Origin of the sequence: Marinicellulosiphila megalodicopiae (assembly GCF_045862395.1) — a bacterium.
Classification (GTDB): domain Bacteria; phylum Pseudomonadota; class Gammaproteobacteria; order Pseudomonadales; family Natronospirillaceae; genus Marinicellulosiphila; species Marinicellulosiphila megalodicopiae.
Map to the genome: position 1 here is coordinate 1095758 of NZ_AP023087.1, position 57671 is coordinate 1153428.

51 protein-coding genes (2 of these 51 running past the window's edge) are annotated in these 57671 nt (G+C 36.3%); 39 read left to right on the plus strand and 12 right to left on the minus strand.

Going from position 1 to position 57671, the window contains the following annotated elements; genetic code table 11:
- The 9 genes from TYM08_RS04670 to TYM08_RS04710 form a co-directional block, all read left to right on the plus strand.
- Positions 1-1336: the end of a methyl-accepting chemotaxis protein gene (locus TYM08_RS04670; RefSeq protein WP_422381807.1), read on the plus strand. The gene continues 2204 nt to the left of window position 1, outside the view; 1336 of the gene's 3540 nt are visible here — the last part of the coding sequence; its start codon lies off the left edge, out of view; its stop codon occupies positions 1334-1336.
- A gap of 29 nt (positions 1337-1365) precedes the next feature.
- Positions 1366-4524, plus strand: coding sequence for a methyl-accepting chemotaxis protein (locus TYM08_RS04675; RefSeq protein WP_422381808.1), 3159 nt, complete (start codon positions 1366-1368; stop codon positions 4522-4524).
- A gap of 33 nt (positions 4525-4557) precedes the next feature.
- Positions 4558-5376 (plus strand): CheR family methyltransferase, encoded by an 819-nt coding sequence (locus TYM08_RS04680; RefSeq protein ID WP_422381809.1) that lies wholly within the window; start codon positions 4558-4560, stop codon positions 5374-5376.
- Between the two features lie 12 nt (positions 5377-5388).
- Entirely contained in the window at positions 5389-6039 is a 651-nt protein-coding gene (cheD, locus tag TYM08_RS04685) for a chemoreceptor glutamine deamidase CheD (protein ID WP_422381810.1), read from the plus strand.
- Positions 6040-6048: 9 nt separating this feature from the next.
- Positions 6049-7098 carry a protein-glutamate methylesterase/protein-glutamine glutaminase gene (locus tag TYM08_RS04690; protein WP_422381811.1) on the plus strand — a complete coding sequence of 350 codons (1050 nt, stop codon included), beginning with the start codon at positions 6049-6051 and terminating at the stop codon, positions 7096-7098.
- 84 nt (positions 7099-7182) lie between these two features.
- Positions 7183-7488 carry an STAS domain-containing protein gene (locus tag TYM08_RS04695; protein WP_422381812.1) on the plus strand — a complete coding sequence of 102 codons (306 nt, stop codon included), beginning with the start codon at positions 7183-7185 and terminating at the stop codon, positions 7486-7488.
- A gap of 19 nt (positions 7489-7507) precedes the next feature.
- Positions 7508-9226 carry an ATP-binding SpoIIE family protein phosphatase gene (locus tag TYM08_RS04700; RefSeq protein WP_422381813.1) on the plus strand — a complete coding sequence of 573 codons (1719 nt, stop codon included), beginning with the start codon at positions 7508-7510 and terminating at the stop codon, positions 9224-9226.
- A 2-nt stretch (positions 9227-9228) separates the two neighbouring features.
- On the plus strand, positions 9229-9579 hold the full coding sequence (locus TYM08_RS04705) for an Hpt domain-containing protein (RefSeq protein WP_422381814.1): 351 nt from the start codon (positions 9229-9231) through the stop codon (positions 9577-9579).
- A gap of 65 nt (positions 9580-9644) precedes the next feature.
- Positions 9645-11315, plus strand: a complete 1671-nt coding sequence (locus tag TYM08_RS04710; protein WP_422381815.1) for a flagellar hook-length control protein FliK — start codon at positions 9645-9647, stop codon at positions 11313-11315.
- A 271-nt stretch (positions 11316-11586) separates the two neighbouring features.
- Here TYM08_RS04710 and TYM08_RS04715 read toward each other — a convergent pair whose 3' ends face one another.
- Entirely contained in the window at positions 11587-12981 is a 1395-nt protein-coding gene (locus TYM08_RS04715) for a hypothetical protein (protein ID WP_422381816.1), read from the minus strand.
- A gap of 75 nt (positions 12982-13056) precedes the next feature.
- Positions 13057-14028, minus strand: a complete 972-nt coding sequence (locus TYM08_RS04720) for an IS1595 family transposase (protein ID WP_422381817.1) — start codon at positions 14026-14028, stop codon at positions 13057-13059.
- A gap of 211 nt (positions 14029-14239) precedes the next feature.
- On the opposite strand from TYM08_RS04720, the gene TYM08_RS04725 reads away from it, so the two are divergent.
- Positions 14240-15076: an HDOD domain-containing protein gene (locus TYM08_RS04725; RefSeq protein ID WP_422381818.1), complete on the plus strand. Its 837-nt coding sequence runs from the start codon at positions 14240-14242 to the stop codon at positions 15074-15076.
- A 66-nt stretch (positions 15077-15142) separates the two neighbouring features.
- Here the strand turns inward: TYM08_RS04725 and TYM08_RS04730 are convergent, their stop codons facing one another.
- Positions 15143-16258, minus strand: coding sequence for a hypothetical protein (locus TYM08_RS04730; protein ID WP_422381819.1), 1116 nt, complete (start codon positions 16256-16258; stop codon positions 15143-15145).
- Between the two features lie 37 nt (positions 16259-16295).
- Here TYM08_RS04730 and murI point away from each other — a divergent pair, with 37 nt between their 5' ends.
- From murI to ccmI, 19 genes are all read left to right on the plus strand, one after another.
- Complete coding sequence (gene murI, locus TYM08_RS04735) at positions 16296-17117, plus strand: glutamate racemase (RefSeq protein WP_422381820.1); 822 nt, start codon at positions 16296-16298, stop codon at positions 17115-17117.
- 8 nt (positions 17118-17125) lie between these two features.
- Complete coding sequence (locus tag TYM08_RS04740) at positions 17126-17650, plus strand: elongation factor P hydroxylase (protein WP_422381821.1); 525 nt, start codon at positions 17126-17128, stop codon at positions 17648-17650.
- Between the two features lie 1106 nt (positions 17651-18756).
- Positions 18757-22284: a glycoside hydrolase family 6 protein gene (locus TYM08_RS04745; RefSeq protein ID WP_422381822.1), complete on the plus strand. Its 3528-nt coding sequence runs from the start codon at positions 18757-18759 to the stop codon at positions 22282-22284.
- 521 nt (positions 22285-22805) lie between these two features.
- Positions 22806-24341 (plus strand): ATP-dependent RNA helicase RhlB, encoded by a 1536-nt coding sequence (gene rhlB / locus TYM08_RS04750; protein ID WP_422381823.1) that lies wholly within the window; start codon positions 22806-22808, stop codon positions 24339-24341.
- Positions 24342-24448: 107 nt separating this feature from the next.
- Positions 24449-25531 carry a 4-phosphoerythronate dehydrogenase gene (locus TYM08_RS04755; protein WP_422381824.1) on the plus strand — a complete coding sequence of 361 codons (1083 nt, stop codon included), beginning with the start codon at positions 24449-24451 and terminating at the stop codon, positions 25529-25531.
- On the plus strand, positions 25524-26423 hold the full coding sequence (locus TYM08_RS04760) for a class I SAM-dependent methyltransferase (protein ID WP_422381825.1): 900 nt from the start codon (positions 25524-25526) through the stop codon (positions 26421-26423). The genes TYM08_RS04755 and TYM08_RS04760 overlap by 8 nt, the downstream gene beginning before the upstream one ends.
- The gene (locus tag TYM08_RS04765; protein WP_422381826.1) at positions 26410-26874 is read left to right on the plus strand and encodes a GFA family protein; all 465 of its coding nucleotides are present in this window, start codon (positions 26410-26412) and stop codon (positions 26872-26874) included. The genes TYM08_RS04760 and TYM08_RS04765 overlap by 14 nt, the downstream gene beginning before the upstream one ends.
- Positions 26871-27380, plus strand: a complete 510-nt coding sequence (locus tag TYM08_RS04770) for a paraquat-inducible protein A (protein WP_422381827.1) — start codon at positions 26871-26873, stop codon at positions 27378-27380. Before TYM08_RS04765 ends, TYM08_RS04770 begins: the two co-directional genes overlap by 4 nt.
- Positions 27377-28459, plus strand: a complete 1083-nt coding sequence (locus TYM08_RS04775) for a DUF2333 family protein (RefSeq protein WP_422381828.1) — start codon at positions 27377-27379, stop codon at positions 28457-28459. Before TYM08_RS04770 ends, TYM08_RS04775 begins: the two co-directional genes overlap by 4 nt.
- 22 nt (positions 28460-28481) lie before the next feature.
- On the plus strand, positions 28482-29147 hold the full coding sequence (locus tag TYM08_RS04780) for a nitroreductase (protein WP_422381829.1): 666 nt from the start codon (positions 28482-28484) through the stop codon (positions 29145-29147).
- A gap of 174 nt (positions 29148-29321) precedes the next feature.
- Positions 29322-29981, plus strand: coding sequence for a cytochrome c biogenesis heme-transporting ATPase CcmA (gene ccmA, locus TYM08_RS04785; protein WP_422381830.1), 660 nt, complete (start codon positions 29322-29324; stop codon positions 29979-29981).
- A complete protein-coding gene (ccmB, locus tag TYM08_RS04790; RefSeq protein WP_422381831.1) occupies positions 29971-30636 on the plus strand; it encodes a heme exporter protein CcmB in 666 nt (221 codons plus the stop codon). The genes ccmA and ccmB overlap by 11 nt, the downstream gene beginning before the upstream one ends.
- A 9-nt stretch (positions 30637-30645) precedes the next feature.
- Positions 30646-31434, plus strand: a complete 789-nt coding sequence (gene ccsA, locus TYM08_RS04795) for a cytochrome c biogenesis protein CcsA (protein ID WP_422381832.1) — start codon at positions 30646-30648, stop codon at positions 31432-31434.
- A gap of 1 nt (position 31435) precedes the next feature.
- Entirely contained in the window at positions 31436-31657 is a 222-nt protein-coding gene (locus TYM08_RS04800) for a heme exporter protein CcmD (RefSeq protein ID WP_422381833.1), read from the plus strand.
- The gene (locus TYM08_RS04805) at positions 31654-32097 is read left to right on the plus strand and encodes a cytochrome c maturation protein CcmE (protein ID WP_422381834.1); all 444 of its coding nucleotides are present in this window, start codon (positions 31654-31656) and stop codon (positions 32095-32097) included. Before TYM08_RS04800 ends, TYM08_RS04805 begins: the two co-directional genes overlap by 4 nt.
- 45 nt (positions 32098-32142) lie before the next feature.
- Complete coding sequence (locus TYM08_RS04810) at positions 32143-34206, plus strand: heme lyase CcmF/NrfE family subunit (protein WP_422381835.1); 2064 nt, start codon at positions 32143-32145, stop codon at positions 34204-34206.
- A 2-nt stretch (positions 34207-34208) separates the two neighbouring features.
- Positions 34209-34745 carry a DsbE family thiol:disulfide interchange protein gene (locus TYM08_RS04815; protein WP_422381836.1) on the plus strand — a complete coding sequence of 179 codons (537 nt, stop codon included), beginning with the start codon at positions 34209-34211 and terminating at the stop codon, positions 34743-34745.
- A complete protein-coding gene (locus TYM08_RS04820) occupies positions 34745-35218 on the plus strand; it encodes a cytochrome c-type biogenesis protein (RefSeq protein ID WP_422381837.1) in 474 nt (157 codons plus the stop codon). Before TYM08_RS04815 ends, TYM08_RS04820 begins: the two co-directional genes overlap by 1 nt.
- Before the next feature lie 2 nt (positions 35219-35220).
- A complete protein-coding gene (gene ccmI / locus TYM08_RS04825) occupies positions 35221-36747 on the plus strand; it encodes a c-type cytochrome biogenesis protein CcmI (RefSeq protein WP_422381838.1) in 1527 nt (508 codons plus the stop codon).
- A gap of 76 nt (positions 36748-36823) precedes the next feature.
- On the opposite strand, the gene TYM08_RS04830 is transcribed toward ccmI, so the two are convergent.
- Entirely contained in the window at positions 36824-38443 is a 1620-nt protein-coding gene (locus TYM08_RS04830) for a methyl-accepting chemotaxis protein (protein ID WP_422381839.1), read from the minus strand.
- Positions 38444-38596: 153 nt separating this feature from the next.
- Between TYM08_RS04830 and TYM08_RS04835 the strand changes: the two genes are divergently transcribed.
- The 7 genes from TYM08_RS04835 to TYM08_RS04865 are packed head-to-tail and all read left to right on the plus strand — an operon-like array spanning position 38597 to position 44797.
- Positions 38597-39931 (plus strand): DEAD/DEAH box helicase, encoded by a 1335-nt coding sequence (locus TYM08_RS04835; RefSeq protein ID WP_422381840.1) that lies wholly within the window; start codon positions 38597-38599, stop codon positions 39929-39931.
- A 10-nt stretch (positions 39932-39941) separates the two neighbouring features.
- A complete protein-coding gene (gene lspA / locus TYM08_RS04840) occupies positions 39942-40469 on the plus strand; it encodes a signal peptidase II (RefSeq protein ID WP_422381841.1) in 528 nt (175 codons plus the stop codon).
- Complete coding sequence (locus TYM08_RS04845; protein WP_422381842.1) at positions 40470-40775, plus strand: 2Fe-2S iron-sulfur cluster-binding protein; 306 nt, start codon at positions 40470-40472, stop codon at positions 40773-40775.
- Positions 40776-40783: 8 nt separating this feature from the next.
- Positions 40784-41602 carry a phosphotransferase gene (locus tag TYM08_RS04850; RefSeq protein ID WP_422381843.1) on the plus strand — a complete coding sequence of 273 codons (819 nt, stop codon included), beginning with the start codon at positions 40784-40786 and terminating at the stop codon, positions 41600-41602.
- Positions 41603-41650: 48 nt separating this feature from the next.
- Positions 41651-42640: a thiamine ABC transporter substrate binding subunit gene (gene thiB, locus TYM08_RS04855; protein WP_422381844.1), complete on the plus strand. Its 990-nt coding sequence runs from the start codon at positions 41651-41653 to the stop codon at positions 42638-42640.
- Between the two features lie 2 nt (positions 42641-42642).
- Positions 42643-44181 carry an ABC transporter permease subunit gene (locus tag TYM08_RS04860; RefSeq protein WP_422381845.1) on the plus strand — a complete coding sequence of 513 codons (1539 nt, stop codon included), beginning with the start codon at positions 42643-42645 and terminating at the stop codon, positions 44179-44181.
- Complete coding sequence (locus TYM08_RS04865; RefSeq protein WP_422381846.1) at positions 44168-44797, plus strand: ATP-binding cassette domain-containing protein; 630 nt, start codon at positions 44168-44170, stop codon at positions 44795-44797. The genes TYM08_RS04860 and TYM08_RS04865 overlap by 14 nt, the downstream gene beginning before the upstream one ends.
- Before the next feature lies 1 nt (position 44798).
- On the opposite strand, the gene TYM08_RS04870 is transcribed toward TYM08_RS04865, so the two are convergent.
- From TYM08_RS04870 to TYM08_RS04880, 3 genes are all read right to left on the minus strand, one after another.
- Positions 44799-46298, minus strand: a complete 1500-nt coding sequence (locus TYM08_RS04870) for a hypothetical protein (protein WP_422381847.1) — start codon at positions 46296-46298, stop codon at positions 44799-44801.
- Between the two features lie 167 nt (positions 46299-46465).
- The gene (gene nhaD, locus TYM08_RS04875; protein ID WP_422381848.1) at positions 46466-47863 is read right to left on the minus strand and encodes a sodium:proton antiporter NhaD; all 1398 of its coding nucleotides are present in this window, start codon (positions 47861-47863) and stop codon (positions 46466-46468) included.
- A 23-nt stretch (positions 47864-47886) separates the two neighbouring features.
- On the minus strand, positions 47887-48462 hold the full coding sequence (locus TYM08_RS04880) for a hypothetical protein (RefSeq protein WP_422381849.1): 576 nt from the start codon (positions 48460-48462) through the stop codon (positions 47887-47889).
- 533 nt (positions 48463-48995) lie between these two features.
- On the opposite strand from TYM08_RS04880, the gene polA reads away from it, so the two are divergent.
- Positions 48996-51848, plus strand: a complete 2853-nt coding sequence (gene polA / locus TYM08_RS04885; protein ID WP_422381850.1) for a DNA polymerase I — start codon at positions 48996-48998, stop codon at positions 51846-51848.
- Positions 51849-52164: 316 nt separating this feature from the next.
- Here polA and TYM08_RS04890 read toward each other — a convergent pair whose 3' ends face one another.
- The 4 genes from TYM08_RS04890 to rsgA all read right to left on the minus strand — a co-directional run bounded on the left by TYM08_RS04890 (position 52165) and on the right by rsgA (position 55900).
- On the minus strand, positions 52165-53223 hold the full coding sequence (locus TYM08_RS04890; protein WP_422381851.1) for an IS91 family transposase: 1059 nt from the start codon (positions 53221-53223) through the stop codon (positions 52165-52167).
- Positions 53220-54173, minus strand: coding sequence for a tyrosine-type recombinase/integrase (locus TYM08_RS04895; protein WP_422381852.1), 954 nt, complete (start codon positions 54171-54173; stop codon positions 53220-53222). Before TYM08_RS04895 ends, TYM08_RS04890 begins: the two co-directional genes overlap by 4 nt.
- Before the next feature lie 225 nt (positions 54174-54398).
- Positions 54399-54866 carry a hypothetical protein gene (locus TYM08_RS04900; RefSeq protein ID WP_422381853.1) on the minus strand — a complete coding sequence of 156 codons (468 nt, stop codon included), beginning with the start codon at positions 54864-54866 and terminating at the stop codon, positions 54399-54401.
- A complete protein-coding gene (gene rsgA, locus TYM08_RS04905; protein WP_422381854.1) occupies positions 54863-55900 on the minus strand; it encodes a small ribosomal subunit biogenesis GTPase RsgA in 1038 nt (345 codons plus the stop codon). Before rsgA ends, TYM08_RS04900 begins: the two co-directional genes overlap by 4 nt.
- 50 nt (positions 55901-55950) lie before the next feature.
- On the opposite strand from rsgA, the gene orn reads away from it, so the two are divergent.
- Together orn and TYM08_RS04915 are read left to right on the plus strand one after the other, a co-directional pair.
- On the plus strand, positions 55951-56493 hold the full coding sequence (gene orn, locus TYM08_RS04910; protein WP_422381855.1) for an oligoribonuclease: 543 nt from the start codon (positions 55951-55953) through the stop codon (positions 56491-56493).
- Between the two features lie 216 nt (positions 56494-56709).
- On the plus strand, positions 56710-57453 hold the full coding sequence (locus TYM08_RS04915; protein WP_422381856.1) for a substrate-binding periplasmic protein: 744 nt from the start codon (positions 56710-56712) through the stop codon (positions 57451-57453).
- 3 nt (positions 57454-57456) lie between these two features.
- Here the strand turns inward: TYM08_RS04915 and TYM08_RS04920 are convergent, their stop codons facing one another.
- Positions 57457-57671, minus strand: the 3' portion of a protein-coding gene (locus tag TYM08_RS04920) for a divergent PAP2 family protein (RefSeq protein WP_422381857.1). 211 nt of this gene lie beyond the right edge of the window; 215 of the gene's 426 nt are visible here — the last part of the coding sequence; its start codon lies beyond the right edge, outside the window; the stop codon is at positions 57457-57459.

Consider the following 57671-nt stretch of genomic DNA (forward strand, 5'->3'; position numbering starts at 1 on the left):
TCAATCCGCTTTATTAGAAAAACTTAGCAGCACGTATAGTACTGAAATTAATGTAAATGGCTTAACGTTTGGTTTGACGGCTAATCCAGTGTTTGATGAAAATAACAATCGAATTGGTTCAGTAGTGGAATGGAAAGATCGCACAGAAGAAGTTGCAGTTGAGCAAGAAATCGATCAATTGGTAGAAAGCGCCTCAAATGGTGATTTAACTGCTCGAATTGACTTAAAAGGTAAAGATGGATTCTTTGAAAAATTAGGCGTGGGGTTAAATCGTTTATTAGGTATTTCTGAAGGAGTGATAAACGATACAGCAAGAGTATTAGATGCTTTGGCTCATGGTGATTTATCACAAACCATCGAACAAGATTATCAAGGCAGTTTTGGTAAATTAAAACGCGATGCGAATGCAACAGTTGATAAGTTAACTGAAATCATAACAGCTATTCGAGATGCGGCCAGCTCTGTCAGTACTGGGGCGGATGAAATTGCTCAAGGCAATACAGATTTATCTCAGCGTACAGAAGAGCAGGCTTCATCATTAGAGCAAACCGCATCCAGTATGGAGGAAATGACAAGTACAGTAAGGCAGTCTGCGGATAATGCAGGTAAAGCGAATACACTTTCGCGTGATGCCGAAGCTAAAGCCGTTGAAGGTGGAAATGTTGTAAAAGATGCAGTGTCGGCTATGTCTGAAATAAATGCTTCTAGCAAGAAAATATCCGACATTATTGGTGTGATTGATGAAATTGCCTTCCAAACTAATTTACTTGCATTAAATGCAGCAGTTGAAGCAGCAAGAGCAGGTGAACAAGGTCGTGGGTTTGCGGTAGTGGCAGGTGAGGTGCGTTCATTAGCTCAACGCTCAGCAGGGGCTGCAAAAGAAATCAAAGATCTGATCCGTGATTCCGGTGAAAAAGTAGATGCAGGAACTGACTTAGTGAATAAATCTGGTGAAACATTAAAAGAGATTGTGGAATCTGTACAAAAAGTATCCACCATGATTGCAGATATTACTGCAGCTTCTGAAGAGCAGGCAAGTGGTATTGACCAGGTTAATAAAGCAGTCTCGCAAATGGATGAAATGACTCAGCAAAATGCAGCGTTAGTTGAAGAGGCTACGTCAGCAGGTGAGGCAATGAGTGAGCAAGCTCGCAGCATGATGCAGATGATGAAATTTTTTAACACTCAATCAGATGGGCACGCTCATGCGGTAGGGCAAAGTCATCAGATAGTAGCGCCTAGCGTCGTTCACGTTAAATCTGAAAAAACACATCAGCCATCATCCAATTTAAGAAAGCCGATGGAAGACCCAAATGATCAATGGCAAGAATTTTAAACAATACATTATTTATCAGGGAACAAAATATGAAATTTTCATTAAAATCGATCAAATCAAAATTGATTATAATTATTGTTTTGATTAGCTCAACTTTATTAATTCAATCTATTTTTCAATTGAGTGCAAGTAAAGCGCAAGTGAAAAATATGCATGAATTAAAAGACACACAAATCAAAATTTTGATGCTTTCTTTTGACTTAAAATACTCAACTACGCAAGTACAGCAATGGTTGACCGATATTAGTGCCACAAGAGCATTGGATGGGTTAAATGATGGATTTATTTTGGCTGAAGAGTTTAAAGGGAAATTTATAAATGCAACGAATCAATTAAAAAGTATTGATCCAAATAACGCAGGGCTTTTTAATAGACTGAATAATAGTTTTGACGAGTATTATAATCGTGGCGTCACTATGGCTAAGCAATATGTTGAATTTGGTCCAATATCGGGAAATCAATATATGCAAAGCTTTGATGAGTCTGCCGCAAATATAAATGAACAAGTCGATGCATATTTAGAAACAAGTAAATCATTAGTGGAATCAACTATTTCTAATGAAGTTCAAATGGTGACGGCTAATCAAATGCAGTCGGTTATGTTTGCAGTTTGGTTTTTTGTTTTAACATTGATGATGATTTTAGTTTCTACAATTTGGATTCAAAAACCACTGCGTATATTACATGATCAATTTAAAAAATTAGTAGATTCTCAAGAGACTGCAAATAGCATTGATTTAAGTGGAATGGATAAAAATACAAAAACAGAAATTGGTAAAATAGGAGCGCTTTTTTCTCAATTTGTTAACAGCTTACAAAAATCACGTGCAGCTTTGCTTGAAGAATCCAGGGATCGTTTACGCGTTAAGCAAGCCTTAGATGTGTGTACAACGAATATAATGATTGCAGACCCTGATCTTAATATTATTTATATTAATGATTCTGCACAAAAAATGATGCGTGATGCTCAGCCAGATATTCAAGGTGCATTGCCAAAATTTAATGCGGATAAATTACTTGGTGAAAATATTGATGTTTTCCATCAAAACCCATCGCATCAAAGAGCTCTATTGAAGAATCTAAACTCGACCTATACAGCGTTAATTAAAGTAGGGCCATTGGATATGCAAGTCATTGCTACGCCTGTGTTTGATGAAAATGGTATTAAATTAGGGTTTGCCGTTGAATGGGAAAATCAAACCCAAATGCTAGAGAAACAAAGAAAAGATAAGAAAGTTGCAAATGAAAATGTCCGTATTAAGCAAGCATTAGATGTATGTACCACTAATGTAATGATTGCTGATCCAGATTTGAACATTATTTATATTAATGATTCAGCGCAATCTATGATGAGTGACGCTGAAAAAGAAATACAACAAGCGTTACCAAAATTTAAAGCAAGTGCATTACTTGGTGAAAATATCGATGTGTTCCATAAAAGTCCTGCTCATCAACGAGATTTATTAGGTTCATTAAATTCAACTTATACAGCATTAATTAAAGTTGGACATCTAGATATGCAAGTGATTGCGACCCCTATTTTTGATGATACAAATGATAAATTAGGCTTTGCAGTTGAGTGGCAAAACCAAACAGAAATGTTAGCCAAACAAAAAGAAGAGCAACGCATTGCAGATGAAAATGCTCGTATAAAACAAGCATTAGATAATGTATCTACCAATGCGATGATTGCAGATAATGACCGAAATATTGTGTACATGAATAAATCTGTCACAAAAATGATGAAAGAGCGTGAAAGTACTTTAAAAGAAGTGTTGCCAAATTTTGATGCAGATAATCTATTAAGTGTAAAAATCGATACGTTCCATAAAAATCCAGCGCACCAATCGGGTTTGTTAGAGAAATTAAGCAGCACGTATACATCAGAAATTGAAGTGAATGGATTATCATTTAAGTTAACCGCTAATCCTGTTTTTGATGAAAACAATAAGCGTATTGGATCAGTCGTAGAATGGTTAGATCGAACAGAAGAAGTGGCGGTAGAGCGCGAAATTGATCAACTGGTGGACAGTGCAGCAAATGGTGATTTAACCGCTCGTATAAACTTAAATGGTAAATCGGGATTCTTTGAAAACTTAGGGGTTGGGCTAAATCGTTTATTAGGTATTTCTGAAGGTGTCGTTAATGATACCGCTCGAGTGTTGGATGCATTAGCACACGGCGATCTATCACAAAAAATTGATCAAGATTATCAAGGCAGCTTTGGTAAATTAAAACGCGATGCCAATGCAACGGTTGATAAATTAACTGAAATTATTACTTCCATTCGTGATGCAGCAAGTTCAGTCAGTACCGGTGCAGATGAAATTGCACAGGGCAATACGGACTTATCTCAACGAACAGAAGAACAGGCATCTTCTTTAGAAGAAACCGCATCCAGTATGGAGGAAATGACAAGTACAGTTAGACAGTCAGCAGATAATGCAGGCAAAGCGAATACATTGTCACGTGATGCTGCAGCTAAAGCCGTTGAAGGTGGAAATGTAGTAAAAGAAGCAGTGACCGCTATGTCTGAAATTAATGCTTCCAGTAAGAAAATATCTGACATTATTGGTGTAATTGATGAAATTGCCTTCCAAACTAATTTACTTGCATTAAATGCAGCAGTTGAAGCGGCGCGAGCGGGTGAGCAAGGTCGTGGATTTGCGGTAGTGGCGGGTGAAGTTCGATCATTAGCACAGCGCTCGGCAGGCGCTGCTAAAGAAATTAAAGATCTAATTCGTGACTCGGGTGAAAAAGTAGATGCAGGCACTGACTTAGTGAATAAGTCTGGTGAAACATTAAAAGAGATCGTGGAGTCAGTACAAAAAGTATCTACCATGATTGCAGATATTACTGCAGCCTCAGAAGAACAAGCCAGTGGTATTGATCAAGTCAATAAAGCCGTCTCGCAAATGGATGAAATGACGCAACAAAATGCAGCCTTAGTAGAAGAGGCGACATCAGCAGGCGAGGCCATGAGTGAACAAGCACGCAGCATGATGCAGTTGATGAAGTTTTTTAACACTCAATCAGATGGGCACACCCATTCTCGTGCAGTTGGTCAATCTCACTTTGAAACTGAATCCTTCCCTGTTCACAATAGAACACAGCAATTACATCAACCATCAGCCTCAAATTTAAGAAAACCGATGGAAGATCCAAATGATCAATGGCAAGAATTTTAATGATTAAATTGCAATAATAAAGAAGGTTTTTACATGGCAGATTTTTTATCTAGAGAGTTTCCAATGACGGAAACTAACTTTCAAAGTATAGCTAAGATCGCTTATGAAGTGACGGGTATTGTACTGGGAGAACATAAAAAAGACCTAGTATACAGTCGTATATCAAGAAGAATTCGTTCTTTGAAATTACATAATTTTGATGAATATATCAATGTGATTGAAGATAATAACAGCAGTGAATTTACTTCTTTTGTTAATTCAATTACAACAAACCTGACTTCTTTTTTTAGAGAACCGCATCATTTTGACTTTTTAAAAGAAACCGCATTACCGGCATTAAAGAAAAAAGGTAAAACGCCTTTAATTTGGTCAGCAGGTTGCTCTACCGGGGAAGAGCCGTATTCCATTGCTATGACCTTAGATAATTTTTATGGGGGAAATACTTTTGGGGGCGCAAAAATTCTTGCAACCGATTTAGATAGCAATGTTATAGATACTGGCCGTTGTGGAATTTACGATGCAAGTAGAATTGAAGCTTTGGATACTAAAATAAAGCAAAAATATTTTAAACACCTCAATGATGAAGTCGCAGTAAGTGATAAATTAAAACCAGTCATTCAGTTTAATCGTTTGAATTTATTAGGCCCATGGCCAATGAAAAAGAAATTCGATATTATTTTTTGTCGTAACGTTATTATTTATTTTAATAAAGAAACGCAGCTTGAATTATTTAAACGTTATCAAGATGCCTTAAATCCCAATGGGTATTTAATTATTGGTCATTCCGAAAATCTCCATGGAGTGACGGATAACTTTATTTCCTTAGGTAAAACTATTTATCAAAAGAAATAGGTGGGGGATTTTATGAGTTTAACCAATGCACCTGAGCAAAGAATGCCTAAGTGTCTAAGAGGGTTTGAACATATTAAGCGTTCATGGGATAAAACACATGAATGTTGGACTGCCAGATTATTACCAGGAGAGTTTTATGTGACAACTTCTGGAGAGTCAATTAATACTGTTTTAGGCAGTTGTATATCCGTTTGTATTTGTGATCCTACTATAAAAGTAGGTGGCATGAATCATTTTATGTTACCCGCTCAAGGCGAACATTCCTCTCAAACGTGGGGTGATCCTACTTCAAGCAGTACACGTTATGGCAATTTCGCTATGGAATATTTGATTAATACAATCATTAAACACGGTGGAAGAAAACAAAATTTTCAAGCGAAAATTTTTGGTGGTGGTCAGGTTTTGGCAAATATGACAGATGTTGGTCAACGAAATATTTTGTTTGCTTTTGATTATTTGCGAAAAGAAGGGATCGACGTACAAGCATCAGATGTTGGGGATATTTATCCTAGAAAAGTAGTTTATTTTCCTCAAAGTGGACGGGTTAAAATGAAACACTTAGCAACTGAAAAGAATCGAGCATTAGAGAAAACAGAGCGTGCTTATATGCTGGATGTCAATAAAGTGAAGCCTGCAGAAGATGATAATGTTGAATTGTTTTAGAGGTCATAAATGAAAAAAATTAAAGTACTAATAATTGATGACTCTGCCTTAATTAGATCAATACTAAAAGAAATATTGTCAGCTGATCCAAATATTGAAGTGGTTGGCACTGCAAATGATCCGATGATTGCTCGGGATAAAATCAAACAATTAAATCCAGATGTGTTAACCCTTGATGTCGAAATGCCAAAAATGGATGGTATTACATTCTTAAAAAACTTAATGCGACTAAGGCCTATGCCGGTTGTTATGATTTCAACTATGACTCAAAAAGGCTCACAAGTCACTTTTGATGCGCTTGCAATTGGGGCGGTCGATTTTGTGGCCAAACCAAGGCTGGATCAAGAAAATTCATTAGCTGAAATTAGAGATGAAATTATCGAAAAAGTCATCACTGCTTCTAAAGCAAATGTTTTAACGTTGCAAAGTGAAATTCACCAACCAACACAAAAAATTAAAACCGTCGCATCAATTAAAAATGTCAACGATAAAATAATTTGTATCGGTGCTTCAACCGGCGGCACAGAAGCAATTAAAGATGTGCTTATTCAGCTGCCACCGAATATGCCACCTATTATTATTACACAACATATTCCTGCAGCATTTAGTACAAGTTTTGCAGAGCGTTTAGATCGTAATTGTCAATTAAATGTTTTAGAGGCGGTTGATGGAATGAAATTATCTCCAGGTTTTGCCTATTTAGCCCCTGGAGATTTTCATATGACAATCCATGGTAGCCCAAGTAATTGTACGATTAAGTTAAATGAATCTGAAAAAGTAAATCGCCATCGACCTTCTGTAGAAGTGATGTTTGATTCTGTTTACGAAGTATATCGAAATAAAGCCGTTGTGATTATGCTTACAGGAATGGGAGCAGATGGTGCTGAAGCTCAAAAACGACTGCATGATAAAGGTGTGTATAGTATTGTACAAGATGAGGCGTCCAGTGTGGTTTGGGGAATGCCCGGTTCTGTATATCAATTAGGAGCGTACGATAAAGTATTGCCTTTAAATCAAATTGCTTCATTTTTATTAATGAAATTAAGTTCAAAAAATTAGACAGCTTTTAAAAAATGGTTCTACACTTAATATTAGAAAGTTTATATATTAGAAAGTTTATTTTTAGCAAATTAGAGGTGAAATATGTCCGTATCTGCAAAAACCACACAAAACGGAAAAGAATTAACAATTAACATTGCTGGGCGATTTGACTTCAGTTCTCATCAGGAATTTAGGCAGATTTACGAAAATGCGCCAACAGATGTTAACGAATTTATTATTGATATGAATGACGCTACTTATCTGGATTCATCTGCATTGGGTATGTTGTTGTTGCTGCGAGATCATGCTGGTGGTGATAACGCAGACATTAAAATTGTGCATTGTAATGAAGATGTTAAAAAGATCTTAACTATCTCAAATTTCGGTCAGCTTTTTAATATTCATTAATTGAAAAGTAGGCAAAAATATGGCTGAACAAGAATCGTTAAAGATATTAATAGCAGACGACAATAATGCCGATCGGATGCTTTTAAGTGCCATTGTAAAAAAAGAAGGGCATGAAGTTATAGAGGCAGTTAATGGCGTTGAAGCTGTTAATCAATTTATAAATTTCAAACCCAATTTAATTTTGTTAGATGCTTTGATGCCTGAAAAGGATGGATTTGAGGCAGCTCAAGAAATTAAAGCGTTGGCAGGAAATGAATTTATTCCCATCATTTTTCTAACCTCCTTGCAAGATGCGAAATCATTAGCAAGATGCTTAGATTCAGGAGGGGATGATTTTTTATCCAAGCCCTATAATCGCTCAATTTTAAAAGCCAAAATTAATGCATTTGAAAGAATGCGGTCAATGAATCAATTAATTCAAACTCATGCTCAACAAATGCTTGTTGAACAAAAAGTTGCCAAAAAGATCTTTGACAATGTCGCGCATTTAGGTTGTTTGGATTCAGAAAATATTCAATATTCGTTATCACCATTATCTGTATTTAACGGAGATATTGTTTTAGCCGAACGTAAACCTGATGGTGGAATGTACATTTTTATAGGAGACTTTACTGGCCATGGATTACCCGCAGCAATAGGTGCTATGCCACTAGCTGAAATTTTTTATGGTATGACAAAAAAAGGATTTTCAATTCATGAAATTTTAATAGAAATTAATACAAAACTAAGACGAATATTACCTGTGCAATTTTTTTGCTGCGCGGCAATGGTTGATATGGATTTTATTGAAAAGACAACGCGGATATTTGTTGGCGGATTGCCACCTTTGTATTTATATAGAAATGACACTCAAAATATTGAGAAAGTGAATTCGAACTCCGTTCCACTTGGAGTGATGACCAGAGAAAGTTTCAAACCCAATATTCAAAATATTCCAATGCAAGATGGCGACAAAATATTTTTATGGTCAGATGGAATCATAGAGTCTCGTGCCAAAGATGGAGAAATGTTTGGGGATGAGCGACTAGATCGTTTGTTTGATAGCTGCGAAGATCCAGATAAATTATTTAGTTATATATTAAAAAGTGTGGATAAATTCATGGAAGGTGGCGAGAGGGATGACGACATTACATTAGTTTGTGCCTCCATGGTGGATATTAATAGTTTAAGTACTGAAGAAATTGAAGAGTCTAGCGAGATATTAGGTGGGCCACTTGATTGGACCCTTGTGTATGAATTAAAATCTCAAACTTTAAGAGATTTTAACCCGTTGCCATTAGTTTTGCAGATTGTGACTCAGGTTGATGGTCTGAAAAATTTTAGTGGACAGTTATATACTTTATTAGCAGAATTGTATTCTAATGCCCTAGAACATGGTGTTTTAGGTCTGGATTCAAAATTAAAAAGCAGTGCAGAGGGATTTGGTGAATATTACTCAATGCGAAAAGAGCGCTTAGACAATCTTGTAAATGGGTTTGTAAAGGTGAAATTGAGCCATACACCCTTAAACAATAATGAAGGTGGCTGCCTAACAGTGAGTTTTGAGGATTCAGGACCTGGCTTTAATTTTAAACAGTTAATAAATAATGACCATAAAACAGATGGTTACTGTGGCCGTGGATTACCTCTTATTAGAACAATATGTAAAGATTTTTATTACGAAGGTAATGGCAATATAGTTAATGCGGTTATACATTGGCCGCAATTAGATGAACCCAATCAAAAGTTAGTAGGATGATTATGGTAGATGCAATAGAACGTCATGTTGATGTAGACGCAATCGAGATGCTTAAAGAAATAATGGAAGATGACTTTGTGTTGCTTATTAATACTTTTTTAAACGATGGAATAGAGCGAATTAGTCAAATTCAAGATGCCGCTCAATCCCAAGTTGCCGATGAAATAAGACGAGCTGCTCATAGTTTTAAAGGAAGTTCGGCTAATATTGGGGCGCATAAATTACAAGGTTTCTGTTTGGAGTTGGAAAATGCAGGCGCTAGCAATGCTTTAGATAATATACCTCAAGTCATTAGTGAAATTAATAGCGAATTTGAAACAGTGACTCAAATATTAAAAACACATTATTTATAATAATTGTTTAATATTTGGCCTATGCTTTGCAAATAACGAGTTAACTATGTTAAAGAGAACTCATTATGCAACCGATGTTAGGCGTATCTTTTGTTAATACTCAAAATACCTCCCCCTCTCAAAGTGGCACTATTTCCCCGGTTGAACCTGCCAATAGTGGTACTAATCGTGATGTTATTGTTAAGAAAAATGATTTCACCGATATTTTTAAACAGCAAGTTAATCCATCGGAAGTTTCCTCTAGTCTACAAAAAAATGAATCGGAACTCACTCTAAGTGACGGCGAACAATTGCCAATGCCACTTTCCTTGATCGGCAATAATTTAGACAAAATTCAAACTCTTGATGAACTTAAAAATGAATTTGAACAAAATGGTTTAAATCCTGTATTTTTTGAAATAGATATAAACTCAGATAAGAAAATAGACATCCAACCTGCAATGGATGATGGAATGCAACAAACATTATTAACCGATTATTCAAATATTTTTATTTTACAACTACCTTTAAATCAAATGGGTGAAAATAATCTTGAAGACATGGAATTGAATATAAGTGCAACATTATTAGAACAAATTAATGATCAACTCAAAGCCCTACAAAAAAGCAATGAAAATTCGTTTGATCAAATAAATGAACAAACTGTATTAACAAATATTCAATGGAGTAAAAATGACGGAACATTAAATAGCATGAATCCACAAATAGAAGATGGATTTAAGCTTTGTTTTAATGAAATAGACTTCAATCAATTAAATAAAGTTTTGAATGGTATGAAGGAAATCAATGAATTTGGAATTCAAGATGGTCAGCAAATAAGTTTAATCGTGTTACCAAATACATTACAAAATGAAAATTTAAATTCATTAAATGAAGAAGCTAAAAAATTAGAATCCAATTTTATTTCAGAACAAATATATTCACAGGCAAGTTTTTTAGCTAAATCAATTGATAATGAATCAGAAAAATTAACTCAGAGCTCTTTTGTTAATACCTCTGTGGAAATTTTAGATAAATCGAAACAAACAAATGATTCAAAATGGTTGAGTCAATTAAACCCTATAATTTCAGATGGAAGTGAAATAAGTGAAAGTGAAGTTGATTCAAATTTAGATACACCTGATTTGGAATTAGAAAATATAGGAAATAAAGAAGAAGGCAAAGCTAAACGAACGATTTTGGCTGAGCAATTCAATCAAGGTGATAAATCAGGCAGTGCTAAAAATGCAACAATAGAATTACCGCCAATAAATTTAAGTGATGCCAAGCAAACAAGCCAATCAATTAAACTGGCTACAACTGAATCCGCATCATTATTAGAGACGGTTTTACCTCAAAAGCAAGCAATGAAATTAACTGAAGAAGTTGGCAGCAGAGTTATGATGTTGCATACACAAAAAATGACTTCTGCATTTATTCGATTGGATCCACCTGAACTTGGTGCTTTAGAAATTAAAGTTGAGACAAATGGTGATGAAGCAAAAGTGACCATTGTAACTTCTCAGATTAACGTAAAAGAAGCGCTAGATAGTCAAGCAAATAAGCTAAGAGAAATGCTACAAGAACAAGGGTTTACTCAAGTTGATGTGGATGTGAAGGAGCAAAATCAATCCCAGCAAGATGATACAGAAGAGTCTAAAATATCTGGTAATGGGTTGAGTGAAGACGAATTAGAAGATCAAGAATCCGCACAAGTACAAGAAAAATCCGTACATTTGGTGGATCAATTTGTTTAATTGTATTAACAGAAGTTTAACCATCGATGATTTTTCCAATATTTAAGATGATCATCAGTGAATTTTTTGGACCGATTATCCGTATTTATTTTGATGATTGAATTTTTTAAAATAAAAAAAATTAAATTATAAAAGTGGTATTAATATTATCGATAGACAGGTTTATCTGACGATTGCCTTTCACTAATTTAAAAATGGATAAAGAAAACTACATAGTACTTAAAGGTTGCGTGAATAAATTAGATAGGAGGATGGAGGCTTTTATTTTTAATTATTCTGTCCATATTCCAAAGTCAGCTTCACAAACCTGACTGAGTCTTGATATTTGTTCGGCGGTACTTTCAGCCGAAAATTTTAAAGGGTTTTGATAATGCGTGCGTCTAACTTGGGTATCAACAATGGCACATTGACCTATGTATGCACCATTTAACTGAGTCGTTTGAGAGCAGCGGTTATTAACATGAATATATGTGTCGTTCTCATCGCAGTTTTTAATTTCTGCGCCATCTAATAATTCTATACATAAATTTAAATCATTTTTTGTAATAGATTCAGGGCGGCAACTCCCTGTATTTCCATAGGTAGCAGGGGTGTTTTCATCGCGGTCCAATGTGATAATTGCCCCTCGAATTGATCGCTCACCTGTACTTGCAGTTACTTCAACAATCACATCATAAATGCCACCTAATCTTAATGTGCCAGAGTGATTTGTATCCGTCCAAGTTGTAATGTTTGCATCCGGTGCAATGATGAAATGTTCAAAACTTAACGTGACTGAAGGCAGTGTGGTTGAAGTTTGTGAAGTGTCAATTTCATAAGTAAAAGGCGCCGATCCATTTACAGACGGATTAATTTCCAATGTAATATTAATGACTTCAGATCCAGAAGGTGATGCCCTTGGATAATTAGATGCATTTTGCATTTCCGCTTCTAATACAATATCAAATGCTTGTGCATCAAACTCTTCATTGATTAATTCTTCAAGGGGAATTTGAGCCAATAAATTTTGATTATTATCTCTAATAAATAACAGGCTATTTGTGAAATCCAAATCATAATTTATCAGCTCATGCATTAAATCTAATGGATTGCTAAATGGATCAGCTAAATAATTATCGATGCGGATACTGCCTGAAGATACTGGCCAAAATGGGCGCAACACTTCTGCTAAATTAATTTCAATTAAATTAAATGTTGTTTCATCTAATAATGTTTGTGTTGTTGTAAAGCACTGGGTGTCGATGCAAGTGTTCAGATCAATGTTTTGATCACTTGCAAGCCAAATCTGGCTAATAATGTCAGTGGTTGGGTTGATATTGACAATACCATCAAATATGGATTCTGCTAAAAAATATGCCGAATGTAATGTGGTGATCTCTCCGATTGAATTGACATAAATAGATTCAAGCCAACCTTGGTTTGTATCAACATCATTTAATATATAATCGCCATTTCGGTTAGCGCGAGTACAAATTGGCTGTGCTTGTAAGGTGCAAAGTGATGCATATTGTGCGGCAATACCGATTGCTGTATTGCCACTTAGTTGGTGGTTGATTAGCCCTGTTTCGTCAATAGGGGGCTCTGTTTGAGTAGAGCAAGCAGTGATCACCAGCGCATATAAAGTAATATATGTTATTAAAAATAAGAATCTAGAATTAAAAGACATAATGTTTCATTGACGAATTGGGTGAATATAGATAACAGCAAAACATTGGCCAATCGATTATTCAATTGGCTATGTTTAAAAATTGTGTTGCTGTATCTGCAACAGCTTGAATTCTAACAATTTTTCCTGCTCATTTAAATTTTCAGAAAACACCTGATATTTATGCCAAGCCAACATCCTAAACCAGCCCAGATATTTCGGTAAATACTTACTCGCCACCCCATGCATTTTTAAATACCACTGCTTCAATTGTGAGTGATAATTGTTGATATTTTGAATATGAAACACGCCTTCTTTAGTACGCGCATTAGTTAACACAATATGATGCAAATGATGATTTTCACAAATTCGATGATACGCAGGCTGGCCGTCGGTGCATAAAATCGATTCATCCACAATTTTTGAGCCTAAATACATCTCGATTTCGTCACCGGTTACCTGCTTTAAAACATGATCAAACTCGTGATGATTCCGGTCCATCGCGGTTAACACTGCCACCCAATCTGTATTATTAAGCCCTTTTGTTGAGGCTTTTGTGCCGCGTTTTCGCGCTGGCCGATTAAGGTGTTTGTCGCCTTTTTTAGATTCTCGAAAGTAAGTTTCGTCAGCCTCAATAATGCCTTCAAGCCTGTCTTCAAAGGTGTTTTCGGCTGCATTCATATAACGGTGGCGCCAGTTAAAAGACGTCACCGAACTGATGCCCACTTTTTTAGCACAAACCCGAATGCTGTCTTGGTCCAGCATGTGCTCTAAATAGGCTTGCCAGTCATCGGCTTTGTGCTGATAAAAATACGCACTGCCTCTTGTGCAAACAAATGTTTTTTGGCAATGATTACAATAAAACCGTTGGCGGCCGTTGCTTTTGCCGTATTTTCGCAAACGCTCACTTTCGCAATGAATGCACTTTCCATGAGAAATGCACTCTTTGGCTAAACGCTCTAATATGGGGTTTTCTTGCAATGTTAGTGTTTGGACAAGCTTTTGTTTTTGTACCGGGTCTAATTTAGCGGCTTGTTTTATTAATTTTTGAAATTGTTGACGGTTCATACTTCGATCTATTATTAAAGTATAACTTTAGGATAGATCGTTAAATGATTATTGCTAGTAGCAACAACAATGTTAAACATAGCCACTTGATTAATTAAGTGGATGCATGAATATCAGTTTACCCATAGATTTACAAAAAATTACATACCGCAGCCCTATAAGATTCAAAAAATAACCTATTCTAAAATAAGTAAGCAATAGAGGAATTACTATGAGTTTTGCTAATTTATTTACCAATGCAAGTGCGTTACCTAACATCCCTAAAGTGGTTCAAGAATTAATAGAAACCTTCGATAATCCTAATGTGGATTTTGATGAAGTGTCCAATAAAATATCCATGGACCCAGTTTTAAGTGCAAAAGTATTGCGTATGGCAAATTCTGCGCATTTTGGCATGCCAAGAACCGTAAAAAATATATCCGATGGTGTAGTGTTATTGGGGTTTCCAGCATTACGAACTATGGTGCTAGCCTCTGGTATTGCAGGTTCTATGACCATACCTGAATCATTAGATCGTAAAGCATTTTGGCATCGAAATTTTACAGTGGCTGAAATCACTAAGCGGCTGGCTAAATACTGTAAAGATGTTGATGGTGAATCTGCTTTTACAGCCGGTATGATTCACGCGATTGGCGAATTATTAATCCATGCTGGAGAACCAGAAAAAGCCAAACAAATAAAAGAAGTTTTAAATAGTGGAGGTAAATTAAAAGCCACAGAAGATTCTGTGTTGGGTTATAACTATTCTGATGTCAGTACCGAACTTGCTAAAAGATGGAAATTTCCAGAAACGGTAGTGGAAGGATTAAGACACCAGTGCGCGCCTGAAAAAGCCGAGCAATTTTCAGAGATTGCCGCTTTAATTCGAATCAGCAAATACATCTATGAAGCCATGTTAAATGAAGTTGATGAAACTCAAATAAAACGCGACTTTCCAATTGCTTTGGCAGTGCAATGTCAAATGGATACTGAAACCGTTTTACAAAATATAGCTGAGGTATCGAGTTTAGAAACTGGTTTTGCAAGTATTATTGACGGTGTGGATTAAAAACTCAATCCCAAATATGTTTGAAATATACAAAAAAGCCAACATTTAGTTGGCTTTTTTGTTTGCCTAGAATGAATCTGTTAATTCAAATTCTACACGTTGGTGCATTACACCATTTACTCTGATACTAATAAAGTGTGTGCCCGCGTGATGTGTTCGAGTGCTCATTTGAGCAAAAGATTGGCTGGCTTTTAATTGTATCGTTTTACATTCTATCGTTTTTTCAGACCAGTTAAATACCTTTTGATTATGTTTATTATTGGCTTTTAAATAATCAATACAATATTCAACTCTAATTTTTCCTAATGGTTTCTTTGATTTAATTGTTGCATTAAAGGTGAGTTTTTCACCAATACTTAGCGTTGTTTGATCAATGCTAAAATCAATAACAGCAATGTGTTTAGGGTTGGAATAATCAAATAACTGTAGTGCTCGAATATTGGCTTGTTTTAAAAGCACTCTGCAAGCATGTTTAATGATCCAATCGATATCTTGGGTTTTGTGATTATTACTTTCGCACCAATTCAGCATTAAATCTGGATGGTCTTTGCTGATATCATTTAAATTATTAGCCACTGAGCGCCTAACATAAAGGCTGTCATCTTCGCATAATCGATTTAAAATTGGCCAAATTGGATCTGGGTTATGTTTTAGTTCCGTTAGTGCTTGTGCCCAGGGCAATCTTGGACGACAACCTTCGCTTGCCAATCGACGTACATGTTCACTTTTATGGTTACAGCAAGATAATAAAAACGACATGGTTTGAGTTGGAAACTGTACAATAAATGCTCTGATAGCAAATTCACTCGTACTGTTTTGAGTGACACAAATTAATGCATCAAATGCAATATCTAAACACGATTGTTGCTTTATAAGATCATAACTAAAAAATAAATCAGTGATCATTTGTGGGATAAACATACCTAAAAATGCATCGAATTCCTTGGAAAGTTGCTTTATGATTGTGCAGGCTTTTGCAAAGTCACTTTGAGGTATTAAACTTAAACAAACGAAACCTGCCCGGTTCATGCGTTGTTTTAATTCCAATTGTTCCCAGTCATCTTGCATAAATAAGGTTAATATATCTTTTTGTTTGTTTGCCAATGGTGATAATGTCGCTATTTTTTGACAAAGCAATTGAACAAAATCTTGGTTATATTGGTCTTTAAGTAATTCAGCCATAATTAATCATTTATTTAAAAAGTTAAGAGTAATAGACATGCAAAACGCAATTGGCGTATTTGATTCTGGATTAGGTGGGCTTACTGTTTTAAATGCTGCCATCAAACTTCTGCCAAGTGAACAATTTATATACGTAGCAGACAGTTTACATGCTCCTTTTGGAAATAAAAGCGATGATTTTATTTTAATGCGCTGTTTAATAATTTGTGATTTTTTTAAACGACAAAATGTTAAATGTATTCTTTTGGCATGTAATACTGCTACTTTGGCATGTGTTGCCAAGCTACGCGAAAAAATCGATGTGCCCATTGTCGCAATTGAACCTGGGTTAAAACCTGCAGTGCTTGACTCCAAAACCCAAAACATATTAATGCTTGCTACCCATAGCACATTACAGTCAACCAATTATCAAAACTTGGTGACAAATTATGCTAAAAATTCTGTGGTTCATACTAAAGCTTGTAATGGCTGGGTTGAGTTAGTAGAAAGCGGGCGTTCGTTTTTAACTCCAGTCTCACCTGATACGCTTCAGTTAATTGAGCAATATTTAGAGATTTTAAAAGACGAAACCATCGATCAAATTGTGCTTGGATGTACCCATTATCCTTTTTTAAAACCATTAATTTTACAATACATAAAAAGCATCAATCGTTTTAAAACCTTAAATGTTGTCGATACATCCGATGCGGTTGCTAAACAATTACAAAATATATTAAAGATACACAATTTATTAAATGAACCTGACAATCAAAAAAAACCGAAAATAGTTGAATGTTATAGTTCTTCTGATAAAACACAGTCGAGTCTTTTACAATCATTATGTAATAGTCCAATTCAATTTTTAGGGCAGTTTGAATAATGGAATCAATGCGTAAATATCTTAATACCGTTAATGCAACCGATGATGAAACCTGTCGCTTATTGACTGATGCATTATCACAAATATTACCAGAGGTATTGATAGAAGGCGGTGCTGATGAGCCTTTTTATAAAGCTGCAAAAAATAACGACAAAGCAAAAATTATTTATAGAAGTAACTATCCTCGAAGCCTATTACACGAATTATCACATTACTGTTTGGCAGGAAATAGAAGAAGGAACATTGATGATTTCGGATATTGGTATTCACCCTGTGGTAGATCATTTGAAGAACAACAACGTTTTGAATTAGTAGAAGCTAGACCACAGGGATTAGAAAAAGTAATGTGTGAGTTGGTTGGACTTAAGTTTTCACCAAGTTTGGATGATTTTTCAGGCATGCCGAATTCACAAATGTTTTTAAAAAAATTAGAAGAATCTTATCAAGAGATGACTTCTAATCCTCCATCCACAGCTAGTAAAGTGTTGGAAGGTTTGAAATTGTTTAAACAGACTGCCTGGACAAAAAACTAATCTAAGTAGGTGTAATAAGTAGGTGTAATAAGTAGGTGTAAGGAGTGTAAGGAACAGTATCGTTGATCGGTTTTTGAAATGAGTAAAGTCACTTGCCTAATGATACTTTTCCTACACAAACAGTGTTGTGAAACAACTGATTTTCCGCGGCCAATAGTCGAAGCGGAATTCTTTACTCTTTTTTAGTAAATTCATACTTGTTTCGTCTATTTAGTAAGTATCGGCAAAAATGACCTTAAAATTATACCGATCCCATCAATACTTGCGATTTTAATAAATCGATCATCGATTTTAAACTGTTTCTCTAGTGGCTGTTCAATCGATTTTTTTTGCTTAGTTAAAATTTACAAAATAGTTAAATTACTTTGTATCGTTAATTGTGTATTAGAATCAGTAAAGTCTTGATGGATTTTTTCAATAGTGAGCTTTTTTATCACCTGATTGTTTAACCGAATATTTAGGTGTCGATTATTAATTCAATTTTATTTTTGATAATCACCTTTCTATTTCTATCCTATTTCTATTTCTATTTCTATTTCTATTTCTATTTGTAAAGTCGATGACACAATTATTTAAATGTAAATCGATTCGGCCATATAGTTTCATGTTAAACCCCTTTTTTGTTTCGTTAATTTAATTTATTCGCACACTTATTAAAATGAAACTGATTATGGGTTTTTCTTTATGATTATCACCTTAGATTATTAGATTTCTATAGGCGGAAAAAGTAAATAGATACGAAATAGCGTATTAATTTTAGGATTGTTTAGTGTTTTTTCTCGGATGTGTGGATTTTTTTAATAATTACATTCATTGATAAAATGCCCTTTTGTTTAGTTTGTTTATTGTTTGTTATTTAAGTTTTTAAATCTTTAGAACTAGGATGTTTTGACGAATAAAAATCAGAAAAACACCTACAATTAATTTATGTTTATAACCATTAAAGTCCAATTTTATATTTAAATTGTGAAAACCTTCGCAACAATTGAAATGCAAAATGATTCCTCCTCATAATTACAATCTGATTATATTCCTACAGTGTTTGTATCATTAAAGTAACACTCATAAATTTAAATTATATATTCTATTAGAAGAGATCGAATACTATGAATGCAAAACACCCAATTAATAGGAACACTTCGCCCGCATTTAAACTGTCCGCATTGTCCTTTTTTATTTTAGCAGCGGTTAGTTGTACCTCTGCAAATGATGAAAATTCACAAGCCGATGACAGTACAATTAGCATTACAGAAACACAAACAGGTACCGAAACACAAACAGCCACCGAAACAATTACAGAAAACACACTGCCAGAAATTGAAGTATTGGGCACGCCAGCATCACTTACTGGCACTGCACCTTTTACGGTTATGCTCGATGCGTCCAACACAACCGATGCCGATATGGACGAACTTTCATTTAGTTGGGACCAATATGAAGATGGCAGTATTGAATCAACGGACATTAAAACTGCTTTAACATTTAATGAAGTGGGCACACATTCAGTTAAGCTGACAGTTTCTGATTCTACGGGGGTTAAGACTGAAATAATTTCAGTAAATGTTACCGACCCTGCTGTGGACAATCCACCCGTGGCGGATATTCGAGTGATTGGATCCTTAACGGGTGAAGGCAGTGTAATGGCTATCTTAGATGCGTCTGATTCTAGCGATGATCAACCCGATCACACTTATGCATGGGCAGTTGACGGTGTTGATATTGCAAATGACACACATTCATTTTCTCAAATTTTTTCTGTAATCGGATCTTATGAGATTACCCTTACAGTGACTGACAGCATTGGTCAAACTGACCAAGTAACAAAAACAGTGACGGTTCAACAACAAAGAATCAATGGCGCGCCAATGGCGGATCTGTCTGGAACTGGTCCAATTGTGGGTCGTGCTCCTTTAACTGTATTGTTTAAGTCCTCTCACTCAACGGATGATGACGGTATTGCTTCTATTTCATGGGACTTTGGTGATGGATCAACCTCTATGGAGGCCAACCCTAAATATGAATACCAAGCAAACGGCACTTATACAGCAACACTAACCATTACGGATACTGATGGATTAACCGATGTTAAAACCATCGATATCACATTGCTTAATCAAGTAATTTCTGGTGAGCCACCTGTGGCGCATATTTTAACCAGTACTGCTCGCGGTGAAATTCCATTAAGTGTCACCTTTGATGGCAGCGCGTCGATGGCGCAAGGAAACATCGTCAGTTACGAATGGGACTTTGGTAATGGCAGCTTTAAATATGGCCCCGTTGTAAACCATGTATTTACACAAGGCTTAGAAAATAAAATCTATTTAAGAGTGACTGACGATAAAGGCTTAAGTCATGAAACATTTACAGAGGTGGTTTCAGTATTAACGGTTCCAACAGGTAAAATTGGCGAGCCGATGCAAACTGACAATAACCCATTTGAGCACTCTGCTTTTTATGTCAGCCCAGATATTAAAGTCTTACAAGATGAGTCCTTACAGAAAATTGATAAAGACACGCAACCGTCTTTATATAACGACATTCAATTTGTGCAACAAATGCCTTCTGCGGTTTGGTTAGATAGAACCGTTGCCATTTATGGCGGAGACTTAAATGACGGTCGTCGTCCATTGTCTAAATTTATTGCAGGTGACAACAACACATTAGAAGGCCATCTTGATGAAGCGGCCGCTCAGCAAGACGCATTAGCAGTGGAAGGCATCAAACCACCGATGACCGCTGTGATTATTGTGTATAACTTACCTGACAGAGATTGCGCCGCATTAGCATCAAACGGTCAGTTAAATGAAACCAAAGATGGTCCTGATGCTGACTCATTACCAGATGGCACGGGACTTGAGCTATATAAAACGGAATATATTGACGTCATTAAACAGGCGTTTGCTTTGTATCCTGATATTCGAATTGTGGCGATGTTAGAGCCAGACGGATATCCAAATATGATCACAAACATCGATCCGTTTGTTACCGCAACCGATGATTGTAATGCTGTCAATGAAGCTGGGGTTTATAAAGATGGTCTTCAATACGCAATCAACGCATTTCATGATATGCCAAACGTTTACACCTACATCGACATTGGTCACTCAGGCTGGTTAGGTTGGGACAGTTTAGATACCGACAACCTTCAGCGCTCAGTTATTGGCTTTACCGATCTAGTTGCCGGTGCCACTGAATCGGGCGACTTAGGTGCCATTCGTGGATTTGCATCAAACACATCAGGTTACACCCCCCTTCAAGAGCCCTATGTTTCATCTGAACACAGCGCCCGTCAAAACCTAGTGCCATTTTATGAATGGAACCGTCATGTCGACGAACTGAGTTTTATCGATACCATGTACAAACGCTTTACGATAGGTGACGTTGCAAAAGGCGATGGTTCTACGGTTAGAGTGATTGAGGGTCAAGGTTTCCCTGAGAACTTAGGCTTTATTATCGATACTGCGCGTAATGGCTGGGGTGGACCTAACCGTCCATCTGGCGAAGGCGCGCCCATTCAAAAAGACGATGCGGCTTATCGAATAGACACGCGCGTTCATCGTGGTCACTGGTGTAATGTGAACAACGCAGGTATTGGTGAAATTCCACAAGCTGCACCGGATGCTACTCGTCCTTATCTAGATGCGTATTTTTGGATGAAACCACCTGGTGAGTCCGACGGTATTTCATCATTAACCGATGGCGCAAACGACGAAGGTAAATCATACGACCCAATGTGTGGTGGCGAAGCTAGCAACTCAACAGGCATTGCGGCAAATGTGATTCAAGGCGCGCCTCACGCAGGGCATTGGTTCCATGAGCAGTTCATCATGTTAATCGAAAATGCCTATCCTCCATTAGGTGTAAAAGCCCCTCAAGGTGGATCGGATGCCGCTTCTTTTGTTGATGATTTTAACAGCTACAACGTGGCAGGCACTCCACAAGGCATTTGGACTGAGGAGCTAAAAGGAGAAGCATCATTAGAAGTGGTGGATGACGTATATTATGGTTTGGTTGGTAATGCGGTTAAATTTTCAGCCGCTGAACAAGACCGCAACAACGACATGATCGCAACGATTAACCTTGCCGAAGAAGACATTGAAAGCACAGCCACTAACCAATATGGTCGAGTACGTATCAATGGCATAGATACCGGTGAATATGAAGAAGCCCAATGGAATTTCTTAACATTTAAAGGCTCAAAATCGTCACGCCAATGGTGGAATATGCAGTGGGGTATTGGCGGTTATGAAGGGTATTTATCAGCCTCTGTAACGGTGGCAAACGGCAATGGCGCCGCTGAATGTCAGCTTGTGTCTTCTACCCCTATTCCAAAAGATGAATGGGCCTGTGTGGAATGGCACATGGACGTGAACAACAACACTTTAAGTATTTGGTCAGATGGCGAGCTAGTTGAAGATCTATTAATTGATATCAACAGCCCAGGTTGCTCAAGTGAGTCGTGGATTGCACCGGATTCAATAACTGGTGTGTCGTTGGGACTTGCTCGTTACCGCCCAACTAACAGTCAGCAAGTGGTTCCTGAAACCGAACCTAAGCCAGATGTAAGTGTTATTATGGATGACTTTGCCATTGGTGGCAGTCGTTTAGGGTGTAATAACGTTCGCACACAATAGGCAAAAATGAATACCAAAAACCCCAGTCTAATTTATTAGGCTGGTTTTTTATGAGTAGTTCAAATCAAGACTTCCCCCACACGTTTTGTGGATTTTATTAGGAAATATAGAACACATAGAAAGGAAAAAACATTGAAGGAAAACTGAAGAGACATTTGACGAAATGAAAAAGCGGCTTAGAATCCTTCCTGTTTTACTTGACCAGTATATTTTCTAATCTCTTATAGAAAACTAGGGATTAAACATGGAGCTCAAATATTTGTCGGGGACTAAAATTAGGCTGTCTTTGTTAAAAATATTGTTAAAAATATCAAATTTATACCTAAATTGATCGCAATATATACGACAGCCAATAATGAACTTCAATTACAAATAATTGCTGCAATTATGACTAAGTTACAAAATCATAGCGCCTTAGCGCTTAAGATGTATCAATTAGGTGATTTATGCGACGCATTGACATAGAATGCCCCTAACTTAAAATCCACCTATTAATCGATCCAACACAAAGAGAGACTATCGTGACTCAAGACAAAACTAAACCATCTTGGACATTAGAACAATTTGTTGTAGAAGAACAAGAAGGTAAATCGCGCTTTCACGATTTTGAATTACCAATACAAGTTATGCGCGCTATATCTGATTTGGGATATGAATATGCCAGTCCCATTCAAGCTCAAACCCTACCATTTGGTTTAGCTGGTATGGATTGCGTTGGTAAAGCACAAACAGGTACAGGTAAAACAGCCGCTTTTTTACTGACCTTAATTACCGACTTTTTAGATAATCCATTAAAAAAACAATACGACTCAGAGCCTCGCAGCATAATTTTAGCCCCAACACGTGAATTAGCCATGCAAATTGCCGACGATGCAAAATTGTTATGTAAATACACTAAGCTAAAAGTAGTGACTATTGTGGGTGGGATGGATTTTGAAAAACAAAAACAATCTCTAGAGCAAGATACTATTGATATATTAGTGGCAACGCCTGGCAGATTAATTGATTTCATCAAACGTAAATCAGTATTTTTAGATCAAGTTGAAACCTTGGTTATTGATGAGGCGGATCGTATGTTGGATATGGGGTTTATTCCTGATATTAAACAGATCGTTCGTGCTACCCCTAAAAAAGAAGATAGACACACATTATTATATTCGGCGACATTCACAGATGATGTTTTAAATTTAGCAAAAGCTTGGACAATTGACGCTCAAATGGTTGAAGTGGTCAGTGATGTACAAACTTCAGATAACGTAGATCAAAAAGTATATTTAGTATCCAACGAAGAAAAATACCCATTATTGCTGTCTACTTTAAAAGGTGAGGATGTCGAGCGTGTCATCGTGTTTGCTAATCGCCGTGATTTGGTTCGTAAACTTCAAGAAAAATTGAAAAAAGATGGCCTAACCTGTGAAATGTTGTCTGGTGAAATCCCTCAGGCAAAACGTGTGAAAACATTAGAAAAATTCAAAGCCGGTAAATTGAAGTATTTAGTGGCAACCGATGTTGCAGGTCGTGGTATTCACATCGATGGCATCAGTCATGTTGTTAACTTCACATTACCTGAAGTCGCTGAAGATTATGTACACCGTATTGGTCGTACGGGTCGAGCTGGTAAAAAAGGCACATCTGTAAGTTTTGCCTGTGAAGATGATTCATTCTTATTGCCTGAAATTGAAAAATACATTGGGCAAAAACTAAAAGCTGAATATCCGCCAGAGCCTAATGCAGAAAAGCCTGAAGTGGTTGAAGCAAAAGTTGAAACGCCAACTGAAGTAAAAGCAGAAATAAAAGCTGAGCCTGTTGCAACTGAGTTAAAAACTGAAACACCTGTTGCTGATGAAACTAAAGTTGAAGAAGCTAAAGTTGAAGAGGCTAAAGTTGAAGAAGCTAAAGTTGAAGCAGCACCTGTCGCTGAGCTAAAAGTGGAAACAGCTGCACAAACGGCTAAGCCTGTTGAAGCAACTCCTAATGCTGAAACGCCAGTTGATGTCAAAGTGGAGCAATCACCTTCTGAAGTTAAACCTGAAGTTAAACCTGAAGAAAAAGCTTAACTTTAAAAAATGAAAAAGAAATAGTAACGTGATCGTTGTATTTCTTTTTCATTCATTTTTCAAAATAATCCTTTCTAAAATTAAAAATCTTCCAAATCTTAAAAACTATGAATATTCTCGCTGATGAAAATATGCCTTATATTGAACAATTATTAGCGCCGTTAAACGCTAATATTCAATTTAAATCCGGCAGAAACATAACCAATGACGATCTATCAAAAACCGATGTTTTGTTGGTTCGCTCGGTAACTCAAGTTAATTCCTCATTATTAAAAAACACCCCTGTTAAATTTATTGGCACTGCCACTATTGGTGTGGATCATATTGATTTGGATTATTGCCAAGCACAAAATATTCCCGTGGTATCAAGCCCTGGTTGTAACGCCGATGCAGTGGCCGACTATGTGATTTGTGCATTGTTACAAGTAATTGATGATTTTAGTGGGCAAAATATTGGTGTGGTGGGTTTGGGTAATGTAGGCACAAAAGTAAGCCAACGATTAAAAGATTTGGGTGCAAATGTTGTGGGCTACGATCCATTTTTAAAAGAACATGACACAACATTAACCACATTAGATGATGTGCTAAATCAAGATATTATTTGCTGTCATGCTCCTAAAACAATGGGGGGTGAATTTCCTACGTTTCATTTATTAGATGAAAACAATATCAATAAAATAAAATCCTGTAGTATTTTGTTAAATGCGGGGCGAGGTGAAGTGATTGATCAATCTGCATTATTAAACAGAATGCAAAAGCAAAATGACTTAACGTTATTAATGGATGTCTGGGAAAACGAGCCTCATATAAATATTGAGCTTATGCCATTTTGCAAAATAGCCACAGGCCATATTGCTGGATACTCACAACGAGGCAAAGTGAATGGTTCTCAAATGGTGGTAGAGGCACTTTTTAAGTTTTTAGATAAAATGGATTTGTTTAAAGCGTTAGATGTTTTAGAAATTAAAGACATTCAAAATCAAAATTTAAGCTTAAAACAGTTTTGTGAAAAGATGTATGACATCAAGCAAGATGATTCAAATTTTAGAGCTTCTCAGTTACATACTGACAGCCATATTCGCGGTGTTGAATTTGATCAATACCGAAAAACCTATCCAATTCGTGATGAATTTATTCAGTATCGTTCACTTGACGCATCACTTATTAAAGCAGGGATGAAACATGTCTAAACAAATATTAGATCCTCAACAATTTGCAAAATTAATTCAATCTCGAATTTCTATGACCGATCAAGCAGTGCGTCTGTTTCATGGTCGTGGCGGCTGTTATGAAGGGTTGGAATTTAATATTGATTATTACCCTCCTTATTTACACTGGCGTTTTTATGAACAACAAGACAATGTTGATGAATTAATAAATGCGCTAGAATTTTTGGGTGTCGAGAAAAAACAGCACATTTTACAGAATCGTTTTGAACAGGGCTCGCCCATTTCGATGCTAGAAGGTGAGTTGATTGATCAGTGGAAAACCAAAGAGCTGGATGTTGAGTATCATTTAAAGCTGGATAAACAAAACCCAGGCATATTTTTAGATATGCAAAACGGCAAGCAATTTGTAAAAGACTTTGCCAAGGACAAAAAGATTTTAAATTTGTTTTCTTATACCTGCGCGTTTTCATTGGTAGCCTGTGCAGGTGGCGCGAAAGAAGTCATAAATGTGGATATGTCCGCAGGTGTATTAAAAGAAGGGCAAAAAAACCATCAGCTCAATAACTTCACACAAAAGGTTCGATATTTAAAGCACAACATTATGAAGTCCTTTGGTAAATTAGAACGACTTGGCCCTTATGATTTAGTTGTGATTGACCCGCCTTCTTTTCAGCGTGGCAGTTTTGAAGCGTTACGTCATTATGCGAAAACCGTAAGACGCGCCAGTGAATTTGATTGTACTGACTATTTATTTTGTTTAAATGATCCAAAGGTGCATGTTGATGAATTTAAAAAGTGGATTGCCAGTGAGCAAGAAAATTTAGTCTTTGTTAAAAGAATTGATAACCCTCAATGGTTAGAGGAAATAGATGACAATTACAGTTTGAAGGTTTTGCATTATGTTAAACAATAATCAATCACGCGAGAATCCAGAAAGCTATTGTGGCAGTTGTTTGTGCGGTCAAATTACCTATCAGCTTAATCAGTCTTATTTTGAACCATTAGCCCATTGTCATTGCACGATGTGTCGTAAATTTCACGGTGCGGCGTTTGCAAGTTTAATGACTGTGGATAAATCTAAACTTGTATTTTTATCAGGCGAGTCATTATTAAAAACCTTTGAATGTGAACGTGACAGCGTTAAAACAAAAAGACGTTTTTGTGGTGAATGTGGCAGCAGTTTATTGTTTGAATCATCATTTAACACTGAACAAAATACAGTTGAGTTAGCCATTGCATCACTGGATCAACCCATAGAAATATTTGTAGACGGTCATATTTACACAAAAGATAAAGCAAATTGGTTTGATATTAATGACACCTTGCCAAAATATTCCTGTTATAGAGGAAGTGAATTGGCATGACTTTGGTCCAAAAACAAAAATGGCTAAAAATTGGCAGTGTGGGTTTAACCGTTTTAAGCGTGTCATTGCTTTTTATTGCATTAAGTCAGCCTTTTATACGAATAACTAAATTAATGTTATTTAATAAAGATACATCGTTACTGAAAGGATTTTTTGCGATGTTTGAAGAAGGTGAGTGGTTATTGCTGCTGATTGTTTTAATGTTAACGGTTGTTTTGCCATTGTGTAAAATTATCACTTATGGCATGTTGCCCTTTGTGGTATCTGCTTTACAATCGCGACTTCTAAACGTGTTGAATGTTTTATCTAAATGGGCGATGCTTGATGTGTTTGTCGTGGCTATACTTGTTGTAACCGTTAAACTTGGAGCGCTGGCTCAAGTGAGCTTACTTCCTGGTTTTTATTGGTTTATAGCAACATTATTTAGCTCATACTTATTGGCGTTTTGGGTGCAATATTTTAGACAGGTTGAATCAAATTCAGGCAAAGAACAGGAAAGCATATGATAGAAAATAATGAGAATACTCAGTCAGATTCAGCCTCAGAGCAATCTTTTGAGCCAAATTCACAACAATCCAAATGGCAGGTAATTAAATCGAAATTGTCATTTGATGGAGATCATTCAATTAAACATCCAAAGTCCATCTTATTTGTATTGTCTATATTAGTTCTTATTCAAATTATTTATGGTTTGTATGTTTCACAAAATCCTAATGTATTTGATGTGAAACAAACCGCACAAAATTCTTACGAATTAACAGGTCATACTGCTTTAATGCCAATAGGGTATACAAGTACCGTTACCCTAACTGAAATTGCAGGCACGTTAATAAATAAACCTGGTGGCTACATCACTAACGACATTTTTCCGTTGAGTTTGATTTTAGATAATATGCCTAATTGGGAGTTTGGTGTGTTGGTTCAAGTTCGAGATTTCTCAAGTGTGATGCGTCAAGATTTCAGCCGTTCCCAAAACAATTCAACCGAAGATCCTAATTTATCATTAGCTGAACCATCATTTAACCAAGACAGCAATAAATGGATTTTTCCTGCTACAGAAAAAGTCATTAAAGAAGGTATTGGGTTTACTAAAGCGTATCAAGCAAATTTAGCTAATCCTGAATTAAAGGTGGCACAATTTTATGCTCGATCTGACAATTTAGTTGTTTGGCTTAAAAAAGTGGAGAGTCGTTTAGGTAGTTATTCTCAACGATTAAGCTCTGCTGTCGATCATCCAAATAAATCTGCTCAAACAGATGAGCAAGATACACCAAAAGTAACAAGTACCTGGACTCAAATTGATGATGTGTTTTATGAAGCAAGAGGAGCGAGTTGGGCTATTTTGCATTTGTTGAAATCTGCCCAAGTGGATTTTGATCAAGTATTAACGGATAAAAATGCCCACTTCATTTTGCAGCAAATTATTTTAGAACTGGAATCCACTCAACAAACGGTTTGGTCCCCTATTATCTTAAATGGTGACGGATTTGGTATTGTAGCGAATCACTCTTTGGTGTTGGCAAACTATATCAGCAGAGCAAATGCTGCATTAAGTCAATTACAAAAGTTATTAGAAAACGGCTGATTCACACTTAAAAGAGAAAACCATGAACGTCGAACAAGCCTTAGTAGCACGTCATAGCGCACGTGCTTTTTTATCTAAAAATGTTGATCAATCACTTATTGAAAAAATACTAAAATTTGCGCGTTTCGCACCGTCAGGTGTGAATGCCCAACCATGGAACGTGGCGGTAGTAAGTGGCAATAGTAAAAAAGTGCTTGATCAAAAACTAATGGCCGAATTTGATCATTCGGGTAAAGGCGAATTAACCTATCAATATTATCCGACCAATTGGATTGAACCTTTTAAATCTCGTCGAATAGCATGCGGTAAATTGATGTATGAAACTCTAGGGATCAAACGAGAAGATAAAATCGGTCAAATCGAGCAATGGAAGGCAAATTATCGAGCATTTGATGCCCCTGTTGTGATGTATTTCTTTTTAGATAAAAACATGCAAACAGGATCCTTTTTGGATTATGGCATGTTTATTCAGTCGATCATGCTTATGGCCACACAAGAAGGGTTAGCAACTTGTCCTCAAGCTGCATTGGCTGAGTATCCTGAAATTATTATTCAGCATTTAAATAAGAATAATGACACCCAGCTTATTTGTGGGTTGGCATTAGGTTATGAAGATTGCGAGCATAAGGTTAATCAGTACCGTACGGATAAAATTGAGCTCGAGCAGTTTTGTGAGTTTTTTGAATAAGAATTGTGCGAACCTTTAAAAGCTAACCTTGTATGCCTTTATAATAAAAAAAGCTACAATGCGTCACATTTTTAAGCCTGACTTGGGAACGAAATTTGACATACTCTGTCAGGTATAATCCATTGTGCTTTTTTTAATAATTTGGTGTGATAATGATTCTATTGAGTATGCAAGATGACTAGTTGGATTCAAGCTAATAACTTGACCTCAATTCGACAAAATCGAACTCTGTTTGCTCAATTAGATTTCAGCATTTCAGCGAAAGATTTAATTCAAATTAAAGGCGTCAACGGTGCGGGTAAATCCACATTAATGCGTTATTTAGCTGGTGTGGGTCAAGCGGTTGAAGGGGACTTAAAAATCTCTGAAGCGTTTGCTTTATATGATGGGCAAATTGATCGCGCTAAAGTATTGTATCTTGGGCACCTTCCTGCCATTTCTACTCGATTAACCGTTTTAGAGAATCTTCGATTTTTAGCACAAAAATCAGGTTTACCCTATGACGATGCTTCGTTATTTGCCGCTTTAAAACATGTCGACCTTATTAAATTCTTAGATCAAAGTGCATTAGCATTGTCAGCAGGGCAAAAACGACGCATCGGTTTGGCGCGTTTATATTTAGAGCAACGCAATATTAAGCTTTGGTTATTAGATGAACCCTTCACCGCCCTTGATTTACAAGGCGTGGCAAAATTAGAATTAAGAATTGATGAGTTCACTAAACAAGGTGGCGCCGTGGTGTTAATTACTCATCATCAATTCGAGCACCCTGATTTAAAAACAATCATGCTGGGTCATCAATCACAGGAAACCATGTATGTGGATGACATTTAAACACACCTGCTCAAGAGAGCTGCTTTTATCCTCTCGCAGAAAAGGCGAGCTGTTTAATCCGCTTGTGTTCTTTTTTACGATTATGCTGTTGTTTCCAGTTGCGGTTAGTCCTGATCCAGAGTTGTTAGCGCAAATTGCTCCAGGTGTCATTTGGATCGCAGCGTTATTGTCATTAATGTTGTCACTTGATGGTTTATTTCGTGACGATTTCCAAGATGGTTTTTTAGAGCAAATGCTGATTTCACAAGATTCTTTAGTGATCTCAATGTTTGCAAAAATCCTTTGTCATTGGTTAGTCACCGGTTTGCCCCTTATTTTAATGTCACCTGTGATCGCCATCATGCTTTCACTGCCAGTTAGTGCCATTGGTGTGATGATGCTGGGTCTGCTATTTGGTACAATTTGGTTCAGTTTTATTGGAGCCATTCCTGCTGCTTTGACAGTAGGGTTACGTAAAGGCGGTCTATTATTAACCATCTTAGTATTACCCATGATGATTCCATTATTGAGCTTTGGCTCCCTTATGATCAAACAACAAATTAATGGTGAGGTATTTTCAGCAACCGCCTTATTGTGTGCAGGATTAAGTTTATTAGCGATGATGCTAGCGCCGTTTATGGCGGCGGTTTCATTACGTATTAGTTTAAGTGAATAGAGGTTTTATATGTTAAATACTATCTGGAAGGCGATTGTCGCTTGGTTTTTAAAGTGGGGCTCGCCTAAGTGGTTTTTTGAACAAAGTAAAATTTGGAGTTTGATTTCAGGTTTACTCGCCACATTAATGGTCAGCAGTGCTTTTATTTACGGTGTATTTTATAGTCCATTAGAAGTAAAAGGTCATGCAAGTCGAATCATTTTTGTGCACGTGCCTACTGCTTCGCTTTCTATGTCGATGTATTTTGCCATGGCAATTATGGGTGTAATTGCGCTGGTTTGGAAAATGAAAATGGCCAGTGTTGTGTTAAAAGCCACTGCTCAAGTCGGTGCAGGTTTTGCCGCATTAATGTTTATAACCGGTGCCATCTGGGGGCAGGCTGCTTGGGGGCAAGGCGTGGTATGGGACCCTCGTTTAATCAGTGCTGCAGGTTTGGTGCTTTTGTATTTTGGAATTTTAGCGTTGTATTACGCAATCGAATCTACCGATCAAGCCGACAAATCTGTAGCTGTACTAGCGATATGTACGGTCGTCATTGTCTTTTTAATCAAATTTGCCGTGTCATTTAGTGATGATGAAATGGCGTCTATTCATCAGCAATCAAGCAGTTTGTATTCAGGTGACGAGTCAGCAGTAGATTGGAATTATTTAGCGCCATTATTAGGTAGCATCTTTGGGTTTTATTTTATGGGCATGTCATTGGTTTTACGTGCCGCAAGAGCTGAAATTTTGGTTCGCAATCGTACTGCAAAATGGGTACAAGCTTGGTTTGATAAAGCATTAGGGCAGGAGAAATAATATGATTTTTGAAAATTTAATGGATGCTGTGCAAATGTGCAGCATGATCGAAAGACCCATTAATGGTGTGATGCGTGAGTCGATCACCTGTCGTGGTGGATATGTTTGGGCCTGCTATGCCATTGGTTTATCAGTCATTGGTTATTACTTTTTGTCCCCAATTATTCGTACTAAAAAATTAATTAAACAAGAAGCGCGTCGTCGCCTAAGTGAGTCACTATGAATCCAGTAAGAAAACAACGATTAATGATCGTGTTAAGTGTCATGATCGGCGTATCTATCGCCATCGGTTTGATGGTTTTTGGTTTTAAAAAAGGGTTTACCGCTTTTTATACACCCGTTGAAGCCAGCACCATCGCGCCTTTGCACAAATCAATTAAAGTCGGCGGCATGGTAAAAGCAGGCTCTATCAAAGAAGGCACAGTCGGTGACAGTAAAAAATTAGTCATCAGCTTTATTATTTACGATGATAAAGAAGAAACCACTGTGCATTACACGGGTTTATTACCTGACTTATTTGCTGAAAACGAAATGTCCATTGCAAGCGGTAAGTTAAATGATGAACGTATTTTAATTGCAGACAAAGTGTTGGCCAAACATGATGAAAATTATGTGCCTAAAGAAATTATGGACAATTACGGCGAACAACACGAAACCAAATAATAATTAAACTAAAAGGGGCTTTGCCTCTTTTTTAAGGTGTGAAACATGATTTTTGATATTCCAGAAATTGGCCATATAGCGACGATGATTGCATTTGCACTCTCTGTTTTGCTGGCCACAGTTCCTTTATATGGTGTGTTAACGGGCAATGTTCGTTTGCAGCGCAGTGCCATCTCGTTATCGATTGGTTTATTTGTTTTTGTTGTATTTTCTTATATTTGTTTAACCTACGCATTTGTTGTGGATGATTTCACTGTAACTTATGTGCAAGGTCGTTCCGCTCTTGATATGCCGTTTATCTTTAAGTTAACCGGTGTTTGGGGTGGACATGAAGGGTCTTTATTGTTGTGGATTCTTATGCAATCGGGTTGGATTTTTGCCGTGAGTATTTTCTCTCGTTCATTATCCTACGACACGTTAGCGGCAACTTTGTCCACAATGGGCTTTATTTGCGCCGGTTTCATCGCATTTATGTTGTTCACTTCAAACCCGTTTGAGCGTGAATTATTAATGGCGATTGAGTCAACTAAAGAGCTAAACCCAGCACTACAAGATTTCGCCTTTATTATTCATCCGCCTATGTTGTACATGGGGTATGTGGGTTTCTCTGTTGCGTTTGGTTTTGCAATGGCGGCGTTAATTACAGGTCGTTTAGATACTGCTTGGGCTAGATGGGCGCGTCCTTGGACAAACCTTGCTTGGGTATTCTTAACTGGCGGCATCATGTTGGGTTCGTGGTGGGCCTATTATGAGCTTGGCTGGGGCGGCTGGTGGTTCTGGGATCCAGTAGAAAACGCATCATTTATGCCTTGGTTAGTTGGTACTGCCTTAATTCACTCATTAGCAGTCACCGAAAAACGCGGCGCGTTCCGCTCGTGGACCGTATTATTAGCATTAGCCGCATTTAGTTATTCGTTAATCGGTACGTTCATTGTGCGTTCTGGTTTATTAACTTCTGTTCATGCCTTTGCATCGGATCCTTCTCGTGGTTATTTCATTCTAGGTATTCTTGCGATTACTATTTTCACCGCTTTAGTGTTGTTTGCTATTCGTGGTCGTTCAATTAGCTCACAAGTGCGTTTTGAATTTTATTCACGTGAGTCATTCTTATTAATTAATAATTTATTATTAACGGTCGTATCATTTGGTATTTTAATTGGTACGGGCATCCCACTATTAGCCGACTTATTCAGCGACCAAGATTTATCTGTAGGTGCACCAGTATTTAATTGGATATTTGGAATTGGCGTAGTATTTATTGTGATGGCATTAGTGACAGGGCAATTACTGCGCTGGAAAAGAAATGAGTTTAAAGGCACAAGTGCTATCTTTGTTTGGGGCTCAATCAGTAGTTTAGCGTTGGCTCTTATTTATGCGATTGTGTGTTTTATAATTAATGTTTCAACACCAATGGAAGAAACAGTAATCGAAACGTTATTGGTTCCTTGGGAAGTGGTAATGGGTTGGGTATTAGTGATTTGGCTAATAGCAAGTTCAATAAAGTCCATCTTAAATAATACACGTAATGCCAGCAGTGTTTGGGTGGGTATGAAAAAATTAAGTTTAAGTTACTGGGGCATGCAAAGCGCCCATTTTGGAGTGGCGATCATGATCATTGGTGTGGTTATGGTACAAGGTTATGAATCTGAAGATCATTTGTTTTTAACTGAAGGTGATGTTCAAGAAGTGCATGGTTACGAAGTGCGCTTTAATGGTGTTAAACCTTATATACATAATCAAGTTATGACAACTAATGTAATCGAATGCTTCCATGAAGATAAGTCTGATTGCACAAATTACATTGATTACATCGGTGAATTTGAAGTGTATAAAGATGGAGCGTTTGTAACCAGAATGCTGCCAAGTCAGCGCAGTTATTTAAATAGTAAAACTCAAACAGCTGAAGTAGATATCAAGCCATATTTCTTAAAAGATTTATACATTCAATTAGGTAAAGAATCTGAACAAAAACCAGGTTATTGGTCAATTGGTGTATTAGTGAAACCGTTTGTTCGTTGGATTTGGGCCGGTGCATTATTCATGATGTTAGGTGGTATTTTAACCATGTTTGATAAACGCTATCGCAGCAAAAAAGTAGTAGGAGCGTAATAATGAAAATTAAATACCTCCTGCCAATTGGGCTTGCTTTTGTCGCGTTTGCGATCATGGTGTTAGGGCTGATTGATCGAGGCGAAAAAGGCACGACGCAGGTTGCTTTAAAATCGCCCTTAATTGGTAAAGTCTTACCTGATTTTGAAACCTCGCGTTTATATGATGCCACATTAATAAATCAAGATGATTTATTAGGGCAGCCATATTTACTTAATATTTGGGCAACATGGTGCCCAACCTGCAAAGCAGAGCATGCCTTTTTGAATCAATTAAGCGCTCAAGGTGTGCGTATAGTGGGTTTAAATTATAAAGATGTTACCCCTCAAGCCATTGCGTTATTAAAAAAAGACGGCGATCCGTATGCCATCAGTTTGACTGATCCTCGTGGACAAATTGGTTTGGATTTAGGCGTATATGGTGCACCAGAGACGTATTTTGTTGACAGTAAAGGCATTATTCATGAAAAACTCATTGGTGAATTATCATTAAATCGTTGGAATACCACATATAAAGCAATATACGAGGGAATGGAATAATGAAAAAAATAATAATTTGTTTGTCTCTAGTTTTGTTTTTTCAATCGGCAGTTGCCCTTGAAGAGCATGAATATAAATTTATTAACAACGAGCAAAAAGCATTGTTTGTTGAAATGACAGAAATTTTGCGTTGTCCAAAATGTCAAAATAATAATGTTGCGGATTCAAACGCTGAAATCGCTCAAGATTTTCGCGATAAAATATATGAATTGGTGAAAAAAGGCCAAACCAAATCCGAAATAAAAACATACTTTACCGATCGCTTTGGGGAGTTTGTGAATTACGAAACCAGTGTGTCTTTGACAACAATTTGGATTTGGTTAATTCCAATTTTGGTTTTGGTTTTGGTTTTTGGTTTTGTATTTATTTTTAATCGGACAAAGACTCAAACAGAACTATCTAATGAAGCTTTAAGCGAGCAAGAACAAAAAGAATTAGATGACATTATAACTCTCAGTAAAAAGGGTAAATAAACATGATTATGTTTTTAATAATATCGATATTAATGGTCGTAGCAATTGTGTTTGTGTTTTATCCATTTGTTGTGAAAATGCCAGACGTTCAAATTGACGAGCATCTTGCACAAAATGTACAAGCACATGAACAACGCTTAAAACAAATTCAAATGCAGCTAGACGGTGGATTGTTAGACGAAAAAGAAGCGGACAGTCAGCGTACACAATCAGCAAGACAATTATTAAAAGATGAAGCGCAATCAAAACGTGTGAACACTGAAATAAAATCTTATATGAATGTACCTGTTGTGATGTCAGTAGTATTGATTTGCGTGTCAATTTTTTTATACATGCAAAAAGGCTATCAACTAGATTTAAAAGTAGCGCAATTACAAACTGAATATGATGCGTATCCTTCAAAAGAAGCGTTGGATAATTTATTGGCTACTAAGGCGAAATTGATTGAATCAAACCCAGGTGTGTCAGCAATTCAAATTCATGAATTGGGTTTACAGCAAATGCAAGAAGGTTTGTTTGTTGAGGCAAAACATTCATTTGAAAAAGCTTTTCAAACTTATGTGTCTCATCCGGATTATGTAAACGATGAAGCTGCATATTTAAAAGCTAGAATTGCCCATGCTGCGTTGATGTTAAACCAATATAAACCTACCAATGAAGTGAATGAATTATTAGCCGAATCATTAGCGTATGCTCAATCAAATTTAGCTAGTCAATTAAATCAATTTATTGATGCATATAAAAAAGTACATAATAATTCAGAGATGGTGTTTGGTTTAGATGTGATGCGTTTAGGGGCATTATTATATGAATTTGGCGAATACCAATTAGCGAAGCCATATATTTTACAAGCTGCAAACCTTACTCAAGAAGAAGGCACTAACCCTCCATTGGCAGCAAGAGCGTTTGCCATTGCCGCACAAATTACGGTGAACTTAAATGGCAATTTATTTGATAAAGAAGTCATGGGGTATTTAAATAGTGCTGTGCAAAATGATCCTAGTGATTATTTGGTTTTACAATTAACCGGTGAGTTTGCGTACAACGAAAAGCAGTACGATATGGTTTATCAAACTTGGTCAATTTTATTTAATGACCCTAATTATGCACAAAGTATTTCAAGTGATATGTTTGATAAATATCAAATTACTTTAGAAAAATTGGGTGTTGAAAATGATGTTAAAGGGTTAATAAAAGTAACGGTAGATATTGATGAATCGTTAAAAGCACTTTCACAAACGGGCCAGTATTTATTTGTATTAGCACGACCAGTTGGTGGAAGAATGCCACTTGCGGTTAAGAAAATACCAATGAGTGAAGTAAGTTTTCCTTTAACCATTACACTATCAGATCGTGATGCAATGACACCTCAAATGACGTTGTCAAGCCAAGATGCATTTGAAATAGTCGCTAGGGTGTCTTTGTCTGGAATAGCAAATGCGGCATCTGGTGAACCTGAAAGTGAAGTATTAAATGTGGATAATGGTACAGCGGATGTTTCGGTAATTATTAATAGTTTGCATCCTTAAATAATAAAAAGTTAAATTAACAAAATGACGAATTTACTCTTAAAAGAGTATTCGTCATTTTTTTTATCTTTTAAAATTAACCTTCAAGTTTGAATTGATTTAATTGTTTTTCAAGATCTACACTGATATCACGCAATTTATCTGAATACCTTAAAACGGATTTAACCGAAGTGGTGTTATCTGTTGCTAATTGATCAGTTGTTGCAACATTATCAGCAATAACCTGACTTGCTTGTTGCTGTTTTAATACAATTTTTTTCAATAACTGTAATTGTTCTAATGAGGAGCTAGCGCCAGTATTTAAGTCATTTAGTGGTTCAACCATATTTTGTATTAATTGAACGCCATCACCTAGTTGTTCGTTACCTTTTGATATTTGGTTCACACTTTGTTCTGTGTCTAAATCTATTCCATCCATTTGTTCATTGATGTCTAATGTTGCTTGAGAGGTGCGATTTGCTAAAGCTCTAACCTCATCGGCAACCACCGAAAATCCTCGTCCAGATTCACCTGCTCTGGCAGCTTCAATTGCCGCATTTAATGCAAGTAAATTTGTTTGATCTGCAATATCTCTTATGTTTTCAACCATTTCACGGATCACTAATGCCCGTTCTCTTAATGCTTTCACTAATTGAGTTGATTGATCAATACTTGATGAAATAATTTTAAACTCATTTGAGGCAACTTGTATGTTTTCTAATCCCGTTTGGGCTAAATCACGGGCAATTTGCGCTTGCTCAGTTGCATGATTACTCGAGTTAGAAAGATGTTCAATATCTAGTAAAAACTCATCCAAAGTTTGGTTTATTTGCTTTAGTGATTGGCTTTGTTTACGCGAATCTTTATCTACTTGAGCAACAGGATTACGTAATTTTTCAGCGTAATCATTGACATTATTAAATGATGTTTGAATTTTAAAAATTAAATCATGTAAGCTATTACCTGTTGTTTTAATTGCATTACTCATTTCACCTAATTCATCATGAAAAGGGGCGATCTTTCGTTTTTTAAGTTTGCCTTGCGCAAGTTGTTCTGCAATAAGAACGCTGGTTTTAAGTGGTGTAACAATGCTTTTACTTGTAATGTATGAAAGTAATATTCCAATTATTAAAGCAAATGCGGATATAAAAATTACAACTAAAATAGCTTGTTGACTTTGTTGGCTGTTCAATTCTAATTTATTATTCATTTGATTTTGAAAACTCATCAGTAATTGATCAACTTGTTTTAATAATGCAGTTAAATCTACAGCAGTTTGTTCGTTAAACGTTTCAAGAGCTGATTCTTGATCAAACTCAACCAATTCAACTGTGCTTGTAAATGAAGTTTTATATTTGTTTCGAGTTTGGATTAACTGATTAATTTGCTCTGAATCAATATCTGCATTTATTTGCGAAATTTGCTTGATAAGTTCGTCTAATTGCAAATTTTGTTGATCCATTTGTTTATATAATTTTATACGCTCATCTCGGTCACTTTGAGGAAGAATTTGTAATAATGTTAAAGCAGTCGCATGAGCTTTAATATTGATTTGATTAGCTAATAACAGCTGTTTTGTACCTTGATTAACCAATGTTTCAGAATGATCAGTTTGATTGGTCAATTGGAAGTAATTTAAAACTGAAATACTGATTAATAATAAAAGTAATAGAGCAAAACTAAGGGATAAACGGGTACGTATATTGGTTTTTAACATAATCAATTAAATGTGTAGTGATAAGTATTTTCAGTATAGGTCAAATTCGTAATTATGTTGTTTTATGTAAAGTCTGTTCAAAATGACATTCTAAGTTCGACAGCCGCTGCCAGCACAGGTAAAATGCGCACTGTTTTCAATTAGGTATACTCTGTGTTTTCAGATTTTCATTTCCACCCATCTTTGATCAAAGCCATCGACAAACAAGGCTATAAAGCGCCAACTGACGTACAGCAAGCCTGTATGCTTGACGCCCTTGCAAAGAAAGATTTATTAGTCAGTGCCCAAACCGGCAGTGGTAAAACCGCTGCTTTTTTATTGCCTATTTTACATTTGATGTTAAAAGGCAAAAAGAACTCAGGCGCAAAAGCACTGATTTTGGCGCCAACACGTGAGTTGGTTCGTCAAATATACAAACAATTTACGCTGTTAAGTGAATTTACTCCTATTACTGCAGCGATGTTAACCGGCGGTGAAGACTTTAAATTCCAAGCATCCGTTTTACGTAAAAATCCAGAAGTGATCATTGCAACTCCTGGTCGATTAGTAGATCACCTTAAGCGTGGCAGTACATCGTTAGAAGACTTAGAAGTCTTTGTATTAGATGAAGCCGACCGTATGTTAGATATGGGTTTTAACGATGACATGATGACCATTGCTAGTGACACTGACGCCATGAAAGCGACATGGTTATTTTCAGCAACATTAGGTCACGTGGGTGTAACCAATCTTGGAAAAGATTTATTACATGAGCCAGTCAGTATCGATTTAGCCGGCGCGCGTGATCAACATGACGGCATTGAGCAAAAAATGATTTTGGCCGATGACGACGATCACAAATTGCGTTTATTGCATCGTTTATTTAGCGATTATCCAGAAAGCAAAATTGTGATTTTTACCAATACCAAGGTAATGGCGCACCGTTTATCAATCAAATTACGTGAAGTTGAGCGAGTGGGTGTGTTACAAGGCGATATGACGCAAGACGAGCGTAACCATGTGACTCAACAATTTCGCCATGACACGGTTCGAATTTTAGTGGCAACGGATGTGGCGGCTCGTGGTTTAGATATTGAAGGCATTGGTCTTGTCATTAACTATGATCTTGCTCGTAAAGGCGATGAATATGTTCATCGTATTGGTCGTACGGCTCGTGCCGGTGCAACCGGTGATGCGATCAGCTTTGTGACCGCTCATGAGTGGAACTTGATGGCTAGCATCGAACGATATTGCCGTATTAAAGTAGAGCAAATTGTATTACCTGGCATTGAAGGTAAATACAAAGGGCCTAAAAAGATTAAAACCAATGGCAAAGCCGTAGGTAAAAAAGCCCCTCATAAAAAGAAATTGGCCAAAAAAGCAGGCGAGAAAGTGAAGTCTCATAAGAAAACAGGCGGCGGTAAACGTCCATCAAGACCTGTTGAAAAAGCCGAAGCAAGAGAAGGCGGATTCACGCCTGTTAAAAAGAAACGCATTAAACCAGAATAAGGGATAACCGATGTTAGCTAAATTAAAATTATTTATACCCACATTTTTAATTGTGATTGTCATTGATCAATTAACCAAATGGTGGGCGTGGACTTACTTTCACCCAAATGGCGCAGAAGGTTCCGTTCGTGCAGGCAGTACTTATGTATGGGATTTCTTTCGTTTAGTTTACGCAGAAAATCCAGGTGCTTTTTTAGGCATGGGTGACTCGTTACCGCCTTTTGTCAGTGTTTTAATTTTCTTTTGGTTAATTCCTATCGCGATTTTTTGTTTTAGCATTTACGTATTACGCTCAAATGAATTTGTAGGACGTAACTTGATTATCATCAGCTCAGTATTAGCAGGTGGTTTTTCAAACGTGTTAGATCGTTTATATAATGATGCGCATGTGATTGATTTTTTAAATGTGGGTTTAGGGACTTTTATTCGAACAGGCATATTTAACGTTGCTGACATGTTCGTTATGTTTGGTGTGATGTTATTGATTTTGTTTATGTTTTTAGACGACAAAAAAGCAAAAGCCAACATAGAAAAATAAGTGTCAAACTGCGTCATTACGATTGTTGATCAAACTGAAATTCAAACTCAGTTTGGCGACAATCTTTTATCTTCTCTTAATAAACACTCCCTTCTTTCAAAAAGCGCCTGTCGAAATGGAAATTGCAGAATTTGTCGTTGTCGACTGACTCAAGGCGTCATCGATTACCAAAACAAAATCCCGTTAGCATTATCTGATGAAGACATCGAACAAGGCTGGATATTGCCTTGTATCTCGACTATTGTTGGTGATATTCAAATAACCGACATCAAAGCGGTTAACCCAAAAAAATCAAATCATAAATAGGGGCTCAAATGAAAAAATTACTAGGTGAAGGATTTTACGGAAAAGTATTTTTAACCGAGCAGGGCATAGTTAAAGAACACAAATGGGAAAATATGGCCAAATTAGAGGCCAGACATTTAACTTTATTAAGTGAATACGTAGATTTTATGCATGCACCATTAGAATTAAATGACCATGTATTAGTGTTACGTTTTCAAACCGGTCACAGCTACCAACCTAAAGACAAAAATAGCGACACTCTAAAATTTGATATTGCCAATAAACTTGGTCAACTGCATCAATGTCAGCAAGCAAAATTTGATCCTTGGTTTTTAATAAACGATGACAGTCACCTTATGGCAGATAACTGGCCAGAACATTATTTAAATTGGTTAACCCTGTTTAATCAAAAATTAAAAAATGTGGATGTCAGCACCATGACCAATGTTGGTGAATTAAATACACCAAATTGGGTGTTTGATATTTTAGAGGCATTTATCACACAACAACCTTCTTTATTTGCAGAATTAAAACATGATTTGCCGTCTTTAATTCATGGTGACCCATCTGCGGATAACACCATTGTTGAAGCAGATCATTTTGTTGGATTAATCGATCCGTTTGAATCGGGTTTTTATCATGCTGAGTTAGATTTAATTTATCCATTTCAATATGACAAACAGGTTTTACAATCTTATATGGATCAATTCGGTCAATTAAAAGGCAATTGGCCATTACGTTTGGCGTATATGGCGTTCACAAATCATGTATATCATCATTTTTTAACAGGCTGGTGGGATGAATCTTACATGTTAGCTCAAGCTCAAGTCATTAAAGACCTTGAGTAGTGCGGCGCGACTGTTTAAAATGGCGCCAAAATTTATTATGAGACCCCCATGAAAAAACTAGTATTCACGACCGCTTTACTTTGCGTTGCTGTTATCAATAACGCAATGGCACAAATGCCGACTTTAAAAGTTTATACCTACGATTCATTTGTTTCTGAGTGGGGACCGGGTCCTCAACTAAAAGCACTGTTTGAGTCAACTTGCGAATGTAAAGTTGAGTTTGTTGGTTTGGCTGACGGTGTAAGTATTTTAACGCGTTTAAAAATCGAAGGTAAAAATTCACGCGCAGATGTGGTATTAGGTTTAGACAATAACCTAATGTTAGAAGCGGCTGATTTAAACGTTTTGGCTGCACACAATGTAGACACTGATATGTTAAGCGTACCAGGTGGATGGACAGATTCAACGTTTGTTCCATTTGATTGGGGCTACTTCGCATTTATTTATGACAGCGAAAAACTAGAAACCCCACCTGCATCATTAGATGAATTAATTGAATCTGATTTATCAGTGTTATATCAAGACCCTCGTACATCCACACCAGGTTTAGGTTTAATGCTTTGGATGCAGTCTATTTATGGCGAGCAGGCTTCTGCAAAATATAAAAAACTATCATCGCATACAGTTACGGTTACACCAGATTGGTGGGGCGCTTATGAAATGTTCACATCTGGCGAAGCTGATGTTGTATTAAGCTACAGCACTTCACCTGCTTACCATGTAGTTGCAGAAGGCGTAACAAAGTATAAAGCAGCAGCATTTAAAGAAGGCCATTACCAACAAGTTGAAGTAGCGGCCATGACTAAAAACACTGAACAGCCTGAGTTAGCTCAAGCGTTTTTAGAATTTTTGATCAGCAAACCTGCTCAAGAAATCATTCCAGTAACCAACTGGATGATGCCTGTTCGTTCTGATGTAACCTTGCCTGCCATTTTTGACGAAGTGATTGAAGTGTCGCCAATTTTGTTAGAACCAAAAACAGTGAAAGCAAATCGTCAAGCTTGGATCAATAACTGGTTAGAAGCGACTGCAAAATAAAAATGGAAACCATAAAGAAATATTTATTCTATAGTATTTCTTTATTAGCACCTGTATTGATTGTGGGTTTAATCATCACATCAATATGGGTGTTGTTATTATATTGGTCCCAAGATTCTGAGTCTGTAAGTGGCACCTATCTTTATAAAATCATTAAATATTCTATTATTCAAGCCGGATTGTCTTCACTGCTATCTATAGTAGTAGGGTTTTTTATCGCACGATTATTAGTACGTCGTGTTTTTTTTGGTAAGTCTTTTATCATTGCCTGTCTGAATGCCAGCTTTACTATGCCCGTTATGGTTGTGATCATAATGGTGGTTTTATTTTATGGGCGCTCTGGTTTTATTCAATCGGTTTATGATTTTAATGTGTATAGCTTGGGTGGAATATTAATCGCTCACGTTTTTTTAAACGCACCTTATTGTGCGCGATTATTTTTAAATGGACTGTCGAGTCAAAAAACATCTTTAATGCAACAGGCTGCACTGTTGCAGTTCAATGATTGGTATTGTTTTAAATATTGCGACTGGCCACTTTTAAAACCCATCATATTACCTGTGTTTGGCTTTATATTTTTAATATGCTTTAACAGTTTTGCCATTGTTAAAATATTTGGCTCAAACGGTATTACCACATTAGAAGTGGCGATTTATCATGCCATTAAACATCAGTTTGATATTCATCAAGCCACCATTTATGCCGGGTTTCAATTTGTTATTGGTTTTTCAGTGGCTATTTCGTTGTTGCGTTACAACTCCATCAAACTGTATTCTCAAGTCTCATCTAATGTGTATCGAGCAGACAAATCTTTCAAGTCTGCCAAATTAATAGACAGCTTAGTGGTTGTTTTATTAATCAGCTTTTGGGGATTACCTTTAATTTGGGTATTCAAAAAAATCACATTAGCGTCTTTAATTACTGTCTTTAATCATTCTACTTTTTACACTTCGTTATTTAATTCAATTGTCATGGCAACGTTAAGTACTTTGTTGGTTTTAATATTGTGTTTAGGTTTGGTATTAAGACCCTTACAAAACAAAAAAGGCAGCGACATGATTGCCATGAGTTTGTTTTTCTTTCCTGCGATAGTGGTGGCAAGTGGTTTATATATTGGCTTAAAGGACTATTGGTTTAATCAGCCATTAATGTTGATGTTGGTTATATTTATGAATGCGTTAATTGCGCTTCCGTATTCTTATAATGTTATTAGGCAGCCTGTTAAACAAAATTACGATCGATTTAAACCTTTGATGTTATCTTTGGATTTATCAGTTTGGTCGCAAATAAAATTAGTGTTGTTGCCTTTAAATATACGCCCACTAATGATGGCGCTGAGTTTTTCTTGGGTGATAGCTTTTGGTGATTTTTCAATGATAGCTTTGATGATCACCGATGATTTTAAAACATTGCCTTTATTAGTCTACGACCGATTAGGTACTCACCAATTACAAGAAGCGTCAGTCACTGCCTTAGTATTATTAAGTGTCACCATTTTGGTGTATTTGATTCAAGAGAGATATAAATATGCTAAAAGTTAGCAACGTAACCTTTAAGCGTGAACAAACCTATTGTTTTAATTTGGATGTGAAGCAAGGTGAAATGGTGTGTTTGTTTGGTGATTCGGGTATTGGTAAAAGCACATTGCTTTCATTAGTAGCAGGATTTGAGTCCATTGATTCAGGTTTGATTGAGTTTAATGGACTGACATTGAATACACTTCCAGTAAACAAACGTCCTATTTCCATGTTGTTTCAAGAAGATAATTTATTTCCTCACTTTAGCGCATTTAATAATATAGCCATTGGAATTAAACAAAATTTAAAAGTGTCCGATCAACAAATTCAAGATATTCATAATATTGCTAAGTTTTTATCCATTGATCAACAGCTTGATAAAACCCCAGATCAAATGAGTGGCGGACAAGTACAGCGAGTGGCGCTTGCAAGGTGTCTGCTTAGGAATAATCCAATATTATTGTTGGACGAGCCATTTAGCGCATTAGATGAACAAAAACGCTTGGAATGTTTGGGGTTATTAAGACAGTTACAAAAGGAAAAGAAATGGACAGTGATTTTAGTCAGTCATCATCCAGATGAAGCCGACCAATTTGTTGATCGGCTTGTGGATTGCCGTGCTATTTTGGCAAATACTTAATTTACCAATTTAAATAGTGATGGGAGCGATTAATGGGTTGATAGGTTCCTTTCTTTGACTTTGAGAAGTGAATCGGCAAGTCATATACATCAATGCCTCGAATTTTAAATTCATTGAGGATATGTGTCATTTTGACTTTATTATAAAGTAATGTCATATGAGTAAAGTGTTTAATTTCTCCGCTTTTTAATTTAATACTTAGCACACCTGGAGCACCTTCATAAACGGTTTTACCTAGCTTACTAATTTGTGATTGGCCCAAAGGTTTGTAATTTTTTGAAGATTCGATAGGTGCTAAAAAATACACTGACTGAACTTGAGACAAGTGTAAATAACCAAATTGTTCATGTGAATGCTGACTTATTAAATAATAAGACAATTGATCTTTATAAAATGTGATATAACGAGATGCAAATTTCCCACGACTAACGTTTCTTACTAGAAAAAAGATAATATTAAAAATGATCAACATTGTTATTAATGATAACGAAAATATAAAAGTGACATCAGAGGTGTAACGATCAAAAGGGTTGTAATTTTTTAATCCATCTAATACCAACGATTCAATTTGGGAAAATTCGGCAGTGGCAAATGTACAGCCTACTGCAAGTAATAATGAAAATGTAATCGATTTAACCTTTACCGTAGTAATATTGTGAAATCTAGATAAGGTTAAACTTAATTCTTCTTTTGATGCACTGTAATAAATGGTTTCTGTGTTTTGAATTGGATTTTCTTTCTTTTTGGATTTCTCGGTGACAGTGAATGTTTCGTCAAATTGAAAATCAAACCCCACTATTTTTACTCCTCGGGCTTTAAATTCAATAATGATGTCATCTAATTCTTGTTGGTTGTAAATGCTATCTAATAATAATAGTTTTTTTGTATCGCCATTTTTTAAATGAATACTTAAAATCCCGGAATCTAATATGTTTGCGTATTTTGCTTTTTTTAGTATTTTTTCACGGCGTATGAATTGTCTTTTTGTTTTAATTTGGTTATTTAATTGGACACTTCTTATTTCGTTATAATTAAAAGAAAACTTTGCAATGGTTTTATGTGAAATGATGCCATTACAATTAAATTGGTCGGAATTAAACTGTAACCCTACTTGAGAAAGTTTGGAAATTAATTGGGAGGGTTTGATAATATTTTTAAATATTAAGTAAATAAAAATTGGAGTAAAACATTGGAAAAAAACCAACGAAAAAGACAGCCAAGGTTGAATATTTAATGATTGCTTTAAATTTATAAAATAAGGGATCGAAATAAATGTTGAAATCGAAAATATAACAATACTGAGACTAAATGCAATAAAGATTGAATGCACAAAGCTGTATTTAAATTCATTGGCAAGAGTTGATGGTTGTAGAGGCGCGTCATTTCTTTTGCTTTTTTTTAAAAATTCTACAGTATCAAATATAACATTATCGCTATTAATAGGTTGGGTATGCCTAATATTTTCATTATGCTTGGATTTATAGCTTGTAATGTCGTTCATTTCGGTTCTTCCTAGTTGAATATGTTTTGATTCTATATGGCGATTCTAAGTGCCAATTACACATCTTACAATATATAAGTATGAAAAAGTGAATAAAAAATATAAACATAAATCAAATTATGAAGTGAATAAGGAATAATAAAAATATTCCTTATTCGAGCAAATAATTAATATAATAAAAATAACGTTAGTATGCTTAAAAAATACCCCATAACTATGGCAGGTAGCCATTTTAAATGACTAAAAAAAGTGTATTGACCTTTTGCATGTCCCATAAGAGCAACACCCGCTGCAGAACCTATGGAAAGCAAACTACCTCCAACACCAGCTGTTAGTGTTACCAATAACCATTGTATTTCTGGCATTTGAGGATTCATGGTTAATACAGCGTACATTACGGGAATGTTATCTACAATTGCAGATAATATACCCACTAAAATATTGGCTTTAGTCGGTCCTAATTCTAAATAAATAAATTCTGATGTCACGCCAAGGTAACCAATTAAGCCTAATCCGCCGACGGCCATAATGACACCATAAAAGAAAAATAATGTATCCCATTCAGCCATGGCAATTTTGCTGAATACATCAAAATATTCACCATGTTCTCTCGCCCCTGGAGGGTTGTCTGTTGCATATCCAACAAGAAGTGCTTTTTTACGTAAATAAAACCCAAATAATTTTAAATAAGCTAAGCCTGCTAACATGCCAAAAACTGGTGGGATCTGCAACCAATTATATAAAGCAATTGATGTGATAATGGTTGCTAAAAATAATCCGACAATTGTTTTTGCTCCTTTTTTTATTGTTTTATCTAATTGAATTGTAGATTTATTGGATTCGGTAGGAATAAAAAAATGCATAATAATGGCAGGCACCGCAAAATTCACAACGGCAGGTACAAACAAAATTAAAAAGTCTTCAAATTGCAGAATGTTCTTTTGCCAAACCATTAATGTAGTGATATCACCAAAAGGTGTAAATATACCGCCTGCATTGGCCGCAACTACAATGTTGACACAGGCAATGGAAATGAATTTTTTATTGTCTTTACCCACTGCTAATACAACGGCACACATGATCATGGCAGTGGTTAAATTATTTGCCACAGATGAGATAAAAAACGCAAGTATACCTGTCATCCAAAACAAAGAGCGATAACCTAACCCTTTAGCAATCAGCCAGTTACGTAACGCTTCAAACACACCGCGCTCTAACATGGCATTAATATAAGTCATGGCAACTAATAAAAAGAAAAATAATTCAGCATATTCTAAAAATGCTTCCCGAATGGCGTGTTGCATGACTTCAGTTTGATTGTGTTGATTATAAGCAATGGCAATACACACCCAAATAATACTGGCAGCAACCAATACCGGTTTAGATTTACGTAGGTGAATTTTTTCTTCAAGAATCACAAAGACATAAGCAAGTGCAAATACACTTAATGATACCCAGCCGACCCAACTTTGAGTTAAATCAATTGAGGTTGTTTCGTTCGATTGTGCAAAAATATAGGTGCTGCATAACCATAATGCAGCACCAATTAGTGATTTTAAAAACATGTTGTTTCCATTTAGATTAATAATTAAGCGTTTAAAGTAGGCTTTGTAGTACGCACAAATAAATTATGAAAATCAATATGTGGGTAATCTAGAGTGTCAATATGCAAGGATTTTGCTATGTGGCTGGCAGAAATAAGCCCTCGAATTTCGCCATTTGGGCTGTCTGCAATCAGGCAATGCGTTAAATTTGAATCTTTTAAGTGGCTTAATAATTTGCGTATGGTCATGAATTTAAATTGATCAAACTCTAAACAAAGAGTTTGAGTTTTATGTGTCATTAAATCACTGACTAAAATATCGTTTCTTGATTCACCTTCACTTACTTTTTTAATGATGGCTTCATTATTTAGTTCTTTTAGGGAAATTGTGCCTACCCATTGATTGCTTGCATTGGTGACTAATTTAAAGCGCACATGAGATTGGCGCATTAATTTTTCAGCTTCAATAGCCAGTAAGTCACTTGTAATAACAAGCGGTTTAATGAAATGAAAATCAGTTAAAATGGTTTGGCTATTAGAATCAAGTGATGTGCTTGTGTAAGTATAGTTGTGATGAATTCGTTCGATACCTGTGGTATCTACATATGCAGTAGTATTCATAAGTTTTACTCAAATAAATTAAAAAAAGTATTAAATTAAATTGTTTAAATTAGATTTTAAAAAGTTTGAGTGTTTTTAGGCGGGGAGCGAATAGAGACGCCAGATTGAAAGGCTGTAGTGAAATTAAATCGATAAAGGTAGTTTGCGCTAATAAATAGAAATACTACCCAGCTAACTAAAGTTATCCATAAATTTTGTGGAATTAAATCAGTGGAGGGTTCGTTATCTATATCATTGCTGATTCCAATAATTGAAACGACCTGAGCTTCAGATGTTACATACAAGGATGCATGACTGGCAAAAGCCAGCGCTAAGAGCAAACATAGTAATTGACTAAGCTGATTAAATTTCAAAATGTGACAGAATTCCGCAAGTTAGTATTTATAAAGGTCTATTGCTAATTATCGGCTTATTAAACTCAATTACAAGTAAACTTAAGTAACTTTTATTCAATTATTTTCAATTATGTAAACCCCTTGATAATCCAGCTTTAAACAGTATCATGAGCGTCATTTTTGCATTTGAGAATTGTTATGTCCCAAGCTTCAGACCAATCGTTAGCACCAATTGTACTTGTTGATGGATCATCGTACTTATTTCGTGCCTATCATGCATTACCTCCATTAATGAACAAACAAGGTATGGCGACTGGGGCTGCCAAAGGGGTCATCAATATGATGCGTTCTTTGTTGTTAAATTACCCTCAATCCCCCGTAATTGTAGTGTTTGATGCAAAAGGGGATACATTTCGTAATGAAATTTATGACCAATACAAAGCAAACCGCCCGCCGATGCCAGATGATTTAAGAGAACAAATTGAACCCATTCACCAAATGATTAAAGCGATGGGGTTACCTTTAATTATGGAATCGGGAGTGGAGGCGGACGATGTGATCGGCACATTAGCATTAGAGTGTACCAATCTTGGTCGAGATTGTGTTATTTCAACGGGCGATAAAGATATGGCTCAACTTGTAACTGAGCATGTCACATTATTAAATACCATGAAAAATGAGCTACTAGATGTTGATGGTGTAAAAGAAAAATACGGATTTGGCCCAGAGTACATGATCGATTATTTAGGCCTAATGGGCGATAAGGTCGATAATATTCCAGGTGTGCCAGGAGTGGGAGATAAAACCGCGACCGGTTTAATACAAGGGCTGGGCAGCATAAAAAATATATATGAAAATTTAGATAAAGTGAAAGATCTAGCATTTCGTGGTGCAAAAACCATGGCTAAAAAATTGGAAGCCAACCAAGAACTTGCTGAATTATCTTATGTGTTAGCCACAATTAAATGCGATGTGAAGCTTGAAAAAAACGTTTTAGAATTTACGCATCAGCCTCAAGATGATGCAGCATTACTCGCGTTGTTTCAACAAATGGAATTTAAAGGTTGGATCAAATCTCTAAGCGAACAGATGCAAGCAAATGGACAAACGGTTGAAATTGCTAGTGAAGATATAGCGATTACGCGCGGACAAATCCATGACAGTGAGATGGTTGAAGTATTATTAGAGCATTGTGAAACTGTTCACTATGAACAAATTAAAGACATGCAAAAACTTGCAGATGTGTTGTATAACATCAAACAACATAAAAAAATGGCCGTGGATTTTGTGTTCTCTAAAGCACATTATTTAAATAATCACCTGTTGGCAATCAGTTTAAGTTCTGAAGCAGGCACTGCATTTACGATTTGTTTTGATCATGAATTATATAAAGATGAATTATTAATTGAGCAAGAGGTTATTGAACAATTAAAACCATTGTTTGAACGATATGACATTAAAAAAACCGTCGCAGATTTAAAACAAACGTTACATTACTTGTCTCGTCAAAACATTAAACCAAGTAATATTGCAAATGATATTTCTATTCAGTCTTTTGTTTTTAATTCAACCATTAAGCGAGATAAATCCTTAGATAAACATTTTTCAGTATTAAGTGTCGATAATTTAATAAGAGTATATGGTTCAAATATTGAGGAATCATACTTCCCAAAAACCTATGCAGAAATAGCAGGGAAATTTGGTAAAAAACAATTAACTTGGAGTCAGCTTGAGTTTGATGTGATGGTCGATTATTTAAGTGCTCGTGCAGATTATATTTTGCGGTTAGGTGAGTTTTTCGAAACACAATTAAAACAAACTGGCGAGTTATTTAATGTTTACCAATCCATTGAATTACCTCTTGTGCCTGCATTGGCGCAAATAGAACAAAATGGTGCGTATTTAGATGTCAATCTTGTAAATCAATTGACCCATGATTTTACAACTCGCATGAAAGAATACGAATTACGCGCTTTTGAATTAGCAGGCAGTGAATTTAACATTGACTCACCTAAACAAATTGGTGAGGTGTTATTTGAAAAATTAGAAATACCCGTTATTAAAAAAACGCCAACGGGACAGCCATCAACAGCAGAAGAAGTATTAGTTGAATTATCAAAAGAATATGAGTTACCTGATTTAATTTTAAAGTATCGTCATCTTAAAAAATTAGTGTCCACTTATACTCAATCTTTACCATTAATGGTCGATACCAAAACTCAAATGATTCATACCTCGTACCATCAAAATGGTGCGCAAACCGGTCGATTGTCTTCTACTGAACCTAACTTACAAAATATTCCTATTCGCTCCGAAGAAGGGCGTGCGATTCGTAAAGCATTTTGTGCGCGTCCTGGATATAAAATAGTAGCGGCGGATTACTCGCAAATTGAATTACGCATCATGACGCATTTATGTGCGGATACGAATTTATTATATGCATTTAATAATGGGTTAGATGTTCATAAATCAACCGCAGCAGAAGTATTTGGTGTGCCCTTAGATGAAGTAACCAATGACCAGCGTCGAAGTGCAAAGGCCATTAACTTTGGTTTGATTTATGGTATGAGCGCATTTGGTTTAGCGGCCCAATTGGATATTTCAAGAAGTGATGCAAAGGTTTATGTAGAAAGTTATTTTGAAAAATACCCAGAAGTAAAACGCTATATGGATCAAACTAAAATGCAGGCCAATGAAGATGGGTTTGTTGAAACTATTATGGGACGTAGATTGTATCTACCTGACATTAACTCAAATAAAGGCATGTTAAAAGCCGCAGCAGAGCGCACCGCGATTAATGCGCCCATGCAAGGCAGTGCCGCAGACATCATCAAACTTGCAATGAATGATGTGCAATACTGGCTTAAAAAAGAAGACATTCAAGCAAACTTAATTATGCAAGTGCACGATGAATTAGTGTTTGAAGTAAAAGAAGAAGAATTAGATCGATTGATATCTGGTGTTAAAATCAGAATGCAAAGCGCGGCAAGTTTGTCCGTGCCATTGATTGTGGATGTCGGTGTTGGTGATAATTGGGATGAGGCGCATTAATATAATGACAAGTTTTCTCAGTTTTTAAAAGGTTATTCTAGGTATGGTATTTAATAAATAAGAATAGGTTGCGCGTAGCCGCAACTTAATTCTATTGTTGTACAAGACCGGTCTTCATTTATAGTGTATTTCTTTTCTGTGACTTTTTCTGGGTTTTGGCTTCCTTCAACTTTTTCATGTTTAAAATTTGAGAGGCATCCTTACTCTCATTCTACTGTTTCCTTTTTTTGGGTAATTCTTAATTAATTCAGTGTCATATAATATTTTTACCCCATTAGTTTTCTGATTTAAACCTATCCCGTATACCTATCCTTTTTTACGCCCCGATCGTTCGCATTTTTTCTATCTTCATTTTTGATTTTATAAATCCACAAAATGTCATTACTTTTTTACAGCAAGGACAGATGACTTCGTAATGAAACGATTCACAAAGTTCAGGCAAGGTTACTCTTAGCATGAGTTGGATTTTCATTAATAATGTTCGATTTGAGCCATGCAATAATCCATAATTTCTAACTCGCTGAAATCCTTTTGGTAATACATGTTGCAATAATCTTAATAAAAAATTCATGATAGGTTCTGTTTTTACGACATATTGCTTACTTTTACTGTCTTTATATCGCCATGTCAGTTGGTCTTGTTTTAATGACAGTAGGTTTTTTTCACTGGATACACCTCGATATAAATATTGAGACAGGTATTTTAATGCAGGTGAACCATTGCCTATTTTTTTGCAATGCGCGATCCAGTTTTTTGGATAGGTGGTTGGGCAATGGATGTCTTGAGTTTTTAAGGATTCTATAAATTTAGCTCTAAACACACTGCTTAAATTTTTGGTGTTAAACAAGTATTTTTTTCGTTTAGCTTGCCAGTTTTTTGGTTTTGATAGTGAACCTGCAGGAATCATTAAATGTACATGCGGGTGATAATTTAAGTTTCTTGAATGTGTGTGCAATACGGCTGTTACACCGAGTTGACCCGATAAGTGTTGATCGTTTTTTGCAAAAGTTTGAACCGTGGCAACCGCTTGTCGCATTAAAATGGTGTAAATTTCTTTGCTTTTTTGTTTGGCAAGCATTCGCAATTCAAATGGCAAGGTGAATGTCACCATAAAATAATCAACGGGAAGTAGCTTTTGTTGTTGGCGAGTTAACCATTTTTGGTTGGCTTGAAATCCACATTGTGGGCAAAATCGGTGACCGCAACTATGGTCGATATAACTGTGTTGATGGCACTGGTTACATTCATAGTCTAGCTGTCCCGCTCGTTGAGTTTTGCATTGTAACATTTGATGGACTGCCCACTTTTGTTCTTGATTGATAGGTTGTTTGTAAATATCAGTTTGATATTTTTCAAATAATTCGACGAGTTTCATGATGCATTTTCCTTTTTGTTGGTGTTGGTGTTGATGTTGATGTTGTCTTTTTTGTCGGTTTGCCAGTGTATTTCAAGTCGTTCGATCATTTCATTTAAAACTAGAGTACTGTTTTGGGAGATTTCATCGGTCAAATGAAGGTAGCGTGCGGTAGTGATCGGACTTGCGTGTCCTAATAATATTTGAATTGAGTGGAGGTTTAATCCTGATTCTAGTAAGTGGGTGGCATAGCTGTGGCGCAATGTGTGGATGTGAACATTTTTTGAAATATGACATTCTTTAGCGACAATTTTTATGGTTTTTTGTAACCCTCCTTTATCGATTTTTTTGTAACTGGTGTGATTGGTTGGGGCGGTGCCACCTGGAAAAAGTAGTGTTGGGTGTCGATGGGTTTGCAAAAATTGGCGCAAAGCTAATAACGTAAAATTAGGCAAAGAAACAAAACGATCTTTATTGCCTTTTGCGGCTCGAATATGGACACGCATTAAATTTTGATCGATATCTGCAGTCGTTAAATTAAGTGTCTCGCTTAAACGTAATCCTAAACTGTATGTGGTGAGATAGTAGGTTTGGTAAGATAATTTTCGAGTATGGTTGATGATGTCATTGACTTCGTTGGCAGTGAGCACGTCTTGAAGTGGTTGGATTTTGGGTGGTTTAATAATGTCGACCCACTGCCATTGTTTGTGTAATACGTGTTTATAAAATGATTGAATGGCATTTCGATCTATTTTAACGTGGCTCCAAGAAAGATTTTCGACCACGTATAGAAAAAAGGATTTTAATTGTTCTTGAGAAAGATTGTCAGGGCAACAATCAAAAAAATCAGCAAGTTGTCGCAAGGAACGCGAGTACATATCAATGGTGCGAGGGGATTTGCCTTGAAGAGTGAGTGTTTCAATATGTTGTTGGTAAAGGTGTTGAAAACGGGTAGAATCTTGAATATTCATCGCATTGACTCCCAAATTAAACCAGAATTGGTGTTGGAAGTATGAGCGATATTTGTAAATCTGCCGCGCAGCGGCTTCGTTCAACAATGTGATGTGATGTGATGTGATGATGCTGGTTATTTAATGCGCAACTATGTAACTATTAAGTGAATTCCATGTTTTCAAAGGATGCATTATTACGAAGTTAAGTAATTGTTTGAGAAAAACTTTTTTCTGAATCAGGCATTAAACCATCAAAGTTTTAAATTCTATAGACGGTTTTGCCATAACCCTTAAGTGTTTGTAGCTGTCTTGGATGGTTTGATTTTGAGCTCTGTCATCATTGCTATAAAAACCAGTTGCATGATCTTTATTATGTTGGATCAATACAATTTGTGTGTCTGCATAAAGGTAATTACGCTCAGGTTCGATTCGTAGTATCTCATCGCTAACTTGTAGAATTTGTATTTGTGACAATCGTTTTGCAAGTTTGAAAAATTCAGATGATTTTGAAAATTGACTGTCAAATTGAATCACTTCTAACTGGGCGTGTTTATAACTTCTAATAAAGGTTTTAATGGCGCTGATGACTTTGTCATCAGACCAAATGCTGTTGTCAATTCTTCTGACGTAAACATGGACATTTCTTCGTGCATTTAAAAAAACCTGTTCAAGAGCGTCGATCATTTCTTTTGGGTTTTCAAATTTTGTCATCTCATTTCCACTTCATTTAAGGAGTTGCGGATAGTAGTAAATGAATCAAAGCGTCGTTGGGATATATGTCCGTTTTCTAATGCTTTGGTTACCGCGCATCCGGGTTCAGTTTTATGTTTACAGTCTCTGAATTTACAAGAAAATCCAGCATGACTCAACTCCGAAAATGCCTCAATTAAAGTGTCTTCATCTACATGCCATAAACCAAATTCACGCACACCTGGGCTGTCTATCAAGTCACAACCATTTTCGCCATGATATAAACGTGCAGTGGTGGTGGTGTGTTTTCCTTTGCCAGTTGCTAGGCTCACTTCATTGGTTTTGGCGTTTACATCTTCAAATAATGCGTTAATAAGTGAGGACTTACCTACCGCAGACTGCCCTACAAATATACTGATTTTGTTTTGAGCCAGTTCAGTTATTTGTTCAATAGACTTTTCATCGTGACTTGAAAGGGTTAAACATTGAAACCCTAGTTTTTCGTATTCTTTCAATCCGTCAATTAAAGGATGATCAGGTGTGAGTAGATCTTGTTTGTTTAATACAATGATCGGTTTAATGTTACAGGCGTAAGCGGCAACCAAATAACGATCAATCAGATTCAGGGGAGTATTAGGACTAGGGGCAGCAATAATGAAAATTTGGTCAATATTGGAAGCAACGGGTTTCATTTGCCCGCGAACATCTGGACGAGATAATAGCGAGCGTCGATCGCAAACTGCCACAATCACACCTTCTTCATCGGCGCACATATGCCAAATCACTTCATCGCCGGTAATCAAAGCTGGCACATTGGCGCGTTTATAGCAGCGGTAGACTTGGCCTTTGTAGGGGCCATCGGTGGCTTCAACATCTAATGTGACGCCAAAGTGAGTGATAATTAAACCCGTGTATGCAGGGCCTGCTTCGCCTTCTAGCTTTTCATCTGCTTTAATGTTTCGTTTAGTTTCGCGCTTTTGTTTGAGCGCCATAATCGAATCAATACGTTTTTGCTGCTGGCCGGTTAGCCTTCTTTTTGCCATTGGTTTTGTCATTTGTATTAAGAACCAGCTATCATACCTAAAACAATCAAAGAGTGGCACAAATGGATAAGAAATCGAATTTAATTTGGTTAGATTTAGAAATGACCGGATTAGACCCAGAGTCCCAACGCATCATTGAAATAGCAACGGTTGTGACGGATAAAGATTTAAATGTTTTGGCTCATGGGCCTAATATTGTCATCAATCAGCCCAAAGCGCTAATGGATGCCATGGATGACTGGTGTACCAACCAGCATGGTGGGTCTGGTTTAACGCAAAAAGTATTAGATAGTGATATCACCACTGTACAAGCTGAACAGTTATCGTTGGATTTTATTGCGAAATACGTCGAGGCAGGCGCTTCGCCTATGTGTGGTAACTCAATCGGTCAAGATCGACGATTTTTAGTCAAGTATATGCCGACCTTTGAAGCGTATTTTCATTATCGTAATTTAGATGTGTCAACATTAAAGGAGTTGGCGCGTAGATGGAAGCCTGAAGTATTAGAATTGGTGGTTAAAAAAGGATCGCACTTGGCCTTAGATGATACGTTAGATTCGATCGATGAGTTAAAAGTGTATCGTGAACATTTGATGAAACTGTAATACATATTATTGAAAGTGGAATTTACGACTATACTTGTTTGACGCATCCCTTTAACTGTTAGGTAATTGTTAACCCTGTTCTATTATCGAACGCTCAATATTGTTTTTTGAAGGTTAGGTTTACTTTGAATACACTGAAAACCATAAATTATCCTGGTTTTCAGTGATGGTTATACAGCACAGCAGTTTATTGATAACTTAACTTTTGAGTATCCTATGACGTGTTATATTAAATCATTTTTAGTGTTGATGCTGATCGTTTCACTTAATGCTTTTAGTGAACAATCCACAGAAGCAAGTAAGTTATATATAACCAATGGAATGGGAGATAACCACATTTACGCCAATGTTGGGCGTGCTATTTTAGTTCGCTGTTATAATCGAATCGGCATCAATATTGAAATAGTGGATGTTCCCATGGATAGAATGCTTAAAACTGTGTTAGATGATAAAGCCGATGCCGCTTTATTTTCAAATTTTACCACGGCTCAAGAGTACAGTGAGTCGTTAGAATTGATTAATGTACCTCTGTTCAGTTTAAATATTATTGCGGCATATTTGGATGACTCTGTGAATATTTCATCAATTGATGATCTTAAAAATTACAGTACGGCAATTTTACAAGGCACTAAATCGTTTGAAAAAATATTAGAGTCAGTCGGAGCTGATTTTCAAACGGTTACAAATATTCAAAGTACCATCGATATGATGATCTATGGTCGGGTGGATTACTTTTTACATTCACAATATGAATTTGATTCAATTTTAAGGCGAATTCCTAAGGATATAGCACCAGATATCCATTTAACTGACCCAATATTATCGATCGATCTATACCATATAATCCATAAAAAACACGCCCATTTAGCCCCATTGATTGAGTCTGAATTATTGAGCATGCAAGCAAGTGGTGAAATGCAAAATATTATAGATGATGTGATTAAAAGCTATCAAAAATAGCTATCAAAAATAGTAATAAAAAATAGCAGTTGCCACTAAACAGCCAAATACCACACCCATTAAGATTTCAAATTTAGTATGACCTATGCGCTCCCGTAATGGTTTGATTTGCTCAAAATCTGTGTGCTTAACCAATTGATTTAATAACACCGATTGCTGTGCAATTTTCATGCGTAAACTGGACGCATCTAATAACACAATAAAACTCAATGTAATAG

Excerpts from the sequence above, each read along its gene's own strand:
- TYM08_RS04675 (WP_422381808.1), top strand. The coding sequence starts at position 1,366 with ATGAAATTTTCATTAAAATCGATCAAATCAAAATTGATTATAATTATT.
- TYM08_RS04680 (WP_422381809.1), top strand. The coding sequence starts at position 4,558 with ATGGCAGATTTTTTATCTAGAGAGTTTCCAATGACGGAAACTAACTTT.
- cheD (WP_422381810.1), top strand. The coding sequence starts at position 5,389 with ATGAGTTTAACCAATGCACCTGAGCAAAGAATGCCTAAGTGTCTAAGA.
- TYM08_RS04690 (WP_422381811.1), top strand. The coding sequence starts at position 6,049 with ATGAAAAAAATTAAAGTACTAATAATTGATGACTCTGCCTTAATTAGA.
- TYM08_RS04695 (WP_422381812.1), top strand. The coding sequence starts at position 7,183 with ATGTCCGTATCTGCAAAAACCACACAAAACGGAAAAGAATTAACAATT.
- TYM08_RS04700 (WP_422381813.1), top strand. The coding sequence starts at position 7,508 with ATGGCTGAACAAGAATCGTTAAAGATATTAATAGCAGACGACAATAAT.
- TYM08_RS04705 (WP_422381814.1), top strand. The coding sequence starts at position 9,229 with ATGGTAGATGCAATAGAACGTCATGTTGATGTAGACGCAATCGAGATG.
- TYM08_RS04710 (WP_422381815.1), top strand. The coding sequence starts at position 9,645 with ATGCAACCGATGTTAGGCGTATCTTTTGTTAATACTCAAAATACCTCC.
- TYM08_RS04715 (WP_422381816.1), bottom strand. The coding sequence starts at position 12,981 with ATGTCTTTTAATTCTAGATTCTTATTTTTAATAACATATATTACTTTA.
- TYM08_RS04720 (WP_422381817.1), bottom strand. The coding sequence starts at position 14,028 with ATGAACCGTCAACAATTTCAAAAATTAATAAAACAAGCCGCTAAATTA.
- TYM08_RS04725 (WP_422381818.1), top strand. The coding sequence starts at position 14,240 with ATGAGTTTTGCTAATTTATTTACCAATGCAAGTGCGTTACCTAACATC.
- TYM08_RS04730 (WP_422381819.1), bottom strand. The coding sequence starts at position 16,258 with ATGGCTGAATTACTTAAAGACCAATATAACCAAGATTTTGTTCAATTG.
- murI (WP_422381820.1), top strand. The coding sequence starts at position 16,296 with ATGCAAAACGCAATTGGCGTATTTGATTCTGGATTAGGTGGGCTTACT.
- TYM08_RS04740 (WP_422381821.1), top strand. The coding sequence starts at position 17,126 with ATGCGTAAATATCTTAATACCGTTAATGCAACCGATGATGAAACCTGT.
- TYM08_RS04745 (WP_422381822.1), top strand. The coding sequence starts at position 18,757 with ATGAATGCAAAACACCCAATTAATAGGAACACTTCGCCCGCATTTAAA.
- TYM08_RS04755 (WP_422381824.1), top strand. The coding sequence starts at position 24,449 with ATGAATATTCTCGCTGATGAAAATATGCCTTATATTGAACAATTATTA.
- TYM08_RS04760 (WP_422381825.1), top strand. The coding sequence starts at position 25,524 with ATGTCTAAACAAATATTAGATCCTCAACAATTTGCAAAATTAATTCAA.
- TYM08_RS04765 (WP_422381826.1), top strand. The coding sequence starts at position 26,410 with ATGTTAAACAATAATCAATCACGCGAGAATCCAGAAAGCTATTGTGGC.
- TYM08_RS04770 (WP_422381827.1), top strand. The coding sequence starts at position 26,871 with ATGACTTTGGTCCAAAAACAAAAATGGCTAAAAATTGGCAGTGTGGGT.
- TYM08_RS04775 (WP_422381828.1), top strand. The coding sequence starts at position 27,377 with ATGATAGAAAATAATGAGAATACTCAGTCAGATTCAGCCTCAGAGCAA.
- TYM08_RS04780 (WP_422381829.1), top strand. The coding sequence starts at position 28,482 with ATGAACGTCGAACAAGCCTTAGTAGCACGTCATAGCGCACGTGCTTTT.
- ccmA (WP_422381830.1), top strand. The coding sequence starts at position 29,322 with ATGACTAGTTGGATTCAAGCTAATAACTTGACCTCAATTCGACAAAAT.
- ccmB (WP_422381831.1), top strand. The coding sequence starts at position 29,971 with ATGACATTTAAACACACCTGCTCAAGAGAGCTGCTTTTATCCTCTCGC.
- ccsA (WP_422381832.1), top strand. The coding sequence starts at position 30,646 with ATGTTAAATACTATCTGGAAGGCGATTGTCGCTTGGTTTTTAAAGTGG.
- TYM08_RS04800 (WP_422381833.1), top strand. The coding sequence starts at position 31,436 with ATGATTTTTGAAAATTTAATGGATGCTGTGCAAATGTGCAGCATGATC.
- TYM08_RS04805 (WP_422381834.1), top strand. The coding sequence starts at position 31,654 with ATGAATCCAGTAAGAAAACAACGATTAATGATCGTGTTAAGTGTCATG.
- TYM08_RS04810 (WP_422381835.1), top strand. The coding sequence starts at position 32,143 with ATGATTTTTGATATTCCAGAAATTGGCCATATAGCGACGATGATTGCA.
- TYM08_RS04815 (WP_422381836.1), top strand. The coding sequence starts at position 34,209 with ATGAAAATTAAATACCTCCTGCCAATTGGGCTTGCTTTTGTCGCGTTT.
- TYM08_RS04820 (WP_422381837.1), top strand. The coding sequence starts at position 34,745 with ATGAAAAAAATAATAATTTGTTTGTCTCTAGTTTTGTTTTTTCAATCG.
- ccmI (WP_422381838.1), top strand. The coding sequence starts at position 35,221 with ATGATTATGTTTTTAATAATATCGATATTAATGGTCGTAGCAATTGTG.
- TYM08_RS04830 (WP_422381839.1), bottom strand. The coding sequence starts at position 38,443 with ATGTTAAAAACCAATATACGTACCCGTTTATCCCTTAGTTTTGCTCTA.
- lspA (WP_422381841.1), top strand. The coding sequence starts at position 39,942 with ATGTTAGCTAAATTAAAATTATTTATACCCACATTTTTAATTGTGATT.
- TYM08_RS04850 (WP_422381843.1), top strand. The coding sequence starts at position 40,784 with ATGAAAAAATTACTAGGTGAAGGATTTTACGGAAAAGTATTTTTAACC.
- thiB (WP_422381844.1), top strand. The coding sequence starts at position 41,651 with ATGAAAAAACTAGTATTCACGACCGCTTTACTTTGCGTTGCTGTTATC.
- TYM08_RS04860 (WP_422381845.1), top strand. The coding sequence starts at position 42,643 with ATGGAAACCATAAAGAAATATTTATTCTATAGTATTTCTTTATTAGCA.
- TYM08_RS04865 (WP_422381846.1), top strand. The coding sequence starts at position 44,168 with ATGCTAAAAGTTAGCAACGTAACCTTTAAGCGTGAACAAACCTATTGT.
- TYM08_RS04870 (WP_422381847.1), bottom strand. The coding sequence starts at position 46,298 with ATGAACGACATTACAAGCTATAAATCCAAGCATAATGAAAATATTAGG.
- nhaD (WP_422381848.1), bottom strand. The coding sequence starts at position 47,863 with ATGTTTTTAAAATCACTAATTGGTGCTGCATTATGGTTATGCAGCACC.
- TYM08_RS04880 (WP_422381849.1), bottom strand. The coding sequence starts at position 48,462 with ATGAATACTACTGCATATGTAGATACCACAGGTATCGAACGAATTCAT.
- polA (WP_422381850.1), top strand. The coding sequence starts at position 48,996 with ATGTCCCAAGCTTCAGACCAATCGTTAGCACCAATTGTACTTGTTGAT.
- TYM08_RS04890 (WP_422381851.1), bottom strand. The coding sequence starts at position 53,223 with ATGAAACTCGTCGAATTATTTGAAAAATATCAAACTGATATTTACAAA.
- TYM08_RS04895 (WP_422381852.1), bottom strand. The coding sequence starts at position 54,173 with ATGAATATTCAAGATTCTACCCGTTTTCAACACCTTTACCAACAACAT.
- TYM08_RS04900 (WP_422381853.1), bottom strand. The coding sequence starts at position 54,866 with ATGACAAAATTTGAAAACCCAAAAGAAATGATCGACGCTCTTGAACAG.
- rsgA (WP_422381854.1), bottom strand. The coding sequence starts at position 55,900 with ATGACAAAACCAATGGCAAAAAGAAGGCTAACCGGCCAGCAGCAAAAA.
- orn (WP_422381855.1), top strand. The coding sequence starts at position 55,951 with ATGGATAAGAAATCGAATTTAATTTGGTTAGATTTAGAAATGACCGGA.
- TYM08_RS04915 (WP_422381856.1), top strand. The coding sequence starts at position 56,710 with ATGACGTGTTATATTAAATCATTTTTAGTGTTGATGCTGATCGTTTCA.